Annotated in this window: 56 protein-coding genes (1 of these 56 only partly in view); 20 read left to right on the top strand and 36 right to left on the bottom strand. The window is 72.6% G+C overall.

All coding sequences use genetic code 11. The annotated features are described in order from the left end of the window. Nucleotides 1-210: 210 nt before the first annotated feature. From JOD66_RS21395 to JOD66_RS21335, 13 genes are all read right to left on the bottom strand, one after another. Nucleotides 211-819 carry a hypothetical protein gene (locus JOD66_RS21395; protein ID WP_204838837.1) on the bottom strand — a complete coding sequence of 203 codons (609 nt, stop codon included), beginning with the start codon at nt 817-819 and terminating at the stop codon, nt 211-213. A gap of 110 nt (nt 820-929) precedes the next feature. After that, nucleotides 930-1,454, bottom strand: a complete 525-nt coding sequence (locus tag JOD66_RS21390) for a flavin reductase family protein (protein ID WP_204838835.1) — start codon at nt 1,452-1,454, stop codon at nt 930-932. Continuing rightward, nucleotides 1,451-2,176 (bottom strand): alpha/beta hydrolase, encoded by a 726-nt coding sequence (locus JOD66_RS21385; RefSeq protein WP_204838833.1) that lies wholly within the window; start codon nt 2,174-2,176, stop codon nt 1,451-1,453. The genes JOD66_RS21390 and JOD66_RS21385 overlap by 4 nt, the downstream gene beginning before the upstream one ends. A gap of 13 nt (nt 2,177-2,189) precedes the next feature. Next, the gene (locus JOD66_RS21380) at nt 2,190-2,771 is read right to left on the bottom strand and encodes a cysteine dioxygenase family protein (RefSeq protein WP_204838832.1); all 582 of its coding nucleotides are present in this window, start codon (nt 2,769-2,771) and stop codon (nt 2,190-2,192) included. Continuing rightward, on the bottom strand, nt 2,768-3,379 hold the full coding sequence (locus JOD66_RS21375; RefSeq protein WP_204838831.1) for an enoyl-CoA hydratase/isomerase family protein: 612 nt from the start codon (nt 3,377-3,379) through the stop codon (nt 2,768-2,770). Before JOD66_RS21375 ends, JOD66_RS21380 begins: the two co-directional genes overlap by 4 nt. After that, the gene (locus JOD66_RS21370) at nt 3,376-4,509 is read right to left on the bottom strand and encodes a CaiB/BaiF CoA transferase family protein (protein ID WP_204838829.1); all 1,134 of its coding nucleotides are present in this window, start codon (nt 4,507-4,509) and stop codon (nt 3,376-3,378) included. Before JOD66_RS21370 ends, JOD66_RS21375 begins: the two co-directional genes overlap by 4 nt. Nucleotides 4,510-4,530: 21 nt before the next feature. After that, nucleotides 4,531-5,676 carry an LLM class flavin-dependent oxidoreductase gene (locus JOD66_RS21365; protein ID WP_204838827.1) on the bottom strand — a complete coding sequence of 382 codons (1,146 nt, stop codon included), beginning with the start codon at nt 5,674-5,676 and terminating at the stop codon, nt 4,531-4,533. Continuing rightward, nucleotides 5,673-6,767, bottom strand: coding sequence for an ABC transporter ATP-binding protein (locus tag JOD66_RS21360; protein WP_204838826.1), 1,095 nt, complete (start codon nt 6,765-6,767; stop codon nt 5,673-5,675). Before JOD66_RS21360 ends, JOD66_RS21365 begins: the two co-directional genes overlap by 4 nt. Continuing rightward, nucleotides 6,764-7,762 carry an ABC transporter ATP-binding protein gene (locus JOD66_RS21355; protein WP_204838824.1) on the bottom strand — a complete coding sequence of 333 codons (999 nt, stop codon included), beginning with the start codon at nt 7,760-7,762 and terminating at the stop codon, nt 6,764-6,766. The genes JOD66_RS21360 and JOD66_RS21355 overlap by 4 nt, the downstream gene beginning before the upstream one ends. Next, nucleotides 7,746-8,636 carry an ABC transporter permease gene (locus tag JOD66_RS21350; RefSeq protein ID WP_204838821.1) on the bottom strand — a complete coding sequence of 297 codons (891 nt, stop codon included), beginning with the start codon at nt 8,634-8,636 and terminating at the stop codon, nt 7,746-7,748. The genes JOD66_RS21355 and JOD66_RS21350 overlap by 17 nt, the downstream gene beginning before the upstream one ends. Next, nucleotides 8,633-9,685: an ABC transporter permease gene (locus tag JOD66_RS21345; protein WP_204838820.1), complete on the bottom strand. Its 1,053-nt coding sequence runs from the start codon at nt 9,683-9,685 to the stop codon at nt 8,633-8,635. Before JOD66_RS21345 ends, JOD66_RS21350 begins: the two co-directional genes overlap by 4 nt. Beyond that, nucleotides 9,682-11,232, bottom strand: a complete 1,551-nt coding sequence (locus tag JOD66_RS21340; protein ID WP_204838819.1) for an ABC transporter substrate-binding protein — start codon at nt 11,230-11,232, stop codon at nt 9,682-9,684. Before JOD66_RS21340 ends, JOD66_RS21345 begins: the two co-directional genes overlap by 4 nt. Nucleotides 11,233-11,318: 86 nt before the next feature. Then, a complete protein-coding gene (locus JOD66_RS21335) occupies nt 11,319-12,674 on the bottom strand; it encodes an LLM class flavin-dependent oxidoreductase (protein WP_204838818.1) in 1,356 nt (451 codons plus the stop codon). A 132-nt stretch (nt 12,675-12,806) separates the two neighbouring features. Between JOD66_RS21335 and JOD66_RS21330 the strand changes: the two genes are divergently transcribed. Then, the gene (locus JOD66_RS21330) at nt 12,807-13,673 is read left to right on the top strand and encodes a LysR family transcriptional regulator (RefSeq protein WP_204838817.1); all 867 of its coding nucleotides are present in this window, start codon (nt 12,807-12,809) and stop codon (nt 13,671-13,673) included. 3 nt (nt 13,674-13,676) lie between these two features. Here JOD66_RS21330 and JOD66_RS21325 read toward each other — a convergent pair whose 3' ends face one another. Beyond that, nucleotides 13,677-14,831, bottom strand: a complete 1,155-nt coding sequence (locus JOD66_RS21325; protein WP_205126491.1) for an acyl-CoA dehydrogenase family protein — start codon at nt 14,829-14,831, stop codon at nt 13,677-13,679. An 89-nt stretch (nt 14,832-14,920) separates the two neighbouring features. On the opposite strand from JOD66_RS21325, the gene JOD66_RS21320 reads away from it, so the two are divergent. Together JOD66_RS21320 and JOD66_RS21315 are read left to right on the top strand one after the other, a co-directional pair. Then, the gene (locus JOD66_RS21320) at nt 14,921-15,610 is read left to right on the top strand and encodes a TetR/AcrR family transcriptional regulator (RefSeq protein WP_204838815.1); all 690 of its coding nucleotides are present in this window, start codon (nt 14,921-14,923) and stop codon (nt 15,608-15,610) included. A 23-nt stretch (nt 15,611-15,633) separates the two neighbouring features. Continuing rightward, the gene (locus JOD66_RS21315; protein WP_307823639.1) at nt 15,634-16,053 is read left to right on the top strand and encodes a CoA-binding protein; all 420 of its coding nucleotides are present in this window, start codon (nt 15,634-15,636) and stop codon (nt 16,051-16,053) included. On the opposite strand, the gene purE is transcribed toward JOD66_RS21315, so the two are convergent. The 7 genes from purE to JOD66_RS21280 form a co-directional block, all read right to left on the bottom strand. Further along, nucleotides 16,047-16,535: a 5-(carboxyamino)imidazole ribonucleotide mutase gene (gene purE, locus JOD66_RS21310; RefSeq protein ID WP_204838813.1), complete on the bottom strand. Its 489-nt coding sequence runs from the start codon at nt 16,533-16,535 to the stop codon at nt 16,047-16,049. The genes JOD66_RS21315 and purE overlap by 7 nt on opposite strands. Before the next feature lie 132 nt (nt 16,536-16,667). Next, nucleotides 16,668-17,855: a 5-(carboxyamino)imidazole ribonucleotide synthase gene (locus JOD66_RS21305; protein ID WP_204838812.1), complete on the bottom strand. Its 1,188-nt coding sequence runs from the start codon at nt 17,853-17,855 to the stop codon at nt 16,668-16,670. Nucleotides 17,856-17,882: 27 nt separating this feature from the next. After that, on the bottom strand, nt 17,883-18,209 hold the full coding sequence (locus JOD66_RS21300; RefSeq protein ID WP_204838811.1) for a winged helix-turn-helix domain-containing protein: 327 nt from the start codon (nt 18,207-18,209) through the stop codon (nt 17,883-17,885). 71 nt (nt 18,210-18,280) lie between these two features. Continuing rightward, complete coding sequence (locus JOD66_RS29625) at nt 18,281-19,231, bottom strand: adenylate/guanylate cyclase domain-containing protein (RefSeq protein WP_204838810.1); 951 nt, start codon at nt 19,229-19,231, stop codon at nt 18,281-18,283. Then, complete coding sequence (locus tag JOD66_RS21290; protein ID WP_204838808.1) at nt 19,224-19,742, bottom strand: PH domain-containing protein; 519 nt, start codon at nt 19,740-19,742, stop codon at nt 19,224-19,226. Before JOD66_RS21290 ends, JOD66_RS29625 begins: the two co-directional genes overlap by 8 nt. A gap of 40 nt (nt 19,743-19,782) precedes the next feature. Next, nucleotides 19,783-20,604, bottom strand: coding sequence for a biotin--[acetyl-CoA-carboxylase] ligase (locus JOD66_RS21285; RefSeq protein ID WP_204838806.1), 822 nt, complete (start codon nt 20,602-20,604; stop codon nt 19,783-19,785). A 73-nt stretch (nt 20,605-20,677) separates the two neighbouring features. After that, nucleotides 20,678-21,790, bottom strand: coding sequence for an epoxide hydrolase family protein (locus tag JOD66_RS21280; protein WP_239545371.1), 1,113 nt, complete (start codon nt 21,788-21,790; stop codon nt 20,678-20,680). Between the two features lie 75 nt (nt 21,791-21,865). On the opposite strand from JOD66_RS21280, the gene JOD66_RS21275 reads away from it, so the two are divergent. The 4 genes from JOD66_RS21275 to JOD66_RS21260 all read left to right on the top strand — a co-directional run bounded on the left by JOD66_RS21275 (nt 21,866) and on the right by JOD66_RS21260 (nt 26,960). Beyond that, nucleotides 21,866-22,858: a helix-turn-helix transcriptional regulator gene (locus tag JOD66_RS21275; protein WP_443678790.1), complete on the top strand. Its 993-nt coding sequence runs from the start codon at nt 21,866-21,868 to the stop codon at nt 22,856-22,858. A 10-nt stretch (nt 22,859-22,868) separates the two neighbouring features. Next, nucleotides 22,869-24,539, top strand: a complete 1,671-nt coding sequence (locus JOD66_RS21270) for a DUF885 domain-containing protein (protein ID WP_204838799.1) — start codon at nt 22,869-22,871, stop codon at nt 24,537-24,539. A gap of 10 nt (nt 24,540-24,549) precedes the next feature. Next, nucleotides 24,550-25,614 (top strand): DNA glycosylase AlkZ-like family protein, encoded by a 1,065-nt coding sequence (locus JOD66_RS21265; RefSeq protein ID WP_204838798.1) that lies wholly within the window; start codon nt 24,550-24,552, stop codon nt 25,612-25,614. A gap of 62 nt (nt 25,615-25,676) precedes the next feature. Then, on the top strand, nt 25,677-26,960 hold the full coding sequence (locus JOD66_RS21260) for an HNH endonuclease signature motif containing protein (RefSeq protein WP_204838797.1): 1,284 nt from the start codon (nt 25,677-25,679) through the stop codon (nt 26,958-26,960). 58 nt (nt 26,961-27,018) lie between these two features. Here JOD66_RS21260 and JOD66_RS21255 read toward each other — a convergent pair whose 3' ends face one another. Then, entirely contained in the window at nt 27,019-27,429 is a 411-nt protein-coding gene (locus JOD66_RS21255; protein WP_204838796.1) for a hypothetical protein, read from the bottom strand. Nucleotides 27,430-27,901: 472 nt separating this feature from the next. Between JOD66_RS21255 and JOD66_RS21250 the strand changes: the two genes are divergently transcribed. After that, the gene (locus JOD66_RS21250; RefSeq protein ID WP_204838795.1) at nt 27,902-29,086 is read left to right on the top strand and encodes a S1 family peptidase; all 1,185 of its coding nucleotides are present in this window, start codon (nt 27,902-27,904) and stop codon (nt 29,084-29,086) included. Nucleotides 29,087-29,399: 313 nt separating this feature from the next. On the opposite strand, the gene JOD66_RS21245 is transcribed toward JOD66_RS21250, so the two are convergent. Further along, nucleotides 29,400-29,819, bottom strand: coding sequence for a hypothetical protein (locus JOD66_RS21245; RefSeq protein ID WP_204838794.1), 420 nt, complete (start codon nt 29,817-29,819; stop codon nt 29,400-29,402). Between the two features lie 225 nt (nt 29,820-30,044). Between JOD66_RS21245 and JOD66_RS21240 the strand changes: the two genes are divergently transcribed. Both JOD66_RS21240 and JOD66_RS21235 read left to right on the top strand, forming a co-directional pair. Next, complete coding sequence (locus JOD66_RS21240) at nt 30,045-30,644, top strand: Maf family protein (RefSeq protein ID WP_204838793.1); 600 nt, start codon at nt 30,045-30,047, stop codon at nt 30,642-30,644. Beyond that, nucleotides 30,620-31,729: a hypothetical protein gene (locus tag JOD66_RS21235; RefSeq protein WP_204838792.1), complete on the top strand. Its 1,110-nt coding sequence runs from the start codon at nt 30,620-30,622 to the stop codon at nt 31,727-31,729. The genes JOD66_RS21240 and JOD66_RS21235 overlap by 25 nt, the downstream gene beginning before the upstream one ends. Here JOD66_RS21235 and JOD66_RS21230 read toward each other — a convergent pair. Beyond that, a complete protein-coding gene (locus JOD66_RS21230) occupies nt 31,695-32,894 on the bottom strand; it encodes an acyl-CoA dehydrogenase family protein (RefSeq protein ID WP_204838791.1) in 1,200 nt (399 codons plus the stop codon). The genes JOD66_RS21235 and JOD66_RS21230 overlap by 35 nt on opposite strands. Nucleotides 32,895-32,988: 94 nt before the next feature. On the opposite strand from JOD66_RS21230, the gene JOD66_RS21225 reads away from it, so the two are divergent. Further along, nucleotides 32,989-33,558 carry a hypothetical protein gene (locus JOD66_RS21225; protein WP_204838790.1) on the top strand — a complete coding sequence of 190 codons (570 nt, stop codon included), beginning with the start codon at nt 32,989-32,991 and terminating at the stop codon, nt 33,556-33,558. A gap of 15 nt (nt 33,559-33,573) precedes the next feature. On the opposite strand, the gene JOD66_RS21220 is transcribed toward JOD66_RS21225, so the two are convergent. Beyond that, complete coding sequence (locus JOD66_RS21220; RefSeq protein WP_204838789.1) at nt 33,574-34,770, bottom strand: GGDEF domain-containing protein; 1,197 nt, start codon at nt 34,768-34,770, stop codon at nt 33,574-33,576. 170 nt (nt 34,771-34,940) lie between these two features. On the opposite strand from JOD66_RS21220, the gene JOD66_RS21215 reads away from it, so the two are divergent. Genes JOD66_RS21215 through JOD66_RS21205 form a run of 3 tightly spaced genes read left to right on the top strand, consistent with a single transcriptional unit; the run spans nt 34,941 to nt 37,293 of the window. Then, nucleotides 34,941-35,423 (top strand): PH domain-containing protein, encoded by a 483-nt coding sequence (locus tag JOD66_RS21215; RefSeq protein ID WP_307823638.1) that lies wholly within the window; start codon nt 34,941-34,943, stop codon nt 35,421-35,423. After that, the gene (locus JOD66_RS21210) at nt 35,420-36,892 is read left to right on the top strand and encodes a PH domain-containing protein (RefSeq protein WP_204838788.1); all 1,473 of its coding nucleotides are present in this window, start codon (nt 35,420-35,422) and stop codon (nt 36,890-36,892) included. Before JOD66_RS21215 ends, JOD66_RS21210 begins: the two co-directional genes overlap by 4 nt. Then, entirely contained in the window at nt 36,889-37,293 is a 405-nt protein-coding gene (locus JOD66_RS21205) for a type II toxin-antitoxin system PemK/MazF family toxin (protein WP_204838787.1), read from the top strand. The genes JOD66_RS21210 and JOD66_RS21205 overlap by 4 nt, the downstream gene beginning before the upstream one ends. A 28-nt stretch (nt 37,294-37,321) precedes the next feature. Here the strand turns inward: JOD66_RS21205 and JOD66_RS21200 are convergent, their stop codons facing one another. After that, on the bottom strand, nt 37,322-38,035 hold the full coding sequence (locus JOD66_RS21200; protein ID WP_204838786.1) for a TetR/AcrR family transcriptional regulator: 714 nt from the start codon (nt 38,033-38,035) through the stop codon (nt 37,322-37,324). Nucleotides 38,036-38,167: 132 nt separating this feature from the next. On the opposite strand from JOD66_RS21200, the gene JOD66_RS21195 reads away from it, so the two are divergent. Continuing rightward, the gene (locus JOD66_RS21195) at nt 38,168-39,100 is read left to right on the top strand and encodes an NAD-dependent epimerase/dehydratase family protein (RefSeq protein WP_204838785.1); all 933 of its coding nucleotides are present in this window, start codon (nt 38,168-38,170) and stop codon (nt 39,098-39,100) included. Here the strand turns inward: JOD66_RS21195 and JOD66_RS21190 are convergent. After that, on the bottom strand, nt 39,090-39,974 hold the full coding sequence (locus tag JOD66_RS21190; RefSeq protein WP_307823637.1) for an AurF N-oxygenase family protein: 885 nt from the start codon (nt 39,972-39,974) through the stop codon (nt 39,090-39,092). The two genes, JOD66_RS21195 and JOD66_RS21190, sit on opposite strands and share 11 nt — an antisense overlap. 58 nt (nt 39,975-40,032) lie before the next feature. Here JOD66_RS21190 and JOD66_RS21185 point away from each other — a divergent pair, with 58 nt between their 5' ends. Continuing rightward, the gene (locus JOD66_RS21185; RefSeq protein WP_204838783.1) at nt 40,033-40,722 is read left to right on the top strand and encodes a TetR/AcrR family transcriptional regulator; all 690 of its coding nucleotides are present in this window, start codon (nt 40,033-40,035) and stop codon (nt 40,720-40,722) included. Next, complete coding sequence (locus JOD66_RS21180) at nt 40,719-41,021, top strand: DUF4873 domain-containing protein (protein ID WP_204838782.1); 303 nt, start codon at nt 40,719-40,721, stop codon at nt 41,019-41,021. The genes JOD66_RS21185 and JOD66_RS21180 overlap by 4 nt, the downstream gene beginning before the upstream one ends. A 15-nt stretch (nt 41,022-41,036) precedes the next feature. On the opposite strand, the gene JOD66_RS21175 is transcribed toward JOD66_RS21180, so the two are convergent. Next, a complete protein-coding gene (locus JOD66_RS21175; RefSeq protein WP_204838781.1) occupies nt 41,037-41,549 on the bottom strand; it encodes a helix-turn-helix domain-containing protein in 513 nt (170 codons plus the stop codon). A gap of 80 nt (nt 41,550-41,629) precedes the next feature. Here JOD66_RS21175 and JOD66_RS21170 point away from each other — a divergent pair, with 80 nt between their 5' ends. Continuing rightward, nucleotides 41,630-42,832: a benzoate/H(+) symporter BenE family transporter gene (locus tag JOD66_RS21170; RefSeq protein WP_204838780.1), complete on the top strand. Its 1,203-nt coding sequence runs from the start codon at nt 41,630-41,632 to the stop codon at nt 42,830-42,832. Here JOD66_RS21170 and JOD66_RS21165 read toward each other — a convergent pair. Next, nucleotides 42,789-43,964, bottom strand: a complete 1,176-nt coding sequence (locus tag JOD66_RS21165; RefSeq protein ID WP_204838779.1) for a SpoIID/LytB domain-containing protein — start codon at nt 43,962-43,964, stop codon at nt 42,789-42,791. The two genes, JOD66_RS21170 and JOD66_RS21165, sit on opposite strands and share 44 nt — an antisense overlap. A 57-nt stretch (nt 43,965-44,021) precedes the next feature. Here JOD66_RS21165 and valS point away from each other — a divergent pair, with 57 nt between their 5' ends. After that, the gene (gene valS / locus JOD66_RS21160) at nt 44,022-46,658 is read left to right on the top strand and encodes a valine--tRNA ligase (RefSeq protein ID WP_204838778.1); all 2,637 of its coding nucleotides are present in this window, start codon (nt 44,022-44,024) and stop codon (nt 46,656-46,658) included. A 151-nt stretch (nt 46,659-46,809) separates the two neighbouring features. Here the strand turns inward: valS and JOD66_RS21155 are convergent, their stop codons facing one another. The 4 genes from JOD66_RS21155 to JOD66_RS21140 form a co-directional block, all read right to left on the bottom strand. Further along, the gene (locus JOD66_RS21155; protein ID WP_204838777.1) at nt 46,810-47,769 is read right to left on the bottom strand and encodes a type IV toxin-antitoxin system AbiEi family antitoxin domain-containing protein; all 960 of its coding nucleotides are present in this window, start codon (nt 47,767-47,769) and stop codon (nt 46,810-46,812) included. A gap of 234 nt (nt 47,770-48,003) precedes the next feature. Next, nucleotides 48,004-49,281 (bottom strand): ATP-dependent Clp protease ATP-binding subunit ClpX, encoded by a 1,278-nt coding sequence (gene clpX / locus JOD66_RS21150; protein WP_204838776.1) that lies wholly within the window; start codon nt 49,279-49,281, stop codon nt 48,004-48,006. Nucleotides 49,282-49,397: 116 nt separating this feature from the next. Next, complete coding sequence (locus JOD66_RS21145) at nt 49,398-50,003, bottom strand: ATP-dependent Clp protease proteolytic subunit (protein WP_204838775.1); 606 nt, start codon at nt 50,001-50,003, stop codon at nt 49,398-49,400. A gap of 11 nt (nt 50,004-50,014) precedes the next feature. Beyond that, on the bottom strand, nt 50,015-50,620 hold the full coding sequence (locus JOD66_RS21140) for an ATP-dependent Clp protease proteolytic subunit (protein ID WP_205126488.1): 606 nt from the start codon (nt 50,618-50,620) through the stop codon (nt 50,015-50,017). A gap of 226 nt (nt 50,621-50,846) precedes the next feature. On the opposite strand from JOD66_RS21140, the gene JOD66_RS21135 reads away from it, so the two are divergent. Further along, the gene (locus tag JOD66_RS21135; RefSeq protein WP_204838774.1) at nt 50,847-52,262 is read left to right on the top strand and encodes an outer membrane protein assembly factor BamB family protein; all 1,416 of its coding nucleotides are present in this window, start codon (nt 50,847-50,849) and stop codon (nt 52,260-52,262) included. Nucleotides 52,263-52,279: 17 nt separating this feature from the next. Here JOD66_RS21135 and JOD66_RS21130 read toward each other — a convergent pair whose 3' ends face one another. The 3 genes from JOD66_RS21130 to tig all read right to left on the bottom strand — a co-directional run. Further along, nucleotides 52,280-52,765, bottom strand: coding sequence for an SRPBCC family protein (locus JOD66_RS21130; protein ID WP_204838773.1), 486 nt, complete (start codon nt 52,763-52,765; stop codon nt 52,280-52,282). A gap of 55 nt (nt 52,766-52,820) precedes the next feature. Beyond that, nucleotides 52,821-53,987: an esterase/lipase family protein gene (locus tag JOD66_RS21125; RefSeq protein WP_204838772.1), complete on the bottom strand. Its 1,167-nt coding sequence runs from the start codon at nt 53,985-53,987 to the stop codon at nt 52,821-52,823. 139 nt (nt 53,988-54,126) lie between these two features. After that, a protein-coding gene (gene tig, locus JOD66_RS21120) for a trigger factor (protein ID WP_204838771.1) crosses the window boundary here: on the bottom strand, nt 54,127-54,809 show its 3' end. 703 nt of this gene lie beyond the right edge of the window; only the last 683 of its 1,386 coding nucleotides appear in the window; its start codon lies beyond the right edge, outside the window — the gene reads right to left on this strand; its stop codon occupies nt 54,127-54,129.

The following is a 54,809-nucleotide window of genomic DNA, read 5'->3' as shown; positions in this document are numbered from 1 at the left end:
TCTCTCCCGAGAAGATGAATGTGCCGCCCGCCACCCCCGACGGGCGAACCTTGATCACCCAACCTCGAAGGTGAGAGCTTCGTTACGTCGTTTTGCGAAGTTTTTTGACTGGTTGCTCGACACCTACCGCGACCCTTTGCTATCCGGCCGCGTACAGCAGAACGCCCCGCGGCCCGGTCCGGGCCGCGGGGCGTTCCCCCGTTCGGTGGGTCAGCGCGCGGTCTTGACGCCGGCCTTGAGCAGCTGCAGCGCCGGAGCCAGCGCCGGCACGTTGGCGTCGGCGGAGATGGCGGTCACGGAGACGACCTTCTCGCCCTTGCGGGCCAGCAGCGTCTCGCTGCTGACGGCGGTGCCGGCGATCGTCTGGTGGCTGGAGTAGCCGAGGCGCTGGTCGGTGCCCTTGAGCTTGAAGCCGATCTTGGCGGTCGTCATGGTGAAGCCGGCCGCCTCCGCGGTGCACTTCGCCACCTTGATCGCGCCCTTCAGGTACGCCTTCGCCTTGGCGGCGGACTTGAACCGGGTGGCCGCCACCAGCACGTACGGCGCGCTCGCCGTGGCCGTCGCCGCGGTGGTGTACGACGCGCTCGAGACCTTCGCGCCCTTGACCACCTTGGCCGGCGTGCACGTGCCCGGCTGGGCCTTGCCGGAGTACGTGGCCGGCGTGACGCCCGCGAGGTGCGGGTACGCCGCCGCGACCTTGGCCGGAGCCGGGACCTTCGGGGCCTTGGCGGCCGCGTCGGCGGGACCGACCGTGAGGCCGACCAGGGCGGCGGGGACGATGACGGCGACGAGCGCGTGGCGGAGCCGGCGCAGCTGCATGGGTTGCTCTCCTCGAGTGAAGCGATGGGTACGACGAGCGGGACCCTGCGGTCCCGCCGCGCGCGTCCTACCCACCCGGGGCGAGCGGCACACCCGCGCGGCGCGGTGACTCAGGTCTCCCTGCCCAGCCGGCTGAAGCCGCTGCGGTGGAAGACCAGCGGTGCGAGCGCGGCGGCCTGGTCGACGTGGTCGACCGCGTGCAGCTCGAGCAGCACGAGGACGTGGTCGCCGGCCTCGACCTCGCGGTAGACGGTGCAGTCGAAGCGCGCCAGCCCGTCGTCGAGCAGCAGCGCGCCCTCGTCGGTGACGCTGTGGGCGACGCCGTCGAAACGCTGCTCGACCGGCCCGGCGAGCTGCCGGCACACGTCGGCGTGGTGGTCGGCGAGGATCGTGACGCCGAGATGGGACGCGCGCCGCAGCGCCGGCCAGGTCTTGGAGCCGACGTCGAGGCTGACCGACACCAGTGGCGGGTCGAGGCTCACCGAGGTGAACGAGCTGGCGGCCAGGCCGATCGGCCGGCCGTCGATCTCGGCGGCCAGGGCGACCACGCCGCTGGGGAAGAACCCGAACGCCTGCCGCAGCCGGGCGGGGTCGAGGTCCTGGTTGGTCGCGAAGGCGCCGGCCAGCACGGTCATCCGCTCACCACCGCCGGGCGTGCGGTGACCACCGCGGGCAGGTCCGGGCCGAGGCGCAGCGACTCCAGGAAGAGCACGATGGTGGCCGCGACGGAGCGGTGCGAGGCGTCGTTGAGGATGTCGTGCCGCCCACCCTCGACCAGCCGGACGACGGCGTCCGGCTGGTCCTCGTACGCCGCGAGCAGGTCCGCGACCGGCGTGACGGGGTCGTCGACGCCGTGGAGGACGAGCACCGGCCTGCCGGGCGCCTCCAGGCGCACCGAGCTCCACGGCAGCGGCCGCTCCAGCCCGGCGCGGTCGAACCCGTCGTCCTCGGTGATCACCCGCCGGTGCACCGGACAGGCGGTGCGGGCGTCGATCTGCTCCGCCCACGAGTCCCACCGTCGGCCGGCGGCGCCACCGGGCAGGGCCAGGCCCGCGATCACGGCCCCGTCGACCGGGAGGGTGGGCGCGAGCAGCGCGGCCAGGGTGGCCCCGGTGTCGGTGCCGACCAGCACCTTCGGCGCCGGCAGCGCCTCGTCGGCGAGCACCTTCTCGACCTGCTCGCGGGTGGTGTCGAGGTCGTCCGGGTCGACCGGCACGAGGCGCACCCGCCAGGCGTCGGCGGAGAGCCGCCGTCCGAAGCGCTCGTAGGAGGCGGCGGTCTCGCCCCGTCCCGGCAGCACGACCAGGGTGCCGCGCGGCGTACCTCCGACGGGCTCGTCCCAGGCAGTCACGGTCATCGATCCTCTCCTCTCAACGCGCCCACGTGGACGTGAACCAGTGCACGGCCCCGGTCTCGGGGTCGTAGGAACGGCGCGGCAGGGTGCCGATGTCGGCGCCGTAGACATGGATGCCGACGACCGGCACGTCGCCACCGCAGCGGACCTGGTGCACGTCGTCGTCGGTGGTGCAGCAGACCGTCACCTGGCCGGCGGTCCACTCGTCGGTGCCCTCCTCGACGAGGGGCACGCCGGGTGCGGCCGGCTTGGCGAACCGGGTCTCCACCTCGGTGCCGCTGTGGATGCCGACGACGCCCCAGGTCTCGTGGCCGTGCACCGGCGTGCCCTGGCCGACGTCCCACACCGCGCTGGCGATCGAGAACGAGCCGTCGGCGGCGACGTGCAGGGGGTACATCACGTAGCGGTCCGGGTCCGGCAGGGTCTTGGCGGCGGGCAGCGCGAAGCCGGCGGCGAGCGTCGCCTCCAGGTCGTCGCGTACGGCGGCGGTCAGCGCGCGCTCGTCGAGGCCCTGGGCGATCAGGCCGGCGACCCGGCCGGCGAACGCCGCCAGCTCGGGGACGTCGGTCTCGACCGGGACGATCTGCTGCTGGGTCATGCGCTCTCCTTCGTCAGGGCGGCCTTGTAGGCCGCGATCCGGTCCCGCAGACCGGGTACGGCGACCGAGCGGGCCAGGGCCGCGAGCTCGGCGTCGCCGTCATGGGCGGGGCGGGGCGGCGCCGGCGCGGTCAGCACGGCCGGCAGGTCCGCGGGCACCCCCGTGGTCAGTGCCACGCCGAGCTCGCGGCGGCGCACGCCGCCCAACGCGACGCCGAAGGCCGCGCCGGGGAAGCGCAGGGTGCGCGCCGGGCCCACCAGCCGATGGTCGCAGGCGAGCACCAGGTCGGCCCCGGCGCCGACCGCGGCGCCCTCGGCGACCGCGACCGTTCGGTAGGGCGCGGCGATCAGTCGCTCGAGCAGCAGCCCGATCCGCACGAACCGGTACGCCAGCGAGGCATCGGTCTCGGCGGCGAGACCGTCGAGGTCGAACCCGGCCGCGAAGTGACGGGCGTTGCCACGCAGCACCAGCGTCTCGGGCCGGGCGGCCGCCGCCTCGTCGAGGGCGCGGTGCAGGTCCTCGACCAGCCCGGCACCGAGCGCGTTGGCCCGCTCCGGGCGGTCGAGGGTGAGCGTCCAGACGTCGCCGCGCTCGATGAGGACGCTCATCGGGCCGCGGCCCACTCGTCGTGTACGTCGGCGTCCGCGCCGAGCCGCGGCGCCCCGCGCTCGAGGCGCGGCGCGAGCCCCTCGACCCGGACCGGGAACACCACGCTCGGCGTGGGTCCGGCCACCGGGACGTCGATCGGGGCGACCAGGCCGGTCGCCTCGACGTGCGGGTCGGCGAGGATCTCGCCGAAGCTGTTGACCGGGCCGCACGGCACCCCGCGAGCCCGCAGCTCGGTGAGCCAGTGGTCCCGCTTCTCCTCGGCGAAGCGCCCCTGCAGCAGGGTCTCCAGCTCCTGCTGGTGCCGCACCCGGTCGAGCTGGGTCCGGAACCGCGGGTCCTCCACCAGGTCGGGCAGCCCGACCACCGAGGCCACCGCGGCCCAGAGTCGGTCGTTGCCCGCGGCGACGGTGAACGCACCGTCGGCGGCGGTGAACCCCTGGTAGGGCGCATTGCGGGGGTGGGCGGTGCCGAGCCGGCGCGGCTCGACGCCGGATCCCCAGTACTCGCTGGTCTGCAGCGCCGAGACGCCGAGCAGGCAGTCGAGCATCGGGCAGTCGACGCGGACCGACGCACCGCTCCCCCGGACCCGGGGCAGCAGTGCCGCGATCGTGTAGGCCGCATAGAGCCCCGCGGTGAAGTCACCGACCGGGACGCCGGCCTTGACCGGTCCGCCGTCGGGCTCGCCGGTGACGCTCATCAGCCCGGACATGCCCTGGATGACGACGTCGTAGGCGCCGTCGTTGACGTACGGACTGGTCAGGCCGTAGCCCGAGATCGAGCAGTACACCAGGCCCCGGTGACCCTCGCGGACCGTCGCGTAGCCGAGCCCGAGCCGGTCCAGCACGCCGGGGCGGTAGTTCTCGACCACCACGTCGGCCGCCGCGACCAGGTCCCGGACCAGGGCCAGGTCGGCCGGGTCCTTGAGGTCGGCGACCACCGAGCGCTTGTTGCGGTTGACCGAGGCGAAGTTGTGGCTGAACCGCTCGGTCCCGTCGTCGGCGAACGGCGGCCAGGCCCGCATCTGGTCGCCGGTCGGCGGCTCCACCTTGACCACGTCGGCGCCGAGGTCCGCGAGCAGCATGCCCGCGAACGGCCCGGCGGCGACATGGGCGAGCTCGACGACCCGCACTCCTTCGAGTGGATGCATGGCTCAGACGGCCGCCGTCTCGGTACGCCGGGTCGCGGCTCGGTGCGCCAGCTCCTGGCGCACCAGCGGCAGCAGGTCGCGGCCGTAGTCGATCGCGTCCTGGAGCGGGTCGTAGCCACGGATGAGCACGGTGTCGACGCCGATCTCGACGTAGTCGAGGATCGCGGCGGCGACCGTCTCGGGCGAGCCGACCAGGGCGGTGGAGTTGCCGCCACCACCGACGGCCTTCGTGGTCGGCGTCCACAGGCAGCGGTCGTGCAGCTCGCCCTTCTCGGCGACGGCCAGCAGCCGCTGCGAGCCGGCGTTCTCGGGGGCGCGGCCCTGCGGGTGCATCTGCCCGACCTTCTGCTTGAACTGCGCGCCGACGACGCCGTTGATGGTGTCGAGGATGCCGTGCGCCCGCTCCCAGGCCGCCTCGTCGGTCGCGCCGAGGATCGGCCGGAAGGACACCGAGATCCGCGGCCGCTGCGCCCGGCCGGCCTCCGCGGCCCGCGCCGCGACGGTCGCGATCTGCTCGCCGGTCTCCTTCAGCGGCTCGCCCCAGAGCATGTAGGTGTCCGCGCGCCTCGCGCCGACGACGTACGCCGCCGGCGAGCTGCCGCCGAAGAACAGCTCCAGGTGCCGGTCCTGGTAGGGGAAGACCTGCGGGGTGGCGCCCTCGAAGCGGTAGTAGCGGCCCTCGAAGTCGTGCGGGCCCCGGGAGTCCCAGGCGGTGCGCAGGATCTGCAGGTACTCGTCGGTGCGGTCGTACCGCTCGTCGTGGGGCAGGTAGTCGCCCTCGCGACGCTGCTCGGCGTCGGTGCTGCCGGTGACGATGTTGAGCGCCACCCGCCCCTTGCTGAACTGGTCGAGCGTGGTGAAGGTGCGCGCGGCCAGGGTCGGGTGCACGACGCCGGGGCGGTGCGCGACGAGGAGGCCGAGCCGCTCGGTGTGGGCGGCGGCGTACGCCGCGACCTGGGTCCCCTCGGCCCAACCCGAGCCGTAGCCGATCAGCACCCGGTCGAAGCCACCGTCCTCGTGGGCCTTCGCGAACCGAGCCGTGTAGTCGGGGTCGACGACGGCGGCGTTCCCGGGGCGGATCTCCGAGGCGTCGGCGGTGCCGATCATGCCCAGGATCTCGACCTCGTCGTACGGGGATGCGTGGCTCATGCTGACTCCTTCTGGGGGTGGGGTGGATCGAGGCGCTCGCGCCAGACGACGGCCTCGTGGCAGGCGCTCTGCCGCTGGGGAGCGTGCGGGAGCGGGGCCGACGGCGGCTGCTCGGCGCAGGCGTCGTGGGCGAACGGGCAGCGGTGCGCGAAGACGCAGCCCAGGTCGGCCGGCCAGGCCGGGCGCCCCGGGTCGGGACGCAGCCGGTCCGGGTCGAGGCGGTCCTCGTGGCCGAGCGCGATGCTGGGCGCCGAGGCGGTGAGCAGCGCGGTGTAGGGATGGGCCGGGTCCTCGAGCACCGCGCGGATCGGTCCCTGCTCGACGATCCGGCCGCGGTAGAACACCGCGACCCGGTCGGCGATCCCGGCCAGGGAGCTGAGGTCGTGGGCGATGATCACCACCGCCAGGTCCAGCTCGGTGCGCAGCTGGTCGAGCAGGTTGAGGATCAGGTTGCGGTTGGACACGTCCAGCGCCGACACGGGCTCGTCGCAGAACAGCAGCCGGGGCCGGGTGCTGATGGCCCGGGCCAGCGAGACCCGCTGGCGCTGGCCGCCGGAGAGCTGGCGGGGCCGCCGGTCTGCGACCGCGTCCGGGTCGAGGCCGACCAGCCGCAGCGACTCCGCGACCCGCTGCTCGCGCTCGGCCCGCGACAGGGTCCCGGCGATGTCGAGCGGCTCGCGGACCAGCTCGCCCACCGTGAGGTCGGGGTCGAGCGAGCGCAGTGGGTCCTGGAAGACCAGCTGGACCTGGCCGGAGCGGCGGAAGGCGCGCCGGGCGCGGCGCCGCAGCCCGCCGATGTCCTCCCCGGCGAACTCGATCGCGCCCGCGGCGGGCGCGACCAGGCCGACCGTGGCCCGGGCCAGGGTGGTCTTGCCCGAGCCGGTCTCGCCGACGATGCCGACGATCTCGCCGGGCCGCACCTCGAGGTCGGCGTCGCGCAGCGCGGCGCCGGTGCCGAGGTGGGTGCCCTTGCGCGGCGGGGCGTAGGACACCGAGAGGCCGCGGACCCGCAGCAGCGGGGCCGGGGTCGGCGGGACCGGTGCGGCCAGCCGGACGTCCTGGGGTGCGGGGGTGGTGCGGGTCGGGCTCATGCGGGCACCGCCTCGTCGAGGATGGATCGGACGCACCGGCTGGTGCGGCCGGCGCCCAGGTCGGTGACGGGCACCGGACCCGCGGTGCACGCGGCGCTCGCGACCGGGCACCGGGGCGCGAACCGGCAGCCCGGCATCCGCTCCCCCGCGGCCGGTGGCTGGCCGGGGATCACGTCCAGCCGGCGCCGGCCCCAGTCGCCGACCGTGGCGACGCCCATCAGGGCGCGGGTGTAGGGATGCCGCGGATCGGTCAGCACCTGCGCGGTCGGTCCGCTCTCGACGATCTGGCCGCCGTACATGACCAGGATCCGCTCGCAGCTCTCGGCGACCACGGCCAGGTCGTGGGTGACGAGGAGCAGCGACAGGGCGTGGGTCTCGCGCAGCCGGCGCAGCAGCGCGAGGATCTCGGCCTGGATCACGACGTCGAGCGCGGTGGTCGCCTCGTCGGCGATGAGCAGCTCGGGCTCGCAGGAGATCGCGATCGCGATCAGCACCCGCTGGAGCATGCCGCCGGAGAGCTGGTGCGGATAGAGGTGGAACACCCCGGCCGGGTCGTGGAGACCGACCTCCGCGAAGAGCTCCACCGTGCGGTCGTGGGCCGCGCGCCGGCGCAGGCCGCGCTTGACCCGCAGCTGCTCGGCGAGCTGGTGACCGACGGTCAGCGACGGGTTGAGGTACGACGCCGGGTCCTGGAAGACCGCGCCGATCCGGACCGCGCGGACGCCGTCCCAGGTCGCGCGGCGCGCGCCGGTCAGCTCGATCGCCTCGGGGCCCTCCCCGAGCACGATCCGCCCGGCGTCGACCCGGCCGGTCGCCGGCAGCAGGCCGAGGGCGGCGCGGCAGGTCAGCGTCTTGCCGCTGCCGGACTCGCCGACCAGGCCCACGGACTCACCGCGGCCGATCTCGAAGGACACGTCCTGGACGGCGACCAGGCCGTCGCCGACGGACACCTGGAGGTCGCTGACCGTCAGGGTGCTCTCACGCGGGGACGCCATCGCGTCGCTCCTCTCGGGTCGGGGTGGGCGGGGCGAGCCGGCGGCGGCGCGGCGCGTCCGTCGCGCCGGTGGCCTCGCGGATCGCGTCGGCGAGCAGGTTGAGCGAGCCGACGGTCGCCATCATCAGCAGGGCCGGGAAGACCGGGGCCCAGGGCTGCTGGGCGAGATAGCCGAGGTCGGAGGAGAGCATCCCGCCCCAGGTCGGCGCGGGTGGCGTGACGCCGAGGCCGAGGAAGGCGAGCGAGGCGACGACCAGGAGCGCGGCGCCGGTGGCGTGCGCCGCGGTGACCGCGACGTTCGGCAGCACCTTGGCCCAGATGTGCCGGCGCAGGGTCCACCACTCGGTGGCGCCCATCAGCTCGGCGGCCTCGACGTACTGCACCTTGCGCAGGCCCAGCGCGGCCGCCCGGGTGACCCGGAAGAAGATCGGGCTGATCAGGATGCCGATCGCGATCATCGCCTGCTGCAGCCCGTTGCCGAGGGTGCCGGCCACGGCGATCGCGAACACGGTGAACGGCAGGATCACCAGGGTGTCGCTGACCCGCAAGGTGAGCCACTCCAGCCGCGGGCCGAGCCAGGCCGACGCCAGACCCGACGGCACGCCGAGCACCCCGCCGATCAGCACCGCCTCCACGGCGCCGACGACGGACAGCCGGGTGCCCTCCATCAGCCGGCTCAGCACGTCGCGGCCGACGTAGTCGGTGCCGAGCAGGTGCGTGCCGCTCGGCCCCTGGAGCACGTCGTCGGTGTACTGCTTCAGCGGGTCGTGCGGAGCGAGCGCGCCGCCGAACACGGCGAGCAGGGCCACGCCCAGCAGCACGAGCAGGGCCAGCCGGGCGCTGGGGATCCGCCAGAGCGCACGCAGCGTCCTCATCGGGCACCTCCCGCGACTCCGGCGCCGCGCCGGGCGACCGGGTTCAGCAGCACCTGGAGCAGGTTGACCACCAGGCTCGCGACCACCACGACCACCGCGGTGACGAGCAGCGTGCCGAGGACCACGGGGACGTCGCCCTTCTCCGCGGCCTGCAGCGACAGCTGGGCGACGCCCGGCAGGCCGAACAGCTTCTCGGTCATCACCGCCCCGCCGATGATGAGCGGGATGGCGAGCCCGATCACCGCGAGCGTCGGGCCGGCGGCGTTGCGCAGCACGTGGCCGAAGAGCACCCGACGGCGGCCGAAGCCGCGCATCTCCGCGCCCACGGCGTAGTTCTCGCGCAGCTCGCCGACCAGCGAGGTCCGCAGCTGGCGGGCGATCGAGGCCGCGACGTCGAGGCTCAGCGCCAGCGCCGGCAGGATCGCGAAGCGCAGCCACTCCAGCGGATCGGTCTGCACCGGCACGTAGCCGCCCGCGGGGAGCAGCTGGAGCTTCACCGAGAAGACCACGATCAGCGCCATGCCGATGACGAACGGCGGCAGCGTGCCGAGCAGCGAGCAGACCAGCGTGACCGCGCGGTCGAGCGGACCGCCGTTGCTGAGTGCCGCACCGATTCCGGCACCGCCGCCGATCAGGATCGCCAGCACCAGGGCCAGGCTGGCGATCGACAGGTCCACCGGGAGCGCGGTGCGGATGCTGTCGGCGACCGGGATCGTGGTGAACCAGGACCGGCCGAGGTCGCCGGTCACGGCGTTCCCGACCCAGCTCGCGTACTGCTCGACGAGCGGGCGGTCCAGCCCGAACTCGTGGTCGAGCCGGGCGATGTCGTCGGCGGTGGCGGTCTCGCCCAGCGCGGCGGCCGCAGGGTTGCTGTCGCTGAGGGCGCCGAGCGCGAAGGTCACGACCGAGGCCAGGAAGAGCACCGTCACGGTGACCGCCGCGACCCCGGCGAGCGAGCGCAGCGCCGGGACGGTACGCCGGCCCGCGGCGGCCGTCCTGCCGGCGCCCGCGGGGCTCGCGGTCACCGGTGCCGGGGCGACCAGGGTCATGACGTGGTCACCCCCTCGAAGCGGCGCAGGCTCGGCGACTTCGGCAGCGCCGAGACGCCCTTGCGCGCGACGATCGACGGCGCGAGGTAGAGGAAGACGTTGGGGAAGGTCGTGACCGCGATCCGGGTCGCCTCCTGCAGCAGCCCCGCGTACGCCGGGTCGTCGGTCGGCGTCTCCTTGACCTTCTTCAGCTGGGCCTCCAGCTCGGGGCTCGAGGTCCGGTCGGGGTTCATCAGGCCCTCGGCGCCGAACAGCACCTGGAACGCCTGCACCGGCGACTCGCGGCCCGCGAAGCCGTCGTACGTCAGCGCCTTGGAGCGCTCGATGTAGACCAGCTGGGTGTGCTGGGTCTGCGGGATGGTGTCGATCGTGGCGTCGATCCCGACGTCCTTGAGCTGGGCCTGGATCAGCTCGACGGCGGCCGGCGCGAAGCCGGAGGAGGTGAACACCGCGGGCACCGGGTCGGTGTAGCCGGCGTCGGCGAGCAGCTGGCGCGCCTTGTCGGGGTCGAACGCGTAGACGTCGCCGAGATCGGGGTTGAAGCCGACGTAGCCCGGCGGGAAGGGCTGGTAGTTGACGTCGCCGATGCCGAAGTTGGCGACCTTCTTGATCTTCTCGCGGTCGATGGCGTACTTGAGGGCCTCGACGACCGCCGGGTCGTCGAAGGGTGCCATGCCGGTGTGCACGTCGAGGCAGTAGACGAACATCGAGTCGAGCACCTGGACCTCGAGCCCGGCGTCCTTGGCCTGCTGGACCTGGGCGCCGCCGAGCCGGGCGACGTTGTACTGCCCGGACTGGACCGCGGCGACGACGGTCGCCGGGTCGGCCTGCGGGTAGAGGTCGAAGGCGGACACCTTGATCTCGTCGGCGGCGAAGAAGCGGTCGTTCTTCTTCAGCGAGGCGTGGTCGTTCTGGACGTACTTCGTGACCGTGAACGGCCCGGAGCCCGCCGGCTGGGTGGCGAGCGCGGCGGCGTCCTTCTCGAAGGCGGCCGGGTTGACGACCATGCCGGTCTTGCCGGCGAACAGCAGCGGGTACTGGTAGTCGACCTCGCTGAGCTCGAGCACGACGTCGCGCTCGCCCGACGCCGAGACCTTCGCGATGGTCTTCATCTGCGGGGCGATCAGGGAGCCCTGCTGGGTGCGGCCGCGCTCGATCGACGTGGCCACGGCGGTGGCGTCGAGCGGGCTGCCGTCGCTGAACGTCAGCCCGGAGCGCAGGGTGAAGGTGACCTTCGTGCCTGACTCGTCGTACTTCCAGGACTCGGCGAGCCACGGGATCGCGTTGCCCTGCTCGTCGAGCGCGGTGATCGGGTCGTAGGCCAGGGCGAGCATCTGCACGTCCGAGCCCGCCGACGAGGTGACCGGGTCCCACGTGGTCGGCAGCTGCCAGGCCCACTTGATGGTGCCGCCGGCGCCGCCGCTCCCACCGGAGCCCGTCGAGGTGCCGCCACACGCCTCCAGCGCCAGGATCAAGCCGGCGCCCAGGCTGGCGCCGAGGAAGGTCCGGCGGTTGAGGTTGGTCGACGTGCGGGTGCGGAGAGGCATCGGGGTCTCTTTCGTGGTTCTCGGGTGTGCTGCGGGGAGGGATGGTGACCGGGCGCCCGACGGGTGCGGCCGGGCGCCCGGAGCTTCTAGGGGGTGGCGGCCGCCGCGCGGGCCGCGGTGTGGCGGTTGACCGGGACGGGCAGCCCGAGATGCCCGCGCAGGGTGGTGGCGTCGTACTCGGCGCGGAAGACGCCCCGCTCCTGGAGGATCGGCACCACCTCGTCGACGAAGCGGCGGAAGTTCGAGGGGTGGTCGACGCCGACGTTGAAGCCGTCGCAGGCCCGCGCCTCCCACCACTCGACGAGCTTGTCGGCCACCGTCGCCGGCGAGCCGACGAACTCGCTCTTCCGGAAGTGCCGCGTCGCCTCGACGGTCTGCCGCAGCGTCCAGCCGTTCTCGACCGCGCGCTCGGTGACCGCCTTGGCCTGGGTGAAGAACGAGCGCCGGCCGTGCTCGAGGGTCTCGGCGGGGAAGGGCGCGTCGAGGTCGTACTGGGTGAAGTCGTGCCAGCCGAAGGGCCGGCCGAACTCGGCCAGCGCGGCGGCGAAGGTGTGGTCCCGGTCGTTGTTGACGGCCTCGATCTCGCGGGCCTCCTCGTCGGTGTCGCCGACGACGACCTTGATCCCCGGCATGATCACCAGCTCGTCGGGGTCGCGGCCGAACTTCGTCTCCGCGCGGGTCTTGAGGTCGTCGTAGAACGCCCGGCCGGCCGGGATGTCCGGGGCGTGGGTGAAGATGCCCTCCCCCACGCTGGCTCCCAGGTCCCGGCCCTGGTCGGAGTCTCCGGCCTGGAAGACGACCGGGTGCCCCTGCGGCGAGCGGACCAGGTTGAGCGGGCCGCGCACCGAGAAGTACTCGCCGCGGTGGTCGAGGACGTGCTGCTTGGCTCGGTCGAGGAAGACCCCGGTCTCGCGGTCGCGGACGAAGGCGTCGTCCTCGTAGGAGTCCCACAGCGCGCGGGCCAGCTCGACGAACTCCTGCGCCCGGCCGTAGCGGGTGTCGTAGTCGTAGTGCTCCTCGAGCCCGTAGTTGGTCGCGGTGCCGGCGTCGCCGGTGGTGACGACATTCCAGCCGGCGCGGCCGCCGCTGATCAGGTCGAGCGAGCCGAGCCGCCGGACCAGGTTGAACGGGCTGTTGAAGCTGGTCGTCGCGGTGCCGACCAGGCCGATCCGGCTGGTCTGCGTGGCGAGCGCGCTGAGCAGGGTCAGCGGCTCGAGCCGGTTGAGGTAGTGCGGCGGCGAGTACGGCGTGATGAACTGGCTGTCCACGATGAACACGAGGTCGAAGCACCCGCGCTCGGCCAGCAGGGCGATCTCGGTGAACCAGGCGATGCTCACGCTCGCGTCGCCCGGGATCTCGGGGTCCAGCCACAGCGTGTGGCTGCCCGGTCCGCCGGTGCCGTAGGGCACCGCGCCCAGGTGGATCTGCCGCTTCGAGGCCATGCTCCGGCTCGCTTCCCTCGCTCTTGCCGATGTTTGTCTACAAAATTACTTGGCTTTGGGCGAGAGATCCAACGAGGCTTCATGATCCGAACCGATCACGGCGCGTGATCGATCAGGGATTACCCTGGTTTCATGAGCAAGATTCTAGACATTGCTCCGCTGCGGAGCCTGGTCGCGGTGGCGGACTGCGGCGGCTTCCAGCGTGCCGCCGACCACCTGCACCTGAGCCAGGGTGCGGTCAGCCAGCACGTACGCCGGCTCGAGGGCGTCGTCGGCACCAAGCTCGTCGAGAAGCACGGCCGCGGGTCGCGCTTCACCGCGGGCGGCGAGCGCCTCGTCCAGCACGCCCGCCAGATCCTGGCGGCGCACGACGACACGCTGCGCTCCTTCGCCGTCGAGCAGGTCAGCGAGATCACGCTCGGCTCGACCGAGCACGCCGCCGCCCAGCTCCTCCCCGCGCTCGCGGCCGCCCTGGAGCGAGCCGACTCCGGCCACCGGTTCCGGTTCCGCATCGACCGCGGCAACCGGCTGCGCGAGGGACTCGCCGCCGGCTCGATCGACCTGGCCCTGGTCCTCAACGCCGACGACCCGGACGCGGTCGCCGTCGGCGAGCTCGACCTCGCCTGGTACGCCGCCCCCGCCTGGTCGCCGCCTCAGGCGCCCGAGCCGGTGCGCCTGGTCGCCTTCGACAGCCCGTGCAGCCTGCGCAGCCGCGCGCTCGAGACGCTGGCCGCGCACGCCGTGCCGGCGGTGATCGGCGCCGAGGCGATCCAGCTCGCCGGCGTCCAGGCGGCCGTCGGCGCCGGCCTCGGCGTGGCCCTGATGGCCACCCTCGGCCAGACGCCCGAGGGACTGGTCCGCAGGGACGACCTGCCGCTGCCCGAGCCGCTGCGGCTCTCGGTGTGCGCGCGCCCCCAGCTCGACGCCGCGGTGGTCCGGGTGGTCGCCGAGGCGATCACACCGCTCCTCGAGACCTCCGCCCGGGCGGGCGTGCGGTAGGCCTCAGATCTCGCTCTGCACCCCGGCGAGCAGCTGGCGCGCCATCACGATCCGCTGCACCTGGTTGGTGCCCTCGTAGATCTGGGTGATCTTGGCGTCGCGCATCATCCGCTCGACCGGGTAGTCGCGGGTGTAGCCGTAGCCGCCGAGGACCTGCACCGCGTTGGTGGTGACCTCCATGGCGACGTCGGAGGCGAAGCACTTGGCCGCGGCGCCGAAGAAGGTGAGATCGGCGTCGCCGCGCTCGGAGCGGCCGGCGGCGGCGTAGGTCAGCTGACGGGCGGCCTCGACCTTCATGCCCATGTCGGCGAGCAGGAACTGCAGGCCCTGGAAGTCGGCGATGGCCTTGCCGAACTGCTGACGCTCCTTGGCGTAGCCGAGCGCGTAGTCGAGGGCGCCCTGCGCCACGCCGACCGCCTGGGCGGCGATGGTGATCCGGGTGTGGTCGAGGGTCTTCATGGCGTACTCGAAGCCCTTGCCCTCCTCACCGATGATCCGGTCGCCGGGGATCCGCACGTTGTCGAAGTAGACCTCGCGGGTCGGCGAGCCCTTGATGCCGAGCTTCTTCTCGGGGGCGCCGAAGGAGACGCCCTCGTCGGACTTCTCGACCACGAACGCGGAGATGCCCTTGGTCCGCGCGTCGGGGTCGGTCGTCGCGAGCACGGTGTAGAACTCCGACTCCCCCGCGTTGGAGATCCAGCGCTTGGTGCCGTTGAGCACCCAGCCGTCACCGTCGCGCACCGCGCGGGTCTTCTGGTTGGCGGCGTCGGAGCCGGCGTCGGGCTCGGAGAGGCAGTAGGAGAAGCCGCCCGCGCCGGACGCGAGTCGGGAGAGGTACTTGGCCTTGATCTCCTCGCCACCGCCGATCATGACCGGCAGCGAGCCGAGCTTGTTGACGGCGGGGATCAGCGAGGCGGAGACGTCGGCGCGGGCGACCTCCTCGATCACGATGACCGTGGCCAGCGCGTCGGCGCCGGCGCCGCCGTACTGCTCGGGCACGTGGGGGGCATGGAAGTCGGCCGCGACCAGGGCGTCGTGCGCCTCCCGCGGGTAGCGGGCCTGCTCGTCGACCTCCGCGGCGAAGGGCGCGACCTTGGCGTCGCAGATCGCGCGCACGGCCTCGCGGATCGCCTGGTGCTCCTCGGACAGGGCGTACATCGGGTAGTCGCTCACGACGGTTCTCCTGGTCTCGTTGATACTCAGTATCGTACTAACGAGACTCCGTCCCGTCGAGTTAGGGTCGACCCGTGGCCACCACCTCCCGCGACCGCCTCGTCGCCGCTGCCTTCGAGCTCTTCGCGGGCCAGGGGTACGACGCCACCACCGTCGACGAGATCGCCGCTCGCGCCGGCGCCGGGCGGAGCACCTTCTTCCGCCACTTCCCCACCAAGGACGACGTCGTGCTCCCCGACCACGACGCCCTGCTGCGCCGGGTCGACGAGCGGCTCGCCACCGCCTCGACCGCGGGTCGCGAGGTGGCCCTGCGCGAGGCCGCCGGCATCGTCCTGGCGCACTACCTCGCCGAGGGCGAGACCGCCCGCACCCGCTACCTGCTGGCGCGCTCGGTCCCGACCATCCGGGACCGCGAGATCGCCAGCGTGCAGCGCTACGTGCGGCTCTTCGGCAAGCACGTCCACCGCTGGCTGGACGCCGAGCCCGACGGCCCGCTGCGCGCCGAGCTGGTCGCCTCGTCGGTCGTGATCGCCCACAACCACGTGCTCCGCCAGTGGCTGCGCGGCGACGTCGACGACCCCGCCACCACGCGTGCGCTCGTCGACCGGGCCCTGGACCACGCGCTCGCCGTGCTGCGCGGCCCCGCCGGCTCCGGGCCGCCGACGATCGTGATCACCGGCGCCGAGCGCGACGTCGAGCAGGTCGTGCGCGAGGTCCGCGACGCCCTCGGCCGAGGCGGACCGGCCGATCCCGGGAAGAGCTGACCCGCCCGGCGGGTTGCACCCACGTGACCACAGCCCCGCACCTCGACCCCGCGACCATCGACCGGATGCTCGACGACGCGACCACCTGGGCGATCGTCGGCCTCTCCGGCAACCCCGACCGCACGGCGTACCGGATCGCCGAGCTGCTGCAGTCCCGCGGCAAGAAGATCGTGCCGATCCACCCCTCCGCCCCGGTCGTGCTCGGGGAGCAGGGCTACGCCTCGCTCGCCGACGTGCCCTTCCCGATCGACGTGGTCGACGTCTTCCGCCGCTCAGAGGACGCCGGGCGGTTCGCCGACGAGGCGGTCGCCGTCGGCGCCGGAGGCGTGTGGTTCCAGCTCGGCGTGGTCGACCAGGCGGCGTTCGAGCGGACCCGGGCGGCCGGCGTACCGATGGTGATGGACACCTGCCCCGCCATCGAGTGGCGCAAGCGGGGTCACTGATCCCGCACGACGGAGCCCTTCGCCTCGGCGACGGCCTTCAACTCGGCCTGGAACTCGGTCATCCGCCTCTGCAGCGCCGGGTCGGTCGCCGCGAGGATCCTCACCGCGAGCAGGCCCGCGTTGCGCGCCCCACCGATCGCGACCGTCGCCACCGGCACCCCCGCCGGCATCTGCACGATCGAGAGCAGGGAGTCCATGCCGTCGAGGTACTTCAGCGGCACCGGCACCCCGATCACCGGGAGCGGCGTCACCGCCGCCAGCATCCCGGGCAGGTGGGCCGCGCCGCCCGCTCCGGCGATGATCACCGACAGCCCCCGCCCCGCCGCCTCCTGGCCGTAGGAGAGCATCTCGGCCGGCATCCGGTGCGCGGACACCACGTCGGCCTCGTAGGCGATGTCGAACTCGCGCAGCGCCTCGGCCGCCGCCTTCATTACCGGCCAGTCGGAGTCGGAGCCCATCACGATGCCCACGCGTGCAGTCATGGGCGCGAGGCTACTCATCGCGCCCCGGTGCTCCGCCATCGGTCCATTCCGGTGATCGGCGTGGATCGGATCAACCAGGTTCGTCCGATCCACGCCAATGACATCCCAACCGGTTGCGCAGCCGTGCTCTGACTACTCGCTCTCGTTCCCCAGGTCCCCCCGGAACCACGCGGCGGCATGCCGCCCCCGCTCGAGGCAGTCCTCGAGATCGTCGCCGTAGACGTTGACGTGACCGACCTTGCGACCGGGGCGCAGGTCCTTGCCATAGAGGTGCACCCGCAGCCGCGGGTCGCGGGCCAGGGCGTGCGGGTAGCCGTCGTAGAGGCGTCCGACGTCGGGGTTGTCGCCGCCGAGGATGTTGACCATGACGGTCCAGCGGGCCCGGGGCGCGGGCGACCCGAGAGGCAGGTCGAGGGCGGCGCGCAGGTGGTTCTCGAACTGGCTGGTGACCGCGCCGTCCTGGGTCCAGTGGCCGGTGTTGTGGGGGCGCATGGCGAGCTCGTTGACGTAGACGACCGGGCGACCCTCGGCGTCGGTCGTCTCGAACAGCTCGACGGCGAGGATGCCGGTGACGTCGAGCTCGCCGGCGATGCGCAGCGCGAGCTCCTGGGCGGAGGTGCCGAGCGCGGGGTCGAGGTCGGGAGCGGGGGCGATCACCTCGCGGCACACCCCGTCGACCTGCAGCGTCGCGACGACCGGGTACGCCGCCGCCTGGCCGCTGGGGGCGCGGGCGACGAGCGCGGAGAGCTCGCGGCGGAAGTCGACCAGCTCCTCGGCGAGCAGGCGGACGCCGTCGCCGGCGCGCGCGGCGGCCGCGGCGAGCGGCTCGGCCGCGTCGGCGAGGGTGCGGACCACCCAGACGCCCTTGCCGTCGTACCCGCCGCGGGAGACCTTGAGCACGCACGGCAGGCCGAAGGCCTCGACGTCGGCCTCGGAGGCGACGACCGCCCAGCGGGGCTGGGGGGCGCCGAGCCGGGCCATCGCCTCGCGCATGACGATCTTGTCCTGGGCGTGGACCAGCGCCTCGGGCCCGGGGTGGGCGGTGACGCCGTCCGCGGCGAGCGCGCGCAGGTGCTCGGTCGGGACGTGCTCATGGTCGAAGGTGACGACCGAGCAGCCCTCGGTGACGGCACGCAGCGTGGCCAGGTCGCGGTAGTCGCCGACCTGGCGGTCGGGGATCACCTGCGCGGCGGAGACGCCCTCGGCCTCGGCCAGCAGGCGGAGGGGTACGCCGAGGGCGATGGCCGGCTGGGCCATCATCCGGGCGAGCTGACCGCCGCCGATCACGGCGATCCGGGGCGCGGGTTCGGTCGTCGACACGGCCGAACCCTACGCAGTGCGCGCGTCCTATGCCGAACTGGTGGCGTCCGCGGCCAGGCCGAGCTCGAAGCGCAGCCCCTGGCCGCGGATCGTGGTGATCAGCCGCGGCTGCCGGGTGTCGTCACCCAGCTTGCGGCGTACCCACCCCAGATGGACGTCGATCGTCTTCGACGACGTCCAGAAGGTCACGCCCCAGACGTCACGCATCAGCTCCTCGCGGCTGACCACCGACCCGGCGCGCGCGATGAGCGCATGCACCAGGTCGAACTCCTTGCGCGACAACAGGATCTCGCGGTCCCCCCGCCACGTGCGCCGGGTCGACGGGTCGACCCGAACGTCCTGCACCTCGATCACATGGGCCAAGGTAAGGAGCCGGGGCCCTCCCCCGACGCGAAACGCGGAGAATTTTGCCATGACGCGGGGACTCAGGCACGCCTTACCGCAACGGGTTCGACGACGCCGAAGCCCCGCACCGGACGGGCCGGGAGCGGACGCGACTCGACCTGGTCGGCGGGCAGCAGGTCGGCGGTGGCGTGGTCGACGATGATCCGGTTGCGGCGCGCGACCTGGGTCAGCCGGGCGGCCAGGTTGACCGGCGGGCCGAAGACGTCGCCCATCCGCAGCACCACGCCGCCGGTGGCCAGGCCGACGCGTACGTCGGGCATCCGTGGGTCGCGGCCGATCACGTTGATGATCCCCTCGGCGGTGGTGAACGCGGCCATCGGGTCGTCGTTCACGTAGAGCACGGCGTCGCCCATGCTCTTGATCAGCCGGCCCTGCTCGCGCGCGATCACGTCGCCGCACCGCGCCTCGAACACCTCGACCAGCTCGCCGATCCGCTCCCGCGAGGCCTCGTTGGAGAGCGCGGTGAAGCCCACGATGTCGGCGAAGCCGACGCTCAGGTCGGTGGTGTGGGGATCGTCGTCGAGGGCGCGGACCGCCTCCATCCGCGCGATCGCGGCGGCGAGGTGGCGGCGCCACGCGTAGACCAGCAGGTCCTCGAAGTGCCCGCCCAGCCGGGCGGTCACCCAGGCGCCCGGGTCCTCGGCGTCCTCGGGCGCGGCGTCGGCGACGTGCTGCACCAGCTCGCCGACCTCCCAGTCGGCCAGCCGGGCCATGGTGATGCCGATGCCCCGGGTGACGTTGAGCGCGACCTCGGGGACGACGACCTCGTCGCCCGGGGCCGCCCCGAGGATCCGCAGCGCCGCCACGTCCGCCTCGGTGTAGGCGCGCTCGTCGCCGTGCTCGGCGAACCCGAGGGTGCGGAACAGGCGCCGGGTCAGGTCGAGCGAGAGGCCCGCCCGCTCGGCGACCTCGGCCGCGGTGAGCTGCGGCTCGTCTCCCTGGGAGGTCCGCTCGGGACCCTCGTCAGACACCTTCGTCCCGGCGAGCGGGTCCGCTGTGGAGCTCGTGGAGCAGCTCGTTGAGCTGGCGCTGGGTGGCCTCGACGTGGGGGATGTCGTTGAGGCGCACGGTGCCGAAGGTGGAGGCGTCGGAGATCAGCAGGCTGCCGCAGCCGAACGGCCGGTCGATCAGGTTGATCTCGATCGCGATGTCGCTGACCCGGGCTAGCGGGATGTCGTGCCCGCGCCGGGTGATGATCCCGTTGCGGGTGATCAGCCGACGGTCGGTGAAGGCGTGCACCGTGGTGAGCCAGTCGAGGAACGGACGCACCGAGAACCACAGGATCCCGATCGCGACGAGCACCCACACGATCAGGGTCAGCACCCGCTGGAAGCCGGTGTCGTCGAGCAGGACCTGCGCGGCGACACCGATCGCGAGGAGCACGACGAGCGCGAGGATCGGCCCGAACAGCGCCTTGGGGTGCTGACGGGTGCTGATGATCAGCCGCTCGCCGGGGTTGAGCAGCTTCTTGGAGATGGCCACGGTCAGATCATCCCATCCAGGAGGCGGTTTGGGGGCCGGCTCAGCTCGGCCGGACGTGGATGACGTCGCCGGCGCCGACCCGCTCGGTCCCGTCGGCGGTGGTCACGACGAGCCGGCCGTCGTCGTCGATGTCGGTGGCGCGGCCGAGCAGCTCCCCGCCCCCGGGCAGCTCCACCCGCACGTCGCGGCCCAGGGTCGCGCAGTGGGAGCGGTACGACGTGGCGAGGCGCGCGGTGCCCTGCTCGCCCCCGGTCTGCCACACGTCGTACCCCTCGCGGACGGCGGCGACGACCGCCAGCAGCACGGAGGTGCGGTCGGGGGCGCCGGGCCCGGCGACCGCGAGGCTGGTCGCGGTCGGGACGGGCAGCTCGTCGGCGCTCATCGCCACGTTGATGCCGACGCCGACGACGGCGGCCGGACCGGTGGGCGTCTCGACCCGCTCGACGAGGATGCCGGCCACCTTGCGGTCGCCGTCGAGGAGGACGTCATTGGGCCACTTGACCTGCGCGTCGTAGCCGAGCGCGGTGATCGCCTTCGCGACGTTGTGGCCGACGAGCAGCGGCAGCCAGGGCCAGGACGCCGGCGGCACCGTGGGGCGCAGCACCAGCGAGAAGGTGACCGCGGTGCCCGGCGGGGTCTGCCAGGTCCGGTCGAGGCGACCGCGTCCCGACGACTGGTGGTCGGCGACGACCACGAGCCCTTCGTGCGCGCCGCCGCGAGCCCGCTCGGCGGCGATCTCGTTGGTCGAGGGCGCCTCGGCGAGCAGCTCGAAGGAGAGGTCGGGGGTGAGGTCGGACGCGCCGGCGAGACGGTCGCCGTCGAGCGGTCCACGGGTGGGGGGCGGAGTGGAGCCGGAAGTCACGGGCTCTACCTTTCCGCAGCAGCCGCCCTGGCGAAACCCCGGGGTGGCTCGCCCCGGGGTTTCGCCGGACCGATCAGCCGAAGAACACCCGCAGGTCGGCGACCACGTCCAGCGGCACCTCCAGCGCCGCGAAGTGCCCGCCGCGCGGGAACTCCGACCAGTGCGCGATGTTCGCGTTGTCCCGCTCGGCGAGCGAGCGGATCGTCTGGAAGTCGTCCTTGAAGACCGCGACCCCGATCCGGCCGGTGCTCACGACCGGCTCCGCGCCGGCGTGCTGCTCCTCGTAGTGGTAGCGCGCGGCCGAGCCGTAGGTGTTGGTCAGCCAGTACAGCGTCGCCTGCGCCAGCACCTGCTCGGGCGTGACCAGGCTGGTGCCGTTGCCGAAGCTCTCGAACAGCTCGCTGTAGGCCAGCACCGCGACCGGCGAGTCGGCGAGGCCGGCGGCGACCGTCTGCGGCCGGGTGCCGTTCATCTGGTTGTAGCCGCCGACCGACTGGAACCACTGCATGTGCTCCAGCGCGGCGTACTCCTTGGGTCCGAAGCCCTCGAACTCGGCCGGGTCGCCGCTCGGGAACGAGAACAGGTGCAGCACGTGCGCGCCGCGGAAGCCCTCCGGGTTCGCGACCGCGAGCTCGCGGCCGACCATGGCACCGCCGTCGCTGCCGTGGACGCCGTACGAGTCGTAGCCGAGGCGCCGCATGAGCACGTCGTACGCCGCCGCGACCCGCTTCATGGTCCAGCCGGTGTCGACGACGGGCGTGGAGAACCCGAAGCCCGGCATCGAGGGGATGACCAGGTGGAAGGCGTCCTCGGCGCGACCGCCGTGGGCCTCGGGGTCGACGAGCGGGTCGATCATGTCGAGGAAGTCGAGCTGTGAGCCCGGGTAGGTGTGGGCCAGGAGCAGGGGCGTGGCGTCGGCGTGCTTCGAGCGGACGTGCAGGAAGTGGATCCGCTGGCCGTCCACCTCGGTGACGAAGCCGTCGTACGCGTTGAGGCGGGCCTCGACCGCGCGCCAGTCGAAGTCCTGCCAGCGCTCGACCATGGCGCGCAGGTAGGACTCCGGCGTGCCGTAGGTCCACGGGTCGCCGGGGACGGCGGGGGCGAAGCGGGTGCGGGCGAGACGACCGCGGAGGTCGTCGAGGTCGGTCTGCGGGATGTCGATGACGAAGGGCGTGATCTGGTTCATGACGCTCACGCTAGAAGCCATTGCGGAACAGTTCGTTCCTGTTTAATCAGGTCCGTGAGAAATACGGCGGGACGGGTGCTCGAGCTGCTCGGGCTGCTCCAGGCGCGGGTCGAGTGGACCGCGCCCGAGTTGGCCGCCCGGCTCGGCGTCACGGAGCGGACGGTGCGCAACGACGTCGCCCGGCTGCGCGAGCTCGGCTACCCCGTCGACGGCGTACGCGGGCGCACCGGCCACTACCGGCTCGGCGTCGGCGCCAAGCTGCCCCCGCTGCTGCTCGACGACGAGGAGGCGGTGGCGGTCGCCGTCGGGCTGCGCACCCTGACCGGAGTCGCCGGCTTCGAGGAGAGCGGCGGCCGGGCGCTGACCAAGCTCGAGCACGTGCTGCCCGACCGCCTGCGCCGCCGGGTCAACTCGTTGCGCGAGGCCACCGAGGCCGGCCCGGTCAACACCGACTCCAATGTCGAGGACCCCGAGGTCGACGCCGGCGTGCTCGCCGAGATCGCCGACGCCGTCCGCGACCACCGCGGGCTGCGCGCGTTCTACGGTGCGGACGAGGCGCGGATCGAGATCGAGCCGTACCGACTGGTGGCGTGGCAGCGGCGCTGGTTCGTGGTGGGCCGCGCCCCGGCGACGGGCGCGTGGGCGCCGTACCGCGTCGACTGGCTGACCCTGCGCATCCCCGGCGGCCGCACCTTCCGTCCCGCTCCCCTGCCGGGGGACCTCACCGAGCTGGTCGTGCGCGAGGTGGCCCGCACCGGCTGGGCCGTCCACGCCCGGCTGGTCGTCGACGCGCCCGCCGAGGAGGTCCTGGCCCGGATCAACCCTGCCGTCGGCGTCGTCGAGCCGCGCCCCGACGGGCGCTCGGTGCTGGTCACCGGCGGCGACAGCCTGGAGATCGTCGCGGTGTGGATCGGCATGCTCGGCCTGGACTTCACCGTCGAGTCCCCCGACGCGCTGGTCGAGCACCTGCGAGTGCTGGCGGACAGGTACGCCGGCGCGGTCGCCGGGTCCCCCGGCTGCCCCCCGCCCTCCCGATATCGGGGTGCCCCTGTCGGCCCCCCCTCCTAAGGTTCCGGTCATGACGCGACTCGTGGACGCCCGCACCGACCGGTTCGTCGAGGACCTCGCCGCCCTCGACCCGCTGACCGCGACCTATGCCGGGATCCCCGGCCACGACGGCGAGCTGCCCGACCTCTCCCCCGACGGCTTCGCCGCGAGCGAGGAGCTGCACCGCCGGGCGCTGGCCGAGGTCGCCGCGCTGCCGGCGGCCGACGAGCGCGAGGAAGTCGCCAAGGCGGCCTTCCTCGAACGCGTGGGGCTCACCGTCGAGCGGGCCGACGCGGGCGTCGAGCGCAGCGAGTTCTCGGTGATCTCCAGCGCGATCCACGCCGTGCGCGAGGTGTTCGACCTGATGCCGACCGACACCGCCGAGCAGTGGGACGCGATCGGGTCGCGGCTCGCCGCGGTGCCGGCCGCCCTCGCCGGCTACCGCACGACCCTGCTCGAGGAGACGGCCGCCGGTCGGGTGTCGGCCCGGCGGCAGTACGCCGAGGTCGCCGCCCAGGTGCGCGGCTGGACCGGCCAGGAGGGCGCCGCCGGCGACTACTTCGCCGGTGTCGTGGCGGCGGCCCCGGCCGAGCGGCGAGCGGCGCTGGAGACCGCGGCGGCGAGCGCGTCGGCGGCCTATGCCGAGTTCGGGCGCTTCGTCGAGACCGACCTGCTCCCCCGCGCCCGGGTCGTCGACGGAGTGGGCCGCGACCACTACACGCTGGCCTCGCGCTACTTCCTCGGCGCGAGCGTGGACCTCGAGGAGACCTATCGCTGGGGCTGGGAGGAGCTCAAGCGGATCGAGGACGACATGGCCGCCACCGCGGGCCGCATCGTCCCGGGCGGCTCGGTCGCCGACGCCGTCGCCGCCCTCGACGCCGACCCGGCCCGTGACTGCGGCAGCCGCGAGGCGTTCCAGGCCTGGATGCAGGAGCGCTCCGACGCGATCCTGGCCGACTTCGACGGCGTGCACTTCGACATCGCCGAGCCGATCCGCACCCTGCAGTGCAAGGTCGCCCCGATCAACGACGGCGGCGCCTGGTACACCCCGCCCACCGAGGACTTCTCGCGGCCCGGAACGATGTGGTTCTCCTTCACCGACGACAACGCCCGCTACTCCACCTGGCGCGAGACCACCACGGTCTTCCACGAGGGCGTGCCCGGCCACCACCTGCAGGTCGCCCAGGCGGTCCACCGTGCCGACCTGCTCAACCGTTGGCAGCGGCTGCTGTGCTGGGTCAGCGGTCACGGCGAGGGCTGGGCGCTCTACGCCGAGCGGCTGATGGACGAGCTGGGCTACTTCGCCGACCCCGGCGAGCGACTCGGCTTCCTCGACATGCAGGGCTTCCGCGCGGCCCGGGTGGTCGTCGACATCGGCGTCCACCTGGGGCTCGCCGTGCCGGTCGACAACCCGTTCGGCTGGCGCCCCGGCGAGACCTGGGACGCCGACCTGGCCTACGAGTTCATGCGGGCCCACTCGCGGATGGACGACGGGTCGCTGCGCTTCGAGGTCAACCGCTATCTCGGCTGGCCGGGCCAGGCGCCGTCCTACAAGGTGGGCGAGCGCATCTGGCTGGAGTCCCGGGCGGCCGCCCAGGCCCGCCACGGCGCCGCCTTCGACCTCAAGGCCTTCCACACCGCGGCCCTCGACCTCGGCAGCCTCGGCCTCGACCCGCTGCGGGCCGCGCTGGCTCGGCTCTGAGCTCGCAGCCGTGATCCGGCTCGACCGCGACCAGGCCCGGCGGATCGCGGTCCGGGCCCAGCTCCTCGACCGCCGCCACACCGGCTCCGTGGCCGAGGTGGTCGAGGAGCTGACCCTGCTCCAGGTCGACCCGACCGCCGCGGTGGCGCCGAGCGTCGACCTGGTGCTGTGGTCCCGGCTCGGTGACGGCTACGCGCACTCCGACCTGACCTTCGCGCTGGAGACCGAGCGCTCGCTGGCCGAGCTGTCGTCGTACGTGCGCGCGATGGACGACATCGGCCTGCTCCTCGCCGTCGGGCCCCGCGAGCTGCATCCCCGGGTCCACGAGTGGCTGGCGGCCAACCAGGCCTTCCGGGCCGACGTGCTCGCGCTGCTCGGCGCCGAGGGCGCCCGCACCGCCGCCGAGGTGCCCGACACCTGCGAGGTGCCGTGGGCCTCCAGCGGGTGGAACGACGCCAAGAACGTCAACCGCCTGCTCGAGCTGCTGACCCTGCTCGGCGACGTCGCGGTCGCCGGACGCCGCGGCAAGCTGCGGGTCTACGACCTCGCCGACCGGGTCTACCCCGGCGACCTCGACGTGCCGGCGTACGACCGGGCTCGGGCCCTCCTGGACCGTCGCGAGCTGGCCGCCCTGGGCATCGCCCGGACCGGCCCGGGTGAGGAGGCGAGCGTCGAGGGCTGCGCCGGGACCTGGCGGGTCGACCCCGACGCGCTCGCGGCGCTCGACGACGCCTTCACCGGACGATGCGCCTTCCTGTCGCCCTTCGACCGGCTGGTCTACGACCGCGACCGGGCGCTCGAGCTGTTCGACTTCGCCTACGTCCTCGAGATGTACAAGCCCGCCGCGTCCCGGCGCTGGGGCTACTTCGCGCTGCCGATCCTCTACCGCGACCGACTCGTCGGCAAGCTCGACGCCAAGGCCGACCGCAAGGCCGGGGTGCTGCGCGTGCACGCGCTCCACGAGGACCTGCCCTGGGACCCGGAGCTCGGCGATGCGGTCGACGCCGAGCTCACCGCGCTCGGCGACTGGCTGGGGATGGGGGTGGTGCGGAGTCACGCCCGTGACCGCCCGTGACGTCCTTCCGGCCCCGTCATCGGGCCGGGATTTGTGTCGGACCCTGGTGGGAGCATCCGGTCATGGATCTCGGAACCCAGCCCCGCGCGACAGCCTCGCTGCTGGCGCGTCTCGGTGACCGGGTCCGCGCCCGCGAGGCGTCGGTGGTCGAGGAGTGGGGCGACATCGCCGCCTGGGGTAGCGACCACATCATCACCGGCCCCGAGGGCGCGGCGACGATCGCCGGGGGCTTCCTCGACACCGGTGTCCCCGTCGCGGGCGACGGTGCGCCGCTGGTCAGTGAGTTCGCGCTGATGGAGCTGGTCGCCGTCCTGGGCCGCACCCCTGACGGTGGCCGGGCCTATGTCGGACGCGTCCTCGCCTGCGCGTGGCGGCTGCCCCGGGTCTACGCCGCGGTCCTGGCCGGCCGGCTGGCGCCCTGGCGCGCCGAACGCATCGCCGACCTCACCCACGCCTTGTCGGCCGAGGCGGCGGCGTTCGTGGACCGACAGCTCTACGACGCCACCGGGATCGGGTGGGCCCAGCTCGAACGCCTCGTCGCCGAAGCGACGCTCCGGTTCGACCCCGAGCGGGCCGAAGCCGACCGCAAGGTCGCTGCCGACCAGCGTCGCTTCGAAATCGGGGAGGTCGACCAGCACGGTCTGGTCCACCTCGACGCACTGCTGGATGCCGCCGACGGACACGACCTCGACCTCGCGGTCGCCCGTCGGGCTGAGGTGTTGGGCCGGCTCGGCGATGACTCCTCGTTGGACGTGCGGCGGTCCAAGGCTGCCGCCGAGCTGGCCCGCCAGGATCTGGCGCTCGACCTGCTCATCCCCGACCCCGACACCGGTGCGGTGGTCGCGACCGTCCCGGGCCGCAGAGTGGTGTTGAACGTGCACGTCACCGACACCGCCCTGGTCGGGGCCAACCCGGTCGCACGGTGGGACGAGGGTCGCTGCCCGGTCACCGCCGCTCAGGTCCGCGAGTGGCTCCAGACCCGTGACACCACGATCATCGTGCGGCCGGTCATCGACCTGGCCGACCACGTCCCGGTCGACTCCTACGAGATCCCCGACCGCCACCGCACCCAGGTCACGCTGCGCGACCCCACCTGCCGGTTCCCCCACTGCACCCGCCCCAGCACCAGATGCGACCTCGACCACCATCGCCCCCACGGTGTGGGTGGGCCGACGTGTCCGTGCAACCTGGTTCCCCTGTGTCGGCGCCACCACCGCGCCAAGACCCACTCCCGCTGGCGCTACGACACTCCCGCCCCGGCGACCTATGTGTGGACCAGCCCGGCCGGGTTCCGGTTCCGCGTGGACTACCGCGGCACCCACCCCCTGCCGCCACCCGACGAGTAGTGCCCCTGCCCCGAACCCGCAGATCCCGAGCATCTGCGGGCCTTCGGCATGCCCGGGCTCAGCGACCGTCCGCGTACTGGTCCGCGAGGTAGGTGATGGTGCTGCGAGTGCGCGGGTCAGTGATCACGATCTGCTCGCCGACGGCCGACCAGTCGACATCGAGCGCGGTGCCGGCGTCGGAGGCGAGGAAGGGGTAGCTCGCGACGAAGCGGTAGTCGGCACCGTCGTGGACGGCCGCGATCTCGAGGTAGGTCCGCTCCGAGTGGACGGGCGTGGCCGGATAGCGGCTGACGACGACGCAGTAGCCCTGAAGCCCCGAGAGCGTCGCGTCGGTGTGGCAGTCCTTCCAGAGCTCCTGTCGGCCGACGCCGTCGAGCAGCTTGAGACCGCCCCAGGCCAGGGCGAGCGCCAGCAGCACGACCGCGGCGGTGACCGCGGACGACAGCACCGCCACCTTCGTCCTCGACATGGGCGCCAGCCTGCCCCGTCAGCGCGTCGCGAACCGCTCCCAGGTGACCCCGTCGTCCACCGAGCGCCAGGCGGTCGGTTAGGCGCCGGATGCCGAGTCGACGGTGAGGAGGCGGTACAGCTATGCGCTGTCGCCGCCCTTGAAGAGCCGCCCCCGAAGGGTGGGCACCGTGCGCGGGGGTGCGTGGGCGCCAGAGGACGCACCCGTCAATACGCGCACCGCGGGCGCGCGCCTCTACCCTCATCCGCCCCACGGACCTACTGTGCGAGACCAGTCACATCCGAAAGTGTTGTTCTCGGGCCAGCGTGTCCCACTCAACGCGAAAGGCGGCACATCGATGTTGATAGGAAAGAGAGCCGCAGTCATGGCTGTCATTGCGGCCGCAATGATCATTCCTGCATTAGCCGCCGCGTCACCGAGTGCACCCAGCCCTAGGGACACACCCGCCCCACCGATACGCCACCAGCCCGCCATGCACGAGATAGTCGTCTCCGGGACCGGGAAAGATGTCACCCCGACAGCGGAAGAGCTGCAGGATCTGACGGCATACGCAAAGTCCTCCGGTCACGACTTGAACGACCTCACCGCCAGCCACCAGAACATCATGGCGATGGGTGAGCTGGTCAAGCGGCTCGAGAGCGAGCACCCGGAATCATTCCTGCGTTGGGGTCTCTCGCAGAAGGGAGAGGAAGGGGACTACTGGCTTGCAATTGCGGGTCAGCCAACCGACCAACTCCTTGAGGACCTGAAGGGACTGCCGAGTGACACAAAGCTCATCTCAGGAGCGGTCACCACGGCCGCAGAGCTCAGCGACGTTTCTGGGGCACTACTGACCAGCCTCGCGAAGCACCCGGACCTCATCAAGTCTGCGGGAACCACAGCGACCGGCAGCGCCACGACGATCGTCGTGGAATACGTCCTGACAGAAGTGGGGGCGTCCGATCGAGCGACTGTTGACCTGCATCTATCGGACGCTTTGGCCATCGCCGCCAAGAATTCGATCGATGGCCGACTTCCCGCAGAGGTGACCTTCAAAGAGTCGCAGGGCGACCCCGACCAACTCGAAAACACAGTCCAAGGAGGGCGGCCGCTTTGGCAAGGCGGCACGCCTCAATGCACGGCCGGATTCACAGCCCAACGCGGCGGCGTCCGCGGTGTGCTGACCGCCGGACACTGCCCCAACAGCCTCGTGTACAACAACAACGCCGGCATGATCAACCCCACGCCCATCACGGCAACTCCTGCCGCAAACGGGATCGTCGACATTCAGTGGCACCGCACTCTCAGCGAAAACGGGCACACGACAAACAACCAGTTCGCAGCGACTGGCGTCGGAGGAGCCGGAGACCGGGTCGCCACGGCAGCCTACAATCCTGCGCAGGGTCAGCTCATCTGCCATTGGGGAATGACCACTGAATACTCATGTGCACAGGTCGCACAGGTCAATCAGTGCAGGAACGTCGACGGGGTCACAATGTGTGGACTCGACTGGACGAATACCAGAATCTCGGCCGGCGGCGACAGCGGTGGACCCTGGTTCTACGGAAACGTTGCTCATGGAACTCATGCATCTTCGAACGTCTCGGAAAACACGAGCCGATACACTCGAATCGGTCGAGTCGAGAACAATCTCAACGCGTCCGTGCTAGTGAACTGAACAGTTCCGGACGTCGACGTGTTCGGTGGCCCTCGGTACGCGTGTAACGATCGGGGCGCCGGTCGCCGGCATCACGAATCGCGGCCCTCAAGGCTCGTGCATCCGCTCGGTTGTGCCGTCCTCGACTCGTTGCCGGAGTAGTCGTAGACACTGCGCCAGGGTGGGCAGGGTCGGACGGATAGCAGGCCGGCGCAGCAAGCAGAATGCGTCCGACAATGCGCCGTCTCGCCCACAGAGCGACGCAGGCAGGCCGACACACTTCCTGAACACGCTCGTGCAACCTCCCCCGCCGGGCGATCGAGGAAGGCCGCCGTCACGGAGTCGCTACCTCGTGAATGATCACGACGTGGCCCTCGAACGCCGACGACAAGCAGTCCCTCGACTCCAGGATCTCGCCGACCTTGGCGGCTTCCACGTATCCCCCACTTCCGCGAACGGGTTCTCCGAACGTGACGAGGCCGACGCCGGGAAACTCGACTCCGCTCGAGTCGGCGGCAACTCGCGACCCTGCAGGTGCAACGAGTGGATAGTCGCCAAGCGTGACGCACCCTTGCTTGTTGATCTGCAGGATTCCACTGAGCGCCGCACCCAGATAGTCGCCGTCGCCTGAATCTGACCGGACCATCAGGTTCGCCGACACCTTCGTGGACGCTGGGAGATCCTCGTTGCTCGAGATGGCGACGTAGATGGCCACGGCCGCCCCCACCGCCGCCGCTCCTAGGATGATGAGCACGGCTCGATCCGCTCGGATTCGAGCAAACTGCTGCGCGATGAACATCGGGGTCACCCCATCGTGTTGCGATTTGTCGGTGTTCGGTTCACGTCGAAGCACCGCTGGACCAGGTCGTCAGCCGCACCGTCCACGCGCACCTCCTCCTCCGCGCCGCCAGCCTGTCACCGATCACGACTCGCGAGCCGCCGAAAAGGTTGCGTCGGCCCTCGTCGTTAGGGTGGCGACGTGCCGACCTTCGTGCTCGCCTCCGCCTCTCCCGCCCGCCTGGCGACCCTGCGCAGCGCGGGCCTCGACCCGACGGTGATCGTCTCGGGCGTCGACGAGTCCCAGGTCCGCGACGTGCCGCCGGCCGAGCTGGCGCTGCGCCTGGCCGAGCTCAAGTGCGGCGCCGTGGCCGGTCGCGAGGAGGTCCCGGCCGACGCGCTGGTGCTCGGCTGCGACTCCGTGCTCGAACTCGACGGGGTGGCGCTCGGGAAGCCCGACGACGCCGACGACGCCGTCCGCCGGTGGCAGGCGATGCGGGGCCGTTCGGGCGTCCTCCACTCCGGTCACTGCCTCCACGACCGCGCCACCGGTCACCAGGTCGCCGCCACCGCCTCGACGACGGTCCACTTCGCCGAGGTCACCGACGCCGAGATCGCGGCCTACGTCGCCACCGGCGAGCCGCTTCACGTCGCGGGCGCCTTCACCGTCGACGGCCTCGGCGGCGGCTTCGTCACCCGCATCGAGGGCGACCACCACAACGTGGTCGGGGTCAGCCTCCCGCTGGTGCGCGGGATGGTCCGCGAGCTCGGACACGAATGGACCGACCTCTGGGCGCGCTGACCCGGCTGCTCGCCGTCCTGCTGACGGCGTCCGCCCTGCTCGCGGCGCCGCCGGCGCGGGCCGAGGACCCCACCCTCGTGCCGGGCAGCCAGCCGATCACGCTGCCCGCCGACGCTCCGGCGACCTTCCGCCTCCAGCGCACCGCGACGGGGAGCACCTTCCACGTCGGCCTCTGGTACGTCGGCGCCGGCGACTCGGTCGGCGAGGGCGTCCGCGTGACCATCGGTACGACGCCCGCCGACACCGGCTGCGGCAGCGGCGCCGTGTTCCGACCGACCCTCGGCGAGCCGGCTCCCCTGCTCACGACGACCGTGTCGACCTGGACCGACCAGCCGGACCACCCGTGCGGCACCGCCGAGGAACTGTTCGTGACCGTCGGCCTGCCGAGCGATCCGGCCGACCGGGGACGTGCGGCGACACTGGTGGTCGAGGAGGAGCCGCCGCTGTCGACGTACGCGTTCGACCTGCTGCGCGAACCGGCCGCGCCGACCTGGCGGCCCCTCGCGGCGGACCCGTCGGCCGAGCCGGCCCGGGCCGGTACGACGCCGGCCGACGCGCCGCTGGTCGCCGCCGGCAGCCACCAGGTCGCGCTCCGGGCCGGTCGGCCGGCCGTGCTGGCCGTCGCGGTCGGCTGGGACCAGTCGCTGCGGGTCCAGGTCGACGGCAGCGCCGAGGCGACCGTGAAGATCCTCGGGCCGCTGCTCGGCGAGGACGTCGCGTCGAGCGGTCCGGGACGGGCGCAGAGCCACGTGACGTCGTACCTGCACCGCGACTCGTTCGACCCGACCCGGGCCGGTGCGTCGCTCGCCGGCGACCACTACGTGCTCGTCGAGCTGCCGCTCGGGGCCACCCCGGCGAAGGTGACGGTGACCCTCGCGGTCGACGGCGTACCTGGGGACGGGGTGCCGGACTACGGCGGTCCGGGGCGCGTGCACACCGGGACCGTCGCGCCCACGGAGTCCAAGCCCACGGAGTCCAAGGGGGACGACGGCACGCCGGTCGCGATGTGGGTCGGGGCCGGCGCGCTGGCGGTGCTCGGCGTTGTCGTCCTTACTCGACGGGGAGCCCGAGTCCGCGGGCGATGAGCATCCGCTGCACCTCGGAGGTGCCCTCGCCGATCTCGAGGATCTTGGCGTCGCGGTAGAACCGGGCGACGGGGTACTCCTCCATGAAGCCGTAGCCGCCGAAGACCTGGGTGGCGATCCGGGTCGCGGTGACGGCCGACTCGCTGGCGTAGAGCTTGGCGACCGACGCGGCCTGCTTGAACTCCTTCATCGACGGGCCGCGGCCGCCCTCCATCGCGTCCTTCATCGCGGCGGCGCGGTAGGTCAGCATCCGCGAGGCGTGCAGCATCACCTCGAGGTCGGCGATCTGGAAGGCGACGCCCTGCTTGCGCCCGATCGGGCCGCCCATGGTCTGCCGGTCGAGGGCGTACTCCACGCACAGGTCGACGCACGCCTGGATCAGGCCGACGGCGAGCGCGGCGATGGCGACCCGGCCGTCGTCGAGGATGGCGAGGAACTGGGCATAGCCCCGCCCGCGCTCGCCGACCAGGTTCTGCTCGGGCACCCGGCAGTCGGTGAACGAGAGCGGGTGGGTGTCGGAGATGTGCCAGCCGAGCTTGTCGTACGGCGGCTCGGCGACGAACCCGGGCGTGCCGGCGGGCACGATAATGGCGGAGATCTCCGGCTTGCCGGACTCCGAGACGCCGGTGCGGGCGGTGACGGTCACCAGGCTGGTGATGTCGGAGCCGGAGTTGGTGATGAACTGCTTGCCGCCGTTGATCACCCACTCGCCGTTGTCGAGCTCGGCGCGGGTCTTGGTGGCGCCCGCGTCGGAGCCGGCACCCGGCTCGGTGAGGCCGAAGCCGGCGAGCCGCTGTCCGGCGACCAGGTCGGGCAGCCAGGTCTTCTTCTGCTCGTCGGTGCCGTAGGTCAGGATCGGGTTGATGCCGAGGCCGACGCCGGCCTCGAGCGTCACGCCCAGCGACTGGTCGACCCGGCCGAGCTCCTCGATCGCCAGGCAGAGCGAGGTGAACGGGCCGTCGGACGCGTCGAGCCCGGCGCCGCCGTACTCCTCCGGAGCGGTGAGGCCGAACAGCCCCAGCTCCCCCATCTTCTGCACGACGTCGGTCGGGAAGTGGTGTGCCTTGTCCCACTCCGCGACGTGGGGGCGGATGGTGGCCTCGGCGAAGTCCCGGACGGTACGGCGGAACTCCTCGTGCTCGCGCGACAGCTCGAACTGGGTCATGAGCCCATCGTAGGCCACGAGGTTAACGTTTGTTAACCAGCGGCTCCCCCTAATTCCCGCGCATCGTCGACGGATCCATCGGAGGATGGCCCCCATGCCCCCCCTGCCTCGTGTCCTCGCCGCGCTCGCCTGCGCGGCCGGCCTCCTGCTCGCCAGCCCCGGCCTCGCCTCCGCCGCCGACCTGGTCCACACCGACCCCGCGCGCGACGTGCTGGTCGGCGACATCGAGGGAGACCGGACGCACCCGGCGCCCGGCGAGCGACGCGTCGACATCCGGCGGGTGACGGTCAGCCACGGCCTCGACTCCCTGATCGTCAGCCTCCGGACCCGCGGCCCGCTGCCGACCAAGCGGTTCTTCGTCGGGGCGCGGCTGAAGACCTCGGCGGGGAGCTTCGAGGTGACCTATGCGAGCTTCTACGGCGAGTCGGGTGTCTCCCTCACCCGCAATCTCGACGACATCGCGTGCGAGGGACTCACCGCCACCGTCGAGGCCAGGACCGCCACCCTCGTCGTCCCCACCGCCTGCCTCGGCACGCCCGCGTGGGCGCGGGTGGGCGTCGGCGTGGCCCAGATGCGCAAGAAGCGGATGGTGGTGGACGACGGGTTCAGCAAGGGCGTGGTCGGCGACGACCTGCGCCTGTCGAAGCGGATCGCCCGGGGCTGAGCCCGCGCCGCCTCCTCAAGCGGAACGACGATCGTCCACCAGGCTCGGTGGGCGATCGTCGCGGCGCGCGGCCCGGACGGCTCTGGCCCGGCCGGCCGCCTTGGCCTCGTAGAGCGCCTCGTCGGCGTACGCCAGGGCCAGGGCGATGTCGTCGCCGGCCCGGACCGGCGCGATGCCGAAGCTGACCGTCGGCATCGGGCTGGCCTCGTCGTCACCGCGGTAGACGCGGGCGATCGCGTCGAGCACCACCTCGGCGGGGGCGCCGCGCACCAGCAGCACGAACTCGTCACCGCCGAGCCGGCCGATCACGCCACGCAGCCCGACCACCGACCGGCAGGCGTCGGCGAAGGCGGTCAGCGCCCGATCGCCCGCGGCGTGGCCGAGGCCGTCGTTGATGCTCTTGAACCGATCGAGGTCGGCGACCACCACCGCGGCATCGGCCCGGACCAGGCCCCGGTCGATCTCGCGCTGCGCGGCCCGGAGGAACTCGGCCCGGTTGAGCAGGCCGGTCAGCCCGTCGCGCGTCGCCTGCACGCGCAGCTCGGAGGTCTGCTGCTCGTGGCTGAGCGCCGACATGCTGAAGGTCACCACGACGAGCAGCACCATCATCAGCAGGGTCGTGACCTGACCACCGAACACCGCCCGGAACAGCGGGTCCGCGGGGCCGACGGCCACGAAGGCGATGGTGCGAGCGAGGTAGAACAGGGCGATCACGGCCGAGGCGAGCGCCATCGCGGTGAGCACGAAGCGGTATTGAGCGCGGGTCGCGACGCCCGGCTCGAGGGCCCGCAGCAGCAGCGTCAGCTCGCGGGCCGAGGCGCCGATCAACAGCGCCATGGCCGCCAGGTAGACCGCGCCACCCGACCAGATGTCGGTCCGCGGACTGTCGGCGAGCGAGACGACCAGCACCAGCCCGGGCCCGACGAGCACCTGCCAGGCCCGGATCCGGCGCTCCCGCAGGCTGCGCCCGCCGGCCCAGACGCAGGCCGCGCCGAGGGCACCGGTCGCATTGCCCATCGGGTTGGCGAGCACCTGCGCGGGGGTGCCGTTGGCGAGGAACAGCGAGGCGCTGACGATGAAGCAGGCCAGCGACGCACACCACCAGCCGCTGTACGAGGACCGGGTCGAGCGGTAGGTGACGCCGTAGAACAGGACGAGGACACAGGCCGCGACGAGGCCGAAGGCCACGCGCAGGGTCAGGGTGTCCAGCATGGGTCCAGGCTAGGTCGCCCACCCCCGCGCGCGGACCGGAGAGCGCCGATCATGACCGAAGGCCGTCGCGCCATGGTCAATCCGAGCGATCTCCCGCACCGGCGCGCGGGGACGAAGGTCCCGATCGGCCGCGGATCGAGTGCACGGCGCCGGCACGTAGGCTCCGCAGCGTGAGCCAGCTGCGCGACCCCGCCCACCGGGTCAGTCCCCGGGCCCGCCTGATGTGGCAGGTCGAGACCGGCATCACCGCGCTCGTGGTGGTGGTCGGGATCGGCGTCGCGGCGGTGCTGCTCGGCCCCGACGACCTGCGCTGGTGGCTGGTCGCGCTGGCGGTGGTGGTCTGCGCGACGGTGGCGGTCGTCGTACCCCGCTGGCGCTATGCCGTGCATCGCTGGGAGGTCTCCGCGAACGCCGTCTACACCCAGCGCGGCTGGTGGGCGCAGGAGCGCCGGATCGCGCCGATGTCGCGGGTGCAGACGGTCGACCTGGCCCAGGGACCGCTCGCGCGGCTGTTCGGGCTGGCCACGGTCACCGTGACCACCGCCTCCGCGGCGGGCCCGCTGCAGATCGAGGGCCTGGACCGCCCGGTCGCGCTCGCCCTGGTCGACGAGCTGACCCGCAAGGCGGACCTGGCCGAGGGCGACGCCACGTGAGCCTGCCCGTCCCACCCGGGCCGCCGGCGCCCGTCGCCTGGCAGCGCCTCGACCCCCGGATGCTGCTGGTGCACCCGATCAAGGAGGTCGGCAGGTTCCTGCCCGTCGTGATCGGCCTGCTCGTGGCCGGCGGCGCAGCGGGCACCGGGCCGTGGGCCCTGCTCAGCGTGGGCGTACCCGTCGCGCTGGGCGTGGTGCGCTATCTCACCACGACCTACCGGATCGCCGACGGACGCGTCGAGCTGCAGCGCGGGCTGCTCCAGCGGCACACCCTGTCCACCCCGCTCGACCGGGTGCGCACCGTCGACCTGACCGCGTCGCCCGTGCACCGCCTGCTCGGCCTCGCCACCCTGGCGATCGGCACCGGCAGCGTCGCCAGCGACAACGACGAGCGCCTGGTCCTCGACGCACTGCCCCGCGAGGAGGCGGCCCGGCTGCGCTCGCGGCTGCTGCCCACCGTCGTCCCCGCGGAGGTCGGCGTCCCGGCGGACCAGGTGCTGCCCCAGGAGCAGGTGGTGGCCCGCTTCGCACCGCGCTGGCTCTGGTACGCGCCGTTCAGCGGCACCGTCCTGGTGGGCCTCGGCGCCATCCTCGGTACCGCCGCCCAGCTCAACGAGTCGATCCACATCCGGGTCAGCGAGGAGGACCTCGCGGCCATCGACCTGACCCTCGTCGCCGGATTCGCGCTCGCCGCGATCCTCCTCGTCGTCGCCCTCGCGGTGGGCGGCTACCTGGTCACCAACGGCGGCTTCGCGCTGAGCCGGTACGGCGCCGCCTGGCACGTGCGCCGGGGACTGCTCACCCGCCGCGAGACCAGCATCGACGTCGCCCGCCTCGCCGGCGCCAGCATCGGCGAGCCCGCCGCGCTGCGGGTCGCGCGCGGCCGCCGGGTCAACGCGATCGTCACGGGGCTCACCGGGGACCAGGCCGGCTCGGCGATGCTGCTGCCGCCCGCCCCGCGGACCACGGGGTACGCCGTCGCGGCCGCCGTCCTCGACACCCCGGCCCCGGTCGCCGCGCCGCTGCTGCCCCACGGCCGCGCGGCGACCACCCGCCGCTACAGCCGGGCCCTGCTCGGCGCGCTGCCGTTCACGGTGGCCGCCGTCGCCGGCGTGCTCGCGGGCGGTCCGGTCTGGCTCGCCGGGGTCGCCCTGCTGCCTCTCGGCGTCGCGCTGGCGCTGGCGACCGACCGGGCCCGCGCGCTGGGCCACGCGTACGTCGACGGCTACGTCGTGATGCGCTCGGGCTCGGTGCAGCGCAGCCGCGACGCGCTCGCGGCCGGCCACGTGATCGGCTGGAACCAGCGCGCCACCTGGTTCCAGCGCCGCGCCGGCCTGGTCGCGCTCGCCGCGACGACCGCCGGCGGCAAGGGGCAGGTGCGCCTGCCCGACGTACCGACGGACGCGGCGATCGCCCTCGCGGAGGCGGCGACCCCCGGCCTGGTCGGCCAGTTCCTGGAGGAGCGATGAGCGGACAGCCCGACGGCAGCTACGCCCCGGTCGCGAACGACCGCCCCGACCCGGGCGAGGTGGTCTGGGCCTGGGTGCCCTACGAGGACGACCCGACCCAGGGCAAGGACCGCCCGGTGCTGGTGATCGGCACGGCCACGGGCGGCGACGGGCACGAGGTGGTCCATGCACTCGCGATGACCAGCAAGGACCACGACCGCGACGAGGCCCAGGAGGCCGCCGCGGGCCGGTACTGGATGGACATCGGCACCGGCGCCTGGGACCCTCGCGGCCGGCCCAGCGAGGTCCGGCTCAATCGCCTGCTGGTCCTCGCCGTCGATGCCGTACGCCGCGAGGGAGCCGCCCTCGCGCCGGCGACCTACGCCGCGGTGATCGCCGCTCGGCAGCGCTTCCTGCGCTGACCCGACCCTCAGCCGCCGACCCGAGGGCTCAGCTGCCCGCCCGCAGCCCAAGGTCGTCGGCGAGCCGGGCGAGGTGGTGCTCGAAGAGCGCGGCCGGGTCGCCGAACGCGTCGGGGCCGTACTGGCCGAACACCTCGAAGCTGATGCACCCGAACATCCCGGCCCACACCAGCACGCCCGCCGCGAGCACCTCGTCGGGCAGGTCGATCCCGAACTGCGCGCGCACCTCCTCGAAGCCGGCGGCCAGCGCGGGCGGCACCGGCGCGACCTGCTCCCGCACGGTCAGGGCTCCCTCGGCCAGCGCCGCGGCGGCCAGCTCGAGGAGCATCCGCACCACGCGGGTGCCGGGACCCGTCGTCTGCTCGGCCGGAGCCTCGTAGCCGGGCACCGGGGCGCCGTACAGCAGGGCGTAGGTGGCCGGCTCGACCAGCGCCCAGGTCCGCACGGCGCGGCCGTACTCGAGGAAACGGTCGCGGTGGCTCCGTCGTGCGAGTGCCGGGTGGCGCAGGGCCAGCGCGACCGCGTCGGCCATCTCGTCGTAGCCGTCGACGACGAGCAGGGTCAGCAGCTCGTCGCGGCTCTTGACGTAGCGGTAGACGGCTGACGACACCACGCCGAGGTCCCGCGCGACGGCGCGCAGCGAGAGTGCCGCGGCGCCGTACTCGGCGAGGTGCTGGCGCCCGATCCGGGTGATGTCCTCCATGGTCTGCGCTCGCGCCCGCGCCCGGGGAGTGGTGGCCATGAGCGCATCATGCCACGAACGTGAACGGTGACCTCAAAAGTGAGCACTGCTCTTGCTTTTCGTGCCGAGAGCAGGCATTCTCGAAAAACAGAGAGCACTGCTCTCGTTTCAGAGACCTGAGAGAGGAACCCCATGAGCCACCACGTCGTCACCGGAGCCGGTCCCGTCGGCAGCACCGTCGCCCTGCAGCTCGCCGACCAGGGCGAGCGCGTCGTCCTCGTCACGCGCTCGGGCAGCGGCCCGGAGCACCCGCTCATCGATCGGCGCCGCGCCGACGTCGGCCGCCCGGGCGCTCCCGACGGCCTCCTGGAGGACGCGCTCGCCGTGCACCACTGCGTGCACGCGTCGCGCTACGACGCCCGCACCTGGCGCGCCGAGCTGATCCCCACCGAGCGCACCCTGCTCGAGGCGGCGGGTCGCGCGGGCGCGGTCGTCGTCTTCCCCGAGAGCCTCTATGCCTACGGCCGGGTGACCGGGCCGATCACCGAGGACCTGCCGCGCGCCGCCACGACCGGCAAGCCCGGCGTGCGCACCGAGCTGCTCCGGGCCCGGGCCGCCTCGTCGACGCCGACAGTGAGCGTGGCCGCGTCCGACTTCTTCGGACCGCGGGTGCTCACCTCCCACGCGGGCGAGCGGATGCTGCCGACGATCCTGGCGGGGCGCACCCTGCGGGTGGTGGGCAGCCTGGACCAGCCGCACTCCTTCACCTACGTGCCGGACCTCGCCGCCGCGATGATCCGGGCAGCCGCGGACCCGTCGCTGCACGGCTCCTTCCTGCACGCCCCGACCGCGCCGGCGCTCACCCAGCGGGCACTGGTCGCCGCGCTCGCCGCCGCCGCCGGCGTACCGGTCCCCCGCCTCGGCACCATCCCGGCCGGCCTGCTGCGCGCCGTCGGCCTGGTGCACCGCGACACCCGCGAGCTCGCCGAGCTGAGCTACCAGTTCACCGCGCCCTTCGTCCTGGACTCGGCCCGGAGCGAGGAGCGGCTGGGCCTGCGGCCCACGCCCTTCGACGCCGCGGTCCGGGAGACGGTCGCCTGGTGGCGCGCCCGCCTCAGCGCATGAGGAAGGACGCCCGCCAGACCTTGCGGTCGCGCTCGGCGACCATGCCGTTCTCCTGCAGCACCGGCATCACCTTCTCGCCCATCCAGGCGATCGTCTCGCGATAGCTCTCGTTGCCGAGGGCCTGCCGCCGGGCCTCGCGCGGGTCGAGCCCAACCGCGGCATAGACGTCGGGGTGCACCAGCGAGCGCATGGTGACGTAGGCGACCTGCGCGGTCATCGCCTGGTGCCAGCGCAGCTTGGGGCGGCCCAGGCCGCGCACCGACCTGGCGAGCTCGTCGCGGGCGAAGGTGACATGGCGCGCCTCCTCGGTCACGTGGATCCGGGCGACCATCCGGGTCAGCGGCTGGATGCGCTCGTCGCGCATCATCTCCCGCTGCCAGCGGTCGACCGGCTCCTCGCCGATCAGGATGCCGGCGTACGCACTGGCACCGCGCAGGGCGAGCGGGCCGAGCCGGGCCAGCCGGTGCGGCGTGGGACGCGGGCCGTAGGCCGGCACGCCCATCGAGCCGATCGCCCGGCCGAACATCACGGTGTGGCGGGTCTCGTCGCCGACCTCGGTCAGCGCGAACTGGGTGCGCGCGGAGGTCGGGTCCTCGCGATAGGCGTCGCGCAGCAGGATCTGCATGAGCACGATCTCGAACCAGATCCCCACGCTGGCGATGCTGGCGACCTCGTGCATGGAGAGGGTGATCCGCTGCTCCTCACTGAGGGAGCGCCACATCGGGGTGTCGTAGAGCGACATCCGCTCGGGCTGCATCCACCACAGGCCGGGGACGGGCGGAGCACTCCAGTCGAGGTCGACCTCCGGGTCGTACGACTGGCGCGCGGTCGACCGCAGCAGCCGCTCGGAGAGTGCGTCGTCGACGAGGGTCACGGGTCCTCCTGAGACATAGGTATTACCGTCGGTAACGGATAAAGGTACTCTTGTCCCCATGGCCCCCCACGTCAAGAGCGACGGACGCACGACCCGCTGGGAACGACACCGCGCCGAGCGGCGCGAGGAGTTCGTGCTCGCCGCCGTCCGCGCCATCGACTCGCTCGGACCGGACGCCTCGGTCGCCGACATCGCGGCCGAGGCCGGCGTCAGCAAGCCCGTGCTCTACCGCTACTTCGCCGACAAGAGCGAGCTGCACGCCGCGGTCGGCGCCTGGGCGGCCGACCTGGTGCTGGCCCGGGTGCTGACCGCGGTGCTCGCTCCGGCCTCCGCCCGCGACCGGGTGAGCGCCGGCGTCGCGGCCTACCTCGACACGCTCGGCGAGCACCCGCAGGCCTTCCTGCTGCTCAGCCGCCCGGCGGGCGGCACCGACCCGCTCGCCGCGGGCAAGGACCAGATCGCCGCCAAGCTGACCCGGCTGCTCGGCGACGCGCTGCGCCATCTCGGCGGCGACACCGGCGCGGCCGAGCCGTGGGCGCACGCCGTGGTCGGCCTCGGCACGTCCGTCGGGCAGTGGTGGCTGGAGCGGCACACCGTCTCGCGCGCCGCCGCGGCCGGCTACCTCAGCGACTTCATCTGGCACGCCCTGTCGGGCGCGGCCGCCGAGAGCGGCGTCGACCTGTCGCGGCTCGACGCCGGCGACGGCGACGGCGACGTCACCCCGATCCGCTCGGAGCGGCGGCGATGAGCGCCGTCCCCGCCGCCGCGTCCGGCCACGAGCCCCGGGAGGCGTACGACGGCCCCGCGGTGCTCGTCGTCGCCGACGCCGAGCACCCGGTCTCGGTGACCCTGCGCGGCGCCTTCCAGCCACTCGACGGCCACTTCCACTGGTACGGCCGGATCGCCGTCGACGCCGCCCTCGACGAGGTGCGCAGCGGCTCGGCGGTCACCCTGCGCACTCCCCACGGCGAGGCCGGCGGCAAGGTCGCCGACGTCGACCCGTGGGGCCGGTTCCGGGTCAGCGGGACCGGTCGGCCGCCGTTCTGAGCGCCGCCGAGGGGCTCAGCCGGGCGTGACGATCACGTTGACGGCCTCCAGCGCGGAGTCCGCGCCGGCCCGATAGGCATGGGGCACGTCGGCGGCGAAGCGCACGTGGTCGCCGGCCCCGACCGCGACCACGCGGCCGCCGTACGCGACCTCACCGGCGCCCGCGAGCACGACCAGCTGCTCCTCGACGCCGGCGGGATGCGCCGGCGAGGTGCGCTCGACGCCGGCCGCCAGCCGCAGCAGGTAGACCTCGGTCGTGCGGCCGGGCTCGCGCAGCACCCGGACCCGGGTCGCCACCACGCCCTCGTCGCCGACGGCGGCGCCGTCGTGGTCGTCGAGCAGCGCCGCGAGCGGCACGCCGAGCGGCGTCGCGACGGCGTACAGCGTGTCGAGCGTGGGGTTGCGGCGGCCGGTCTCGAGCTCGGAGAGCGAGCCCTTCCCGATCCCGGCCTGCGCGGCCAGCGCCGACAGGGACAGGCCCCGGGCCTCGCGCAGCGCCCGGATCCGGGCGCCGACCTCTCGCGTCATCGCCACCGCCCCTTCCAGCTCGATCCGGGCTAAGGTGTTCCGTATACAGAACGCCGCACCGGTGTTCGTGAGGAGGCGACGTGTCCGAGGAGACTACCCACGGCCCCGTGCTGGCCGGCGTGGTCACCGCGGTGGTCGGGTTCAGCAGCTCCTTCGTGGTCTGTCTGGCCGGCCTCACCGCGGTCGGCGCGACCGGCCGGCAGGCGGCGTCCGGCCTGCTCACCCTGCTCGTCACCCAGGCCCTCGGGATGCTCTGGCTCTCGGTCCGCTACCGGATGCCGATCACGCTCGCCTGGTCCACCCCCGGCGCGGCGCTCCTCGCCACGACCACCGGCGTCACCGGCGGCTGGTCGGCCGCGGTGGGGGCCTTCGCCGCGACCGGCGTGCTCATCGTGCTGACGGCACTGGTGCCGAAGGTCGGCGACCTGGTCGCCGCGATCCCCCACAGCCTGGCCCGGGCGATGCTCGCCGGCGTGCTCCTGCCGCTGTGCCTGGCCCCGGTCACCGCCCTGGTCGACTCCCCCGCGGCGGTCGCCCCGCTCGTCGTCACCTGGCTGGTGCTGCTCCGGCTCGCGCCGCGCTGGGCGGTGCCCGGCGCGCTGCTGGTCGCCCTGGTGACGGTCCTGGCGACCGCGCGGATCGACACCGCCGACCTCGCGCCGCACCTCGCCTGGACCACGCCGACCTGGTCCCTCTCCGCGCTGGTCGGCATCGCCCTCCCGCTGTACGTCGTCACCATGGCCTCGCAGAACGTGCCCGGCGTCGCGGTGATGAGCGGCTTCGGGTACCGCGTCCCCTGGCGCGCCTCGCTCGCCGTCACCGGGGTCGGCACCGTCGTCGGCGCCCCCACCGGCGGGCACGCGATCAACCTCGCCGCGATCAGCGCCGCGCTCGCCGCCGGTCCGACCGCCGGCCCGGACCCGCGCCGGCGCTGGATCGCCTCGGTCGTCGCGTCGATCACCTACCTCGTGCTCGCCGTCGCGAGCACCGCCCTGGCGACCCTGGTCGCCGCGGCCGCCGACGGCGTGATGCAGGCGGCCGCCGGCCTGGCCCTGCTCGGCACGCTGGGCGCCGCGCTCGCCGAGGGCCTGGCCGACCCCGCCGAGCGCGAGCCCGCGGCGGCGACGCTGCTGGTCGCCGCCTCCGGGGTCAGCGTGCTCGGGATCGGCGCGGCGTTCTGGGCGCTGGTCGCCGGGCTGCTGCTGCGCTGGTTCCTGCGGGCCGGGCGGGGCGCGGACCTCAGGCCGTCTGCGCGAACATCGTCGACCTCAGCCCGAACCTGACCCGGAACTGGTCGCCGGTGAGGGGCGTGCCTTGCGGGAGCGAGCTGCCCTTGACCGTCACGCCGGTGACCCGGCCGCCCTGAGCGGCGTCCTTGGTGATGTCGAGTCCGGTGAAGTCCCCGATCCCCGGGAACTGGGCCTCGATCGCGTCATCGGTCAGCACGACCTGCCAGGCGTTGTTGGGGTTGCCCGAGGTCGCCTCGTAGGGGTCCGGCTTCGCGACCTGATAGGGCAGGCTGCCCGCCGCGGTCCAGCCGCCGTTGCTCGACGAGAACTGCGTGAACGCCGGCAGCCCGCCGTAGGTCCGGATCTGCCCGGCCGTGGCGGCGATGGCGGCGTCCGCCTCCGGCACCTCGACCGCGACGCCGCGGTAGACCTGCGACTGGGTGGTGTCGTAGACGTCGAAGGCGCCGCGGTCGTTGTTGTCGCGCTCGAAGATCGCATAGGTGCGGGCGGCGACGGCCTGGGCCTGGACGGCCTGGGCGCTCCACTTCGCGGGCATCTCGGAGGGCACCACGCCGCGCAGGTACTTCTCGACGCTCAGCACGTTGACCGTGTCGCGGCCCTGCCCGCCGGCGGGGATCACGGAGCGGATCTTGCCGCGGTAGTCGACCGCACCGCCGGGCACGTAGAGCCGCAGGGTGCCGCCCTTGCCCTTGAACTCGGCCTGGCCCGGGATGATCCGGACCTTGTGCCAGCGCCTGGTCTTCACCGACAGCTTGGTGTCGGCACCGTGGGCGGTCAGCTTCCAGCGCTTCGCGCCGCGCTTGCCGAGCTTCCAGGACTTCCCGGTCGCGAGGCTGCGGACCTTCAGCTTGGCGCGGTGCTGGACCACGACATTGCTCGTGGTGTCGGCGGTGATCAGCACCTTGACCGAGCCGCCGCCGATGCCGGGCGCGGTGCCCGGGTAGTAGAAGTCGAGGATCTGCGCGGCACTCAGGCCCTGCTCGGCCGCTCCCTTCGCACCCCACTGCGAGAGGCCCTTGCCGTGGCCCCAGCCGCTGCCGGTGAGGGTGACGGTCTCCGGCCCGGCGGCCGGCGCCGCGGACGCGGCGGGCAGCGAGCCCGGCGCGGTCAGGCCGAGGGCGAGCCCGGCGGCGAGAGTGGTGACGGTTCCCGGGAACAGACGCATCGTCCGAGAGTAGCCGCCGGTTGAAAGGCCAGGTGCCGCTCGCAATAGGCTTTGACCATGACCGAGCCCGACAGCACGCAGACCCCGGACCCGACCGACGCCCCCGCCGGCGCCGTGGTCGTACCGGACAAGCCCGCGCTGGAGGGCCTCGAGGAGAAGTGGGCGCAGCGCTGGAAGGACGCCGACACCTACGGCTTCGACCGCACCCAGCCTCGCGAGAACGTCTACGCCATCGACACCCCGCCGCCGACCGTGAGCGGCAGCCTCCACGTCGGCCACGTCTTCTCTTACACCCACACCGACCTGATCGCCCGCTTCCAGCGGATGCAGGGCAAGTCCGTCTTCTACCCCATGGGCTGGGACGACAACGGCCTGCCGACCGAGCGCCGGGTGCAGAACTACTTCGGCGTGCGCTGCGACCCGTCGCTGCCCTACGACGCCGACTTCACGCCTCCGGAGAAGCCGGACCCGAAGCGCCAGATCCCGATCAGCCGGCCCAACTTCATCGCCCTGTGCGAGCAGCTGGTCGAGCAGGACGAGAAGGTCTTCGAGGACCTGTGGCGCACCCTCGGCCTGAGCGTCGACTGGAACACGACCTACACCACGATCGGCACCAAGGCCCAGACCGTCAGCCAGCGCGCCTTCCTGCGCAACCTGGCCCGCGGCGAGGCCTATCTCCAGGAGGCGCCGACCCTGTGGGACGTCACCTTCCAGACCGCGGTCGCCCAGGCCGAGCTCGAGGCGCGTGACTACGCCGGCGCCTACCACCGGGTCGCCTTCCATTCACCTGCGCAGCCCGACGGCTCGCCGGGCAAGCCTGTCTATATCGAAACCACGCGTCCCGAGCTGATCCCCTCCGTCGTCGCGCTGATCGCGCACCCCGACGACGAGCGCTACGCCGACCTGTTCGGCACGACCGTCACCTCGCCGGTCTTCGGCGTCGAGATCCCCGTGCTGGCCCACGCCGCCGCCGAGAAGGACAAGGGCGCCGGCATCGCCATGTGCTGCACGTTCGGCGACCTGACCGACGTGCAGTGGTGGCGCGAGCTGCAGCTGCCCGTGCGCACCGTCATCGGCCGCGACGGCCGGCTGACCCGCGAGACCCCCGAGTGGCTGTCCTCGGAGCGGGCCACGGCGGCGTACGAGGACCTCCAGGGCAAGACCGTCCACTCCGCCCGCGAGGCGATGGTCGCGAAGCTCAAGGAGTCCGGCGACCTCGACGGCGACCCGAAGCCCACGCAGCGGATGGCGAACTTCTACGAGAAGGGCGACAAGCCGCTCGAGATCGTCTCCACCCGCCAGTGGTACATCCGCAACGGCGGCCGCGACGCCGGCGTCCGCAAGCAGATGCTGGAGCGCGGCGCGGAGATCGACTGGCTGCCGCCCCACATGAAGCACCGCTTCGACAACTGGGTCGGCGGCCTCAACGGCGACTGGCTGATCTCGCGCCAGCGCTTCTTCGGCATCCCGTTCCCGGTCTGGTACCCGCTCGACGCCGAGGGCGAGCCCGACTACACCCGGCTGCTGCTGCCCACCGAGGCCGAGCTGCCGATCGACCCGTCGACCCAGGCGCCGGCCGGCTACACCGAGGAGCAGCGCGGCAAGCCCGGCGGCTTCATCGGCGACCCCGACGTGATGGACACCTGGGCGACGTCCTCGCTCACGCCCCACATCGCGGGCGGCTGGGAGTCCGACCCCGACCTGTGGTCGCGGGTGTTCCCGATGGACCTGGCCACCCAGGCCCACGACATCATCCGCACCTGGCTGTTCTCCCGGGTCGTGCGCGCCCACTTCGAGAACCACGTCGCGCCGTGGTCGCACGCCATGATCTCCGGCTTCATCGTCGACCCCGACCGCAAGAAGATGTCGAAGTCCAAGGGCAATGTCGTCGTGCCCAACGAGATCCTCGACAAGTACGGCGCCGACGCGGTCCGCTGGCGCGCCGCGATCGCCCGTCCCGGCCTGGACTCGCCGTTCGACGAGACCCAGATGAAGGTCGGCCGCCGGCTGGCGATGAAGGTCCTCAACGCCTCGAAGTTCGTCCTCGGCAGCGTGGGCGCCACGACGTTCAGCACCGCCGCGGTCAGCCAGCCGGTCGACACCGCCCTGCTCGGCCGCCTCGGCGGCGTGGTCCGCCGGGCCACCGAGGCGTTCGAGGCCTACGACTACACCACCGCGCTCGAGGTCAGCGAGAAGTTCTTCTGGGAGTTCTGCGACGACTACCTGGAGCTGGTCAAGGAGCGCGCGTACGCCGGCGACGGCGACGCCTCCTCCTCCGCCCGCGCCACCCTCGCGCTGGCCCTGCAGGTCCAGCTCCGGCTGCTCGCGCCCTTCCTCCCCTATGTCACCGAGGAGGTCTGGTCCTGGTGGCAGGACGGCTCGGTCCACCGCGCCGCCTGGCCCAGCGTCACCGAGCTCGGCTCCCCCGCCGCCTCCGACGGCTCCCTGATCGACGCCGTCGGCTCCGCCCTGTCCGGCATCCGCGGCGCCAAGTCGGCCGCCAAGGTCAAGATGCGCGCCCCGCTCGCCCGGGTCGAGATCACCGGCCCGGCCCGCCTGGTCGACGCTGCCGAGAAGGCCGCCGACGACCTGCGCCGCAGCGGCAACGTGGTCGGCGAGCTGGTGTTCACCGTCGCCGAGGACGCCACCGAGCTGAGCGTCACCGCCGAGATCGCCGAGGAGCCGGCCGAGTAGGCGCCCGATGGGTGGGGCCCAGGTCGCAGGGAGTCGGATTCATCACGGGATGTAGGTGAATCCGAGGTTCTGTAGCGGAACTCCACTACGGAACCACCGAGTCGCCTACATCCCGTGATGACCCACCGGCCACGGAAGACTGGCGTTGGTGTCACACCCACGACGCAGAGTCGCGGTACCGAGGTACCCAACGCTCCAACCGTCGAGCCGTCATCGCCGGTCGGCCAAGATCGTCCCAGATGAACCGAACGACCCGGAACTGAGTGGCCTCCCGGATGGCGTCCTCGCGCTTCTTCTCCTCGAAGACGGCGTCTCCCGGCTGCTGCCCGTCGCGAAGCAGTCGCCCGTACTTGATCTTCCCGTCGAACTCACCGAGGGTCTTGTGTTGGGGCCACGCCCAGTCGCAGATGCCCAGCAGCTGATCGTCGACCCCACGGACCTCCCACTGAAGTTCGGGTGCCGGAAACCCCAGTACGCGGAACCACCACCGACCGCGGCTCTCGCCGACCGACCCCGCGCGCCCGTCGGCCATGCGGACCAGGATCTGGAGATGTCGCATGAACGGCCAACTCAGCATGCGCTCGTGCTCGGCACGAAGCTCGGCCAGGTCGAACAGCATCGACCTGAGCCCGGCATCGAGTACGCACAGTGCCACCTCGTCTTGGTGTCGAGAGGCCGCCTCGAGCACGCATCGCTCAGGGCGCAGCACCTTACCGAAGGCTGTCTCGAGGATGTCGCCGACAACAGCCCTCCCTTCATGATGGACGACGTCGCCCTCGATCCGCCCCTGGGCGCCGTCAAGCCGCGTGACGTGCACCCGACTCAGGTCGATCCCCCACGCGTCGATCCCGTGGGCAATGACGCCCGAGCCGTGGCTCAGCGCCACTGCATCCCCCAGGGAACGGAGGACGGCACGCGATCTCACGACATGTCGACGCACCTCGTCCGAAGTCGCCCACTCATCCGCGAATGCGTAGAAGCCCCGCCGGAACCGGACCCAATGGCCGGCCCGGACCAGCCGGGTGAGGTCGTTGTCGTCGTAGCCGGCATTGATCGCCTCACGGCGGGTGAAGAAGCCACACTCCGAGGCGACGATACGCAAGGGATCCATGCCCCGAATCGTTGCCGGACAGGGGCGGCTTCCCCGGCGTCGCGCCCGCGGCCTGTGGATGACCGCACCCCGTACGCCCGCCTGTGGACACTCGATGCCCCGGCAGTGGATTCATCACGGGATGTAGGCGAACCCAAGCTTCTCTAGTGGAGTTCCGCTACAGAAGCGGCTGTTCGCCTACATCCCGTGATGAATCCGGAGCCACCATGCAACCGGCTGACGCGCAGGACTTGCTCAGGCCGACTTCTTCTTCTTGGTCTCGCGCAGCACGAGCGTGGGCGCGACGTCGTCCTCGACGACGTCCTTGGTCACCACGACCTTCTCGACGTCGCCACGGCTGGGGACGTCGTACATGACGTGGAGGAGGACCTCTTCGATGATCGCGCGCAGGCCGCGGGCGCCCGTGCCGCGCTCGAGGGCCTTGTCGGCGATCGCGCCGACGGCGTCCTCGGTGAACTCCAGCTCGACGCCGTCGAGCTCGAACAGCTTCTTGTACTGCTTCACCAGGGCGTTGCGCGGCTCGGTGAGGATCTGGACCAGGGCGTCCTGGTCGAGCGGGCTGACGCTCGCGATCAGCGGCAGGCGGCCGATGAACTCGGGGATCAGCCCGAACTTGGTGAGGTCCTCGGGGCGGACCTGGGCGAGCAGGTCCTCGGCGGCCCGCTCGGCCTCGCCGCGCGGCTCGGCGGTGAAGCCCAGGGACTTCTTGCCGACGCGCTGCTCGATGATGTGCTCCAGGCCGGCGAAGGCGCCGCCCACCACGAACAGGATGTTGGTGGTGTCGATCTGGATGAACTCCTGGTGGGGGTGCTTGCGGCCACCCTGGGGCGGCACCGAGGCGGTGGTGCCCTCGATGATCTTCAGCAGCGCCTGCTGGACGCCCTCACCGGAGACGTCGCGCGTGATCGAGGGGTTCTCGGCCTTCCGGGCCACCTTGTCGATCTCGTCGATGTAGATGATGCCGGTCTCGGCCTTCTTGACGTCGTAGTCGGCGGCCTGGATCAGCTTGAGGAGGATGTTCTCGACGTCCTCGCCGACGTAGCCGGCCTCGGTCAGCGCGGTGGCGTCCGCGATCGCGAACGGCACGTTGAGCATCCGGGCCAGCGTCTGGGCGAGATAGGTCTTGCCGCAGCCGGTCGGGCCGATGACGAGGATGTTGGACTTCGCAACCTCGACGACCTCGTCCTTGCTGTGCTTGCCCGAGATGGGCTGCACGCCGGCCTGGACCCGCTTGTAGTGGTTGTAGACCGCGACCGCGAGGGACTTCTTGGCCTGCTCCTGCCCGATGACGTACGAGTTCAGGAACTCGAAGATCTCCTTGGGCTTGGGCAGGTCCGCGAGCTCGACCTCGGAGCCCTCGGCGAGCTCCTCCTCGATGATCTCGTTGCACAGGTCGATGCACTCGTCGCAGATGTAGACACCCGGACCAGCGATGAGCTTCTTGACCTGCTTCTGGCTCTTGCCGCAGAACGAGCACTTCAACAGGTCGCCACCGTCACCGATGCGTGCCACGGGTCCTCCTCACAATCGAACTACCCGACGGTACCCCCTGCCACGCTCCGGCGGGAGCGTGACACGAGGGGTACGTCGGGCTCATCGGTCTTCTTGGTCGTCGCCTGAGCCGGGGCTCAGACGAGCGCCGGGGTCTTCAGGGACTCGAGCACGGAGTCGATCAGGCCGTACTCGATCGCGCCCTGGGCGGTGAGGATCTTGTCGCGCTCGATGTCACGGCTGACCTCGTCGATGGACTTGCCGGAGTGGTCGCTGATCATCTTCTCGAGCAGCTCGCGCATGCGCAGGATCTCGTTGGCCTGGATCTCGATGTCGGAGGTCTGGCCGAAGGTGCCCTCGGTGTAGGGCTGGTGGATCAGGATCCGGCTGTTGGGCAGCGCGAGCCGCTTGCCCTTGGCGCCCGCGGCGAGGAGGATCGCGGCCGCCGAGGCCGCCTGGCCGATGCACACCGTCTGCACGTCCGGCTTGATGAACTGGATCGTGTCGTAGATGGCGGTCAGCGCGGTGAAGGAGCCACCGGGGCTGTTGATGTAGATGCTGATGTCCTGGTCGGGGTTCATCGACTGCAGGCAGAGCAGCTGGGCGATCACCGCGTTGGCGACGTCGTCGGAGATGGGAGTGCCGAGGTAGATGATGCGGTCCTCGAACAGCTTGGCGTAGGGGTCGATGCGGCGGAAGCCGTAGGAGGTCCGCTCTTCCCACTGGGGGATGTAGTAGTTCATGGCGTGATCACTCAGTCCTTCTTGTGGGCCGGGCGGCCCTCGTCGGACGCCTCGCGGGCGCTCTTGATGACCTGGTCGACGAGGCCGTACTCGAGGGCCTCCTGCGCGGTGAACCAGCGGTCGCGGTCGGCGTCCTCGGTGACCTGCTCGACGCTCTGGCCGGTGTGCTCGGCGATGAGGTCGAGGAGCACCTTCTTGATGTGGAGCGACTGCTGCGCCTGGATCTTGATGTCGGAGGCCGAGCCGCCCATGCCCGACGAGGGCTGGTGCATCATGATCCGCGCGTGGGGCAGGGCGTAGCGCTTGCCCTTGGCGCCGGCGCACAGCAGGAACTGGCCCATCGAGGCGGCCAGGCCCATGCCGACCGTGGCGACGTCGTTGGGGATGTAGTTCATGGTGTCGTAGATCGCCATGCCGGCGTCGACGGAGCCACCCGGGCTGTTGATGTGCAGGAAGATGTCGGCCTCGGGGTCCTCGGCCGACAGCAGCAGCAGCTGGGCGCAGATCGCGTTGGCGTTCTGGTCGCGGACCTCGGAGCCGAGGAACACGATCCGCTCACGGAGCAGCCGGCTGTAGATGTTGTCGTCGAGGAAGCTGATCCCCGCTCCGCCGTTCATCTGCGGGTTCAGCTCATGACCGCGCGCTGACTGGTGAGCGTCACCGGGAAGATTCTGAGTCACGCGAGTGACCCTAGCCGGAGCGGGAGACAGAACCACGCGTTCGGCACCGCTGTTCGCCGACAGCAGATTCGCTTCGCGAGCCGCCGCGGCGGGTGTGGCCGCGTGCGTCCGCTCCACGGGTAGCCTGCCGGGAGTCCGGAACCCGAGCGCTCCAGGAGGTCCCATGCCCGCGGCTCCCACCATCCGCCGACTCGCCGCCCCCGTCGCCGCCGTCGTCGTGGCCGCGCTGGGCCTGAGCGCCTGCGAGGCGAGCGACGACGAGCCGAGGAAGCCGGCCGCGAGCGGGGGTGCCGAGCCCGCGGCCGCCGTCCTTCGGGAGCCCGCGACGACCTGGGAGCTGCGGGCCGACTCGGTGCTGCCGGGCGGGCGGTTCGCTCCGCTCGCGCCCGTCGGCGACGACGAGGTGCCCCAGCCGGGCGGCGTGGTCGTGGGCGAGGTCCTCGTCGCCGCCATCACCGACCAGGGCAAGGACGACGCCGCCGGCGCCGGCACTCCCCTGCTGGTCGGCGTGTCCGGTGCCGGGAAGGTGCTCTGGCGCGGCCAGGACTACGGCGGCTGCTGGACGCCGGATCACGCCGCTCTCTACTGCAGCCGCGGCGACGCCCTGGTCAAGGTGAACGCCGAGACCGGCGGCGCGGGGCCGGGCGCGAAGGTGAGCGTGGCCCCCGGCAGCAGCCCCGTCCTCGACGACGGCGTGCTCTACGTCGTGACGACGCCGCCCGGCACCGACGACACCGCCTACCCGCCGCCCTTCGCGGTCGCCGCGCTCGACGCCGACACGCTGCGGAGCGTCTGGCCCGACGGGCCGGTCGGCGGTGGCGAGCTCGCCGGCTTCGGCGCCGGCTCCCCCGCGCTCGACCTCTCCGGCGACGAGGTCGCGGTCGCCGCCTGGAAGGACACCCCCTCCGGGCAGCCGGACGCCACGCAGTTCGAGCTCGACAGGGCGAGCGGCAAGGTGCTCGGCAGCACCCACCTCGGCAAGAGCGCCTTCTTCGAGCGCCCGTGGACGGTGCGCCGCGGGTTCGGCAACGACAAGCTCGAGGTGCTCCAGGGCGACGAGGTGCTGCTCCAGCTCAAGGGGCAGCCCTGGGACACCCAGGACCAGCGGCTGACGACCACCGACGGCAGGCTCGGCCTCGGCTCGTCGCTGTACGACGTCACCACCGGGAAGCCGGTCTGGGAGCGCACCGACCTCGGCGACGACCTCGCCGGGTGGCGCTGGACCGAGGATCGCGCGCAGGTCGCGGTGACGGCGTACGACGCCAAGGCGGGCAAGATGCTGACGACCTACCTCGACGCCGACACCGGCAAGACCCTGTGGTCCGGTCCCGGCACCGACCTGGCGCCGACCGAGACGCCCGACGCCTTCGTCCAGGTGGCGAGCGACTACGCCACCACGTGGACGGTCCAGGCGCTGGACCGCAGCTCCGGCGCGGTCGCGTGGGAGAAGGACATCAGCGCGATCGGCAAGGAGGGCTACGACGACGGGATCTCCCCCGGCGGCCCGTACGTCTCCCCCAGCGCCGTGTGGGCGGTCGGGTCGAGCACCCTGGTCGGGTTCACCGGCTTCGCCGGCTGACCGCGCCGACCGACCGCTCAGCGCTCGGCCGCGGCCTTCAGCCCGGCGAGCGTGGTGGCCATCCCGGCCTCCAGCTCGTCGGCGTGGCCGTCGTTGCCGCCCAGCAGCAGCGGCGCGACGATCCGGCTGCCGAGGCTCAGCGAGCGCGGGACCGGACGCCGGTGGACCACCCGGGTGCGCTCGCCGTCGGCCGGGTCGGCCGGGTCGGCCTCGAGCTCCCAGACCCACCGTGCCCCGCTCGACGGGGTGTCCCACACCAGTCGCCGGCCCGGCACGACCTCCGCCACGACCGAGCGGGTCGGCCACACCACGGCCTTGCGCCGGTTGATGCCGAGGTACCACTGACCGACGCGCAGGCCGCCCGGCTTCAGCGGCACCATCCGCACCGTCTCGGGGCTCCACGCGGCGAGCTGGCCGAAGTCGGTCAGCAGCGCCCACACGTGCGCCGCGGGCGCCTCGATCACGGCCTCGGCGCGCAGCTCGCGCGCGGCGTTCCTCGTCATGCGGGCCATCATCGCGGCGTACGCCGGGCCCCACCACCTCCCACGGGAGGAGATGTCAGGCCAGCCAGCGCGCCAGCGCGGTGTGCACCTCGGGGTGGTTGAGCAGCCCGAAGTGGTCGGTGCGGCCGAGATGGAGCACGTCGGCGCCGGGGAAGAGGTCGGTGCCGCGCCGGTCGCGGCCGACCGCGGAGCGCGGCGTGACCAGCAGGTCGCCCACGGCCTGCGCCAGCGGGTGGCGCGCGGAGCGGGTCAGGGTGGCCGAGACCAGGTGGTAGCGGGCGTGCGGCAGTGGCGGCACGTCCTGGGCGAGGCCCTCGATCAGGTCGTGGATGCCGGGCGCCTGCCGGTCGATGATCCGGCCGAAGGCGGCCACCTCGGGCGCCCGGGCGAGGGTGCGGCTGGCGTGGTCGGCGCCGACCGCGAACCACGACCCGAGATGGGGCGTGCCGAGGGTGACGACATCGCTGACCAGGCGCGTCCACGCCGCGGGCCCCTGCCCCTCGGCGACCACCGCCGAGGACGCACGCAGGATCAGCCCGCCCAGCGAATGGCCCACCAGCGCGATCCGGGTGACCTCGGTGGGCCAGGCGTCGACCAGTCGCTGCAGCAGCGACGCCAGCACCACGCCGTTCTCGCGCAGCGGCAGCCCGGTGTTGGCGCGCAGGTAGACGGGGGTCCAGCCCCGCCCGGCCAGGCTCTCGCCGTACGTCGAGCCGACGCGGTCGCGGTGCCGGTTCCAGTAGGCCTCGTTCTCGCACAGTCCGTGGAGGAAGACCACGATCCGCCCGGTCGCCTCCGGGAAGGCGCGGCTCACGCCGGCCGGGGTGAGCGGCACGTCGCGCCCGTCGCGCCGCACGCCCATCTCGATCGCCAGGCGCGGCCGGTCGCGCCGGATCTCCTCGCCGATCAGCCCGTTGACGGCGGCGTTCACGAACCGTCCGCGCGGCCCCGCCTCCAGCTCCGGCCCGAGCCCGGCGGGAAGCCGGGACAGTCCCCTGCTGGCGCCACGGAAGCCGAGCCCGACGGCGCCGTAGACGGTGGCGGCGATGCCACGGTGCAGCACCTCGGCCGGGAGCGCGGCCGGGCCGACGCCTCGGCGTACCAGACCGTGGGTGCGGCGCGCGATCGCCTGGTGGGTGTCGCGGGCGGTCGCCACGACCAGGTCGTCGACCACCGCGCTCGCCAGGGCGAGGGCGTCGACGACGGTGGGGGCAGTGCTCATGGCCGCCAGCCTACCGGATCGAGTGAACAGTCGTGCACTCAATCGGTCCCGTCATGCACCGCACCCGGCATCCCGGTCGCGCCTTCGCGAGAAGGGCGACCCGAATGCCGGGTGCGACGAGCGACGGGAGGCGGGAGGCTCAGGCCTCGGCGGGGGCCTCGTCGTCGGCGGCAGCCTCGTCCTCGGCGGCGTCGGGCTCACCGATGGTGCCGTCGGCCTGCAGGTTCTTCAGCTCGACCACGTTGCCGGCGCCGTCCTTCACGGTGGCGCCCTCGACGAGCAGCTGGAGCGCCTTGCCGCGGCGGATCTCCTGGACCAGCTCGGGCACGTGGTTGTGCTCGAACATGTGGTTGACGAACTCCTGCGGGTCCTGGCCGGACTGCTGCGCACGACGGATCATGTGCTGGGTCAGCTCGCCCTGGTCGACGCCCATCTCCTCCTTGTCGGCGATGTCGTCGAGCAGGAACTGGGCGGCCACGGCGTCGCGGACCCGACGCTCGAGGTCGGCCTCGAACTCCTCCTGGGTCTGCTTCTCGTCCTCGAGGTACTTCTCGAGCGTCATCCCGGCCATCACGAGCTGCTGCTCCAGGTTGGCGCGACGAGCGTTGAGCTCCTCGGTGACCATGGCGTCGGGCAGCGGGATCTCGACCTTCTCCAGCAGCGCCTCGAGAACGGCGTCGCGGGCCGCGGCGGCCTGCTCGAGCCGCTTGCCGCGGGTCAGCCGCTCGCGCACGTCGGCGCGCAGCTCGTCCAGGGTGTCGAACTCCGAGGCCTCCTGGGCGAAGTCGTCGTCGAGGTCGGGGAGCTCCTGCTCCTGGACCT

Source organism: Nocardioides nitrophenolicus, assembly GCF_016907515.1.
Classification (GTDB): Bacteria; Actinomycetota; Actinomycetes; order Propionibacteriales; family Nocardioidaceae; genus Nocardioides; species Nocardioides nitrophenolicus.
The sequence above is the reverse complement of the archived record's forward strand: the minus strand, read 5'-3'. Positions and strand labels throughout refer to the sequence as shown.

Coding starts and splice junctions, on each gene's coding strand:
- JOD66_RS21360 (WP_204838826.1), bottom strand. CDS start 6,767: ATGAGCCCGACCCGCACCACCCCCGCACCCCAGGACGTCCGGCTGGCC.
- JOD66_RS21235 (WP_204838792.1), top strand. CDS start 30,620: ATGGACCGACCTCTGGGCGCGCTGACCCGGCTGCTCGCCGTCCTGCTG.
- JOD66_RS21350 (WP_204838821.1), bottom strand. CDS start 8,636: ATGAGGACGCTGCGTGCGCTCTGGCGGATCCCCAGCGCCCGGCTGGCC.
- purE (WP_204838813.1), bottom strand. CDS start 16,535: ATGACTGCACGCGTGGGCATCGTGATGGGCTCCGACTCCGACTGGCCG.
- JOD66_RS21270 (WP_204838799.1), top strand. CDS start 22,869: ATGACGCGACTCGTGGACGCCCGCACCGACCGGTTCGTCGAGGACCTC.
- JOD66_RS21220 (WP_204838789.1), bottom strand. CDS start 34,770: ATGCTGGACACCCTGACCCTGCGCGTGGCCTTCGGCCTCGTCGCGGCC.
- JOD66_RS21260 (WP_204838797.1), top strand. CDS start 25,677: ATGGATCTCGGAACCCAGCCCCGCGCGACAGCCTCGCTGCTGGCGCGT.
- JOD66_RS21165 (WP_204838779.1), bottom strand. CDS start 43,964: ATGCGTCTGTTCCCGGGAACCGTCACCACTCTCGCCGCCGGGCTCGCC.
- JOD66_RS21200 (WP_204838786.1), bottom strand. CDS start 38,035: ATGGCCACCACTCCCCGGGCGCGGGCGCGAGCGCAGACCATGGAGGAC.
- JOD66_RS21255 (WP_204838796.1), bottom strand. CDS start 27,429: ATGTCGAGGACGAAGGTGGCGGTGCTGTCGTCCGCGGTCACCGCCGCG.
- JOD66_RS21345 (WP_204838820.1), bottom strand. CDS start 9,685: ATGACCCTGGTCGCCCCGGCACCGGTGACCGCGAGCCCCGCGGGCGCC.
- JOD66_RS21140 (WP_205126488.1), bottom strand. CDS start 50,620: ATGAACGGCGGAGCGGGGATCAGCTTCCTCGACGACAACATCTACAGC.
- JOD66_RS21355 (WP_204838824.1), bottom strand. CDS start 7,762: ATGGCGTCCCCGCGTGAGAGCACCCTGACGGTCAGCGACCTCCAGGTG.
- JOD66_RS21130 (WP_204838773.1), bottom strand. CDS start 52,765: ATGACGAGGAACGCCGCGCGCGAGCTGCGCGCCGAGGCCGTGATCGAG.
- JOD66_RS21225 (WP_204838790.1), top strand. CDS start 32,989: ATGCCCCCCCTGCCTCGTGTCCTCGCCGCGCTCGCCTGCGCGGCCGGC.
- JOD66_RS21180 (WP_204838782.1), top strand. CDS start 40,719: ATGAGCGCCGTCCCCGCCGCCGCGTCCGGCCACGAGCCCCGGGAGGCG.
- JOD66_RS21125 (WP_204838772.1), bottom strand. CDS start 53,987: ATGAGCACTGCCCCCACCGTCGTCGACGCCCTCGCCCTGGCGAGCGCG.
- JOD66_RS21390 (WP_204838835.1), bottom strand. CDS start 1,454: ATGACCGTGCTGGCCGGCGCCTTCGCGACCAACCAGGACCTCGACCCC.
- JOD66_RS21230 (WP_204838791.1), bottom strand. CDS start 32,894: ATGACCCAGTTCGAGCTGTCGCGCGAGCACGAGGAGTTCCGCCGTACC.
- JOD66_RS21330 (WP_204838817.1), top strand. CDS start 12,807: ATGAGCAAGATTCTAGACATTGCTCCGCTGCGGAGCCTGGTCGCGGTG.
- JOD66_RS21395 (WP_204838837.1), bottom strand. CDS start 819: ATGCAGCTGCGCCGGCTCCGCCACGCGCTCGTCGCCGTCATCGTCCCC.
- JOD66_RS21135 (WP_204838774.1), top strand. CDS start 50,847: ATGCCCGCGGCTCCCACCATCCGCCGACTCGCCGCCCCCGTCGCCGCC.
- JOD66_RS21195 (WP_204838785.1), top strand. CDS start 38,168: ATGAGCCACCACGTCGTCACCGGAGCCGGTCCCGTCGGCAGCACCGTC.
- JOD66_RS21365 (WP_204838827.1), bottom strand. CDS start 5,676: ATGAGCCACGCATCCCCGTACGACGAGGTCGAGATCCTGGGCATGATC.
- JOD66_RS21175 (WP_204838781.1), bottom strand. CDS start 41,549: ATGACGCGAGAGGTCGGCGCCCGGATCCGGGCGCTGCGCGAGGCCCGG.
- JOD66_RS21185 (WP_204838783.1), top strand. CDS start 40,033: ATGGCCCCCCACGTCAAGAGCGACGGACGCACGACCCGCTGGGAACGA.
- JOD66_RS21250 (WP_204838795.1), top strand. CDS start 27,902: ATGCACGAGATAGTCGTCTCCGGGACCGGGAAAGATGTCACCCCGACA.
- JOD66_RS21325 (WP_205126491.1), bottom strand. CDS start 14,831: ATGTACGCCCTGTCCGAGGAGCACCAGGCGATCCGCGAGGCCGTGCGC.
- JOD66_RS21155 (WP_204838777.1), bottom strand. CDS start 47,769: ATGGATCCCTTGCGTATCGTCGCCTCGGAGTGTGGCTTCTTCACCCGC.
- JOD66_RS21280 (WP_239545371.1), bottom strand. CDS start 21,790: ATGAACCAGATCACGCCCTTCGTCATCGACATCCCGCAGACCGACCTC.
- JOD66_RS21380 (WP_204838832.1), bottom strand. CDS start 2,771: ATGACCCAGCAGCAGATCGTCCCGGTCGAGACCGACGTCCCCGAGCTG.
- JOD66_RS21375 (WP_204838831.1), bottom strand. CDS start 3,379: ATGAGCGTCCTCATCGAGCGCGGCGACGTCTGGACGCTCACCCTCGAC.
- JOD66_RS21385 (WP_204838833.1), bottom strand. CDS start 2,176: ATGACCGTGACTGCCTGGGACGAGCCCGTCGGAGGTACGCCGCGCGGC.
- JOD66_RS21335 (WP_204838818.1), bottom strand. CDS start 12,674: ATGGCCTCGAAGCGGCAGATCCACCTGGGCGCGGTGCCCTACGGCACC.
- JOD66_RS21340 (WP_204838819.1), bottom strand. CDS start 11,232: ATGCCTCTCCGCACCCGCACGTCGACCAACCTCAACCGCCGGACCTTC.
- valS (WP_204838778.1), top strand. CDS start 44,022: ATGACCGAGCCCGACAGCACGCAGACCCCGGACCCGACCGACGCCCCC.
- JOD66_RS21145 (WP_204838775.1), bottom strand. CDS start 50,003: ATGAACTACTACATCCCCCAGTGGGAAGAGCGGACCTCCTACGGCTTC.
- JOD66_RS21205 (WP_204838787.1), top strand. CDS start 36,889: ATGAGCGGACAGCCCGACGGCAGCTACGCCCCGGTCGCGAACGACCGC.